This window comes from Streptomyces sp. S465, assembly GCF_026898115.1.
Lineage (GTDB): Bacteria > Actinomycetota > Actinomycetes > Streptomycetales > Streptomycetaceae > Streptomyces > Streptomyces luomodiensis.
Genome location: NZ_CP114036.1, coordinates 286,703 through 342,671 on the forward strand (window position 1 = coordinate 286,703; position 55,969 = coordinate 342,671).

51 protein-coding genes and 4 pseudogenes (1 of these 55 only partly in view) are annotated in these 55,969 nt (G+C 71.4%); 22 read left to right on the top strand and 33 right to left on the bottom strand.

Annotated elements, in window-relative coordinates:
- Positions 1-195 precede the first annotated feature (195 nt).
- Complete coding sequence (locus N6H00_RS01360; RefSeq protein ID WP_443073190.1) at positions 196-651, top strand: histidine kinase; 456 nt, start codon at positions 196-198, stop codon at positions 649-651.
- On the opposite strand, the pseudogene N6H00_RS01365 reads toward N6H00_RS01360, so the two are convergent.
- The 4 genes and pseudogenes from N6H00_RS01365 to N6H00_RS01380 all read right to left on the bottom strand — a co-directional run.
- Positions 572-988: pseudogene (locus N6H00_RS01365) on the bottom strand (alpha/beta fold hydrolase); the annotation flags it as partial. The gene N6H00_RS01360 and the pseudogene N6H00_RS01365 sit on opposite strands and share 80 nt — an antisense overlap.
- A 127-nt stretch (positions 989-1,115) precedes the next feature.
- Positions 1,116-1,340, bottom strand: a complete 225-nt coding sequence (locus tag N6H00_RS01370; protein ID WP_268969635.1) for an MbtH family protein — start codon at positions 1,338-1,340, stop codon at positions 1,116-1,118.
- Between the two features lie 57 nt (positions 1,341-1,397).
- Positions 1,398-1,637 (bottom strand): hypothetical protein, encoded by a 240-nt coding sequence (locus tag N6H00_RS01375; protein WP_268977289.1) that lies wholly within the window; start codon positions 1,635-1,637, stop codon positions 1,398-1,400.
- Between the two features lie 145 nt (positions 1,638-1,782).
- Positions 1,783-1,929, bottom strand: a pseudogene (locus N6H00_RS01380) (thioesterase domain-containing protein); the annotation flags it as partial.
- Here N6H00_RS01380 and N6H00_RS01385 point away from each other — a divergent pair.
- Positions 1,876-2,664 (top strand): aminotransferase class I/II-fold pyridoxal phosphate-dependent enzyme, encoded by a 789-nt coding sequence (locus N6H00_RS01385; protein ID WP_268969637.1) that lies wholly within the window; start codon positions 1,876-1,878, stop codon positions 2,662-2,664. The pseudogene N6H00_RS01380 and the gene N6H00_RS01385 sit on opposite strands and share 54 nt — an antisense overlap.
- Here N6H00_RS01385 and N6H00_RS01390 read toward each other — a convergent pair.
- Positions 2,632-3,432 carry a GNAT family N-acetyltransferase gene (locus tag N6H00_RS01390; protein ID WP_268969639.1) on the bottom strand — a complete coding sequence of 267 codons (801 nt, stop codon included), beginning with the start codon at positions 3,430-3,432 and terminating at the stop codon, positions 2,632-2,634. The genes N6H00_RS01385 and N6H00_RS01390 overlap by 33 nt on opposite strands.
- A 70-nt stretch (positions 3,433-3,502) precedes the next feature.
- Entirely contained in the window at positions 3,503-4,789 is a 1,287-nt protein-coding gene (locus tag N6H00_RS01395) for a cytochrome P450 (RefSeq protein WP_268969640.1), read from the bottom strand.
- Between the two features lie 420 nt (positions 4,790-5,209).
- Between N6H00_RS01395 and N6H00_RS01400 the strand changes: the two genes are divergently transcribed.
- Together N6H00_RS01400 and N6H00_RS01405 are read left to right on the top strand one after the other, a co-directional pair.
- Positions 5,210-6,061, top strand: a complete 852-nt coding sequence (locus N6H00_RS01400; protein WP_268969641.1) for an isocitrate lyase/PEP mutase family protein — start codon at positions 5,210-5,212, stop codon at positions 6,059-6,061.
- A gap of 130 nt (positions 6,062-6,191) precedes the next feature.
- Positions 6,192-7,259 carry a bile acid:sodium symporter family protein gene (locus N6H00_RS01405; protein WP_268969642.1) on the top strand — a complete coding sequence of 356 codons (1,068 nt, stop codon included), beginning with the start codon at positions 6,192-6,194 and terminating at the stop codon, positions 7,257-7,259.
- Positions 7,260-7,366: 107 nt separating this feature from the next.
- On the opposite strand, the gene N6H00_RS01410 is transcribed toward N6H00_RS01405, so the two are convergent.
- The 6 genes from N6H00_RS01410 to N6H00_RS01435 all read right to left on the bottom strand — a co-directional run bounded on the left by N6H00_RS01410 (position 7,367) and on the right by N6H00_RS01435 (position 14,800).
- Positions 7,367-8,644, bottom strand: coding sequence for a Gfo/Idh/MocA family protein (locus N6H00_RS01410; protein WP_268969643.1), 1,278 nt, complete (start codon positions 8,642-8,644; stop codon positions 7,367-7,369).
- A gap of 111 nt (positions 8,645-8,755) precedes the next feature.
- On the bottom strand, positions 8,756-9,913 hold the full coding sequence (locus tag N6H00_RS01415; protein WP_268969644.1) for an ROK family transcriptional regulator: 1,158 nt from the start codon (positions 9,911-9,913) through the stop codon (positions 8,756-8,758).
- A gap of 92 nt (positions 9,914-10,005) precedes the next feature.
- Complete coding sequence (locus N6H00_RS01420; protein WP_268969645.1) at positions 10,006-11,505, bottom strand: glycoside hydrolase family 36 protein; 1,500 nt, start codon at positions 11,503-11,505, stop codon at positions 10,006-10,008.
- Between the two features lie 51 nt (positions 11,506-11,556).
- Positions 11,557-12,912, bottom strand: coding sequence for an ABC transporter substrate-binding protein (locus N6H00_RS01425; protein ID WP_268969646.1), 1,356 nt, complete (start codon positions 12,910-12,912; stop codon positions 11,557-11,559).
- 33 nt (positions 12,913-12,945) lie between these two features.
- Entirely contained in the window at positions 12,946-13,836 is an 891-nt protein-coding gene (locus N6H00_RS01430; RefSeq protein WP_268969647.1) for a carbohydrate ABC transporter permease, read from the bottom strand.
- Positions 13,837-13,846: 10 nt separating this feature from the next.
- Complete coding sequence (locus N6H00_RS01435) at positions 13,847-14,800, bottom strand: carbohydrate ABC transporter permease (RefSeq protein ID WP_268969648.1); 954 nt, start codon at positions 14,798-14,800, stop codon at positions 13,847-13,849.
- A gap of 259 nt (positions 14,801-15,059) precedes the next feature.
- On the opposite strand from N6H00_RS01435, the gene N6H00_RS01440 reads away from it, so the two are divergent.
- Entirely contained in the window at positions 15,060-16,673 is a 1,614-nt protein-coding gene (locus N6H00_RS01440; RefSeq protein WP_268969649.1) for a DUF4832 domain-containing protein, read from the top strand.
- 80 nt (positions 16,674-16,753) lie between these two features.
- Here the strand turns inward: N6H00_RS01440 and N6H00_RS01445 are convergent, their stop codons facing one another.
- The 4 genes from N6H00_RS01445 to N6H00_RS01460 all read right to left on the bottom strand — a co-directional run bounded on the left by N6H00_RS01445 (position 16,754) and on the right by N6H00_RS01460 (position 20,701).
- Entirely contained in the window at positions 16,754-17,722 is a 969-nt protein-coding gene (locus N6H00_RS01445) for a threo-3-hydroxy-L-aspartate ammonia-lyase (RefSeq protein ID WP_268969650.1), read from the bottom strand.
- 57 nt (positions 17,723-17,779) lie between these two features.
- Positions 17,780-19,003, bottom strand: a complete 1,224-nt coding sequence (locus N6H00_RS01450) for a DSD1 family PLP-dependent enzyme (protein ID WP_268969651.1) — start codon at positions 19,001-19,003, stop codon at positions 17,780-17,782.
- 10 nt (positions 19,004-19,013) lie between these two features.
- Positions 19,014-19,700, bottom strand: coding sequence for a helix-turn-helix transcriptional regulator (locus N6H00_RS01455; protein WP_268969652.1), 687 nt, complete (start codon positions 19,698-19,700; stop codon positions 19,014-19,016).
- A gap of 140 nt (positions 19,701-19,840) precedes the next feature.
- Entirely contained in the window at positions 19,841-20,701 is an 861-nt protein-coding gene (locus N6H00_RS01460; protein ID WP_268969653.1) for a helix-turn-helix transcriptional regulator, read from the bottom strand.
- A 127-nt stretch (positions 20,702-20,828) separates the two neighbouring features.
- Between N6H00_RS01460 and N6H00_RS01465 the strand changes: the two genes are divergently transcribed.
- The 3 genes from N6H00_RS01465 to N6H00_RS01475 all read left to right on the top strand — a co-directional run bounded on the left by N6H00_RS01465 (position 20,829) and on the right by N6H00_RS01475 (position 23,690).
- Positions 20,829-21,824 carry an aldo/keto reductase gene (locus N6H00_RS01465; protein ID WP_268969654.1) on the top strand — a complete coding sequence of 332 codons (996 nt, stop codon included), beginning with the start codon at positions 20,829-20,831 and terminating at the stop codon, positions 21,822-21,824.
- A 154-nt stretch (positions 21,825-21,978) separates the two neighbouring features.
- Entirely contained in the window at positions 21,979-22,587 is a 609-nt protein-coding gene (locus N6H00_RS01470) for a TetR/AcrR family transcriptional regulator (RefSeq protein ID WP_268969655.1), read from the top strand.
- Positions 22,584-23,690: a DMT family transporter gene (locus tag N6H00_RS01475; RefSeq protein WP_268969657.1), complete on the top strand. Its 1,107-nt coding sequence runs from the start codon at positions 22,584-22,586 to the stop codon at positions 23,688-23,690. The genes N6H00_RS01470 and N6H00_RS01475 overlap by 4 nt, the downstream gene beginning before the upstream one ends.
- A gap of 7 nt (positions 23,691-23,697) precedes the next feature.
- Here N6H00_RS01475 and N6H00_RS01480 read toward each other — a convergent pair whose 3' ends face one another.
- From N6H00_RS01480 to N6H00_RS01495, 4 genes are all read right to left on the bottom strand, one after another.
- Positions 23,698-24,024: a hypothetical protein gene (locus N6H00_RS01480; RefSeq protein WP_268969658.1), complete on the bottom strand. Its 327-nt coding sequence runs from the start codon at positions 24,022-24,024 to the stop codon at positions 23,698-23,700.
- A gap of 288 nt (positions 24,025-24,312) precedes the next feature.
- A complete protein-coding gene (locus N6H00_RS01485; protein ID WP_268969660.1) occupies positions 24,313-24,441 on the bottom strand; it encodes a hypothetical protein in 129 nt (42 codons plus the stop codon).
- Between the two features lie 4 nt (positions 24,442-24,445).
- Positions 24,446-24,736, bottom strand: coding sequence for a hypothetical protein (locus tag N6H00_RS40400; protein ID WP_443072891.1), 291 nt, complete (start codon positions 24,734-24,736; stop codon positions 24,446-24,448).
- Positions 24,737-24,891: 155 nt separating this feature from the next.
- Positions 24,892-26,670 carry a glycoside hydrolase family 15 protein gene (locus N6H00_RS01495; protein ID WP_268969662.1) on the bottom strand — a complete coding sequence of 593 codons (1,779 nt, stop codon included), beginning with the start codon at positions 26,668-26,670 and terminating at the stop codon, positions 24,892-24,894.
- A gap of 173 nt (positions 26,671-26,843) precedes the next feature.
- Between N6H00_RS01495 and N6H00_RS01500 the strand changes: the two genes are divergently transcribed.
- From N6H00_RS01500 to N6H00_RS40405, 5 genes and pseudogenes are all read left to right on the top strand, one after another.
- The gene (locus N6H00_RS01500; protein WP_268969664.1) at positions 26,844-27,920 is read left to right on the top strand and encodes an SDR family oxidoreductase; all 1,077 of its coding nucleotides are present in this window, start codon (positions 26,844-26,846) and stop codon (positions 27,918-27,920) included.
- Between the two features lie 391 nt (positions 27,921-28,311).
- Positions 28,312-29,874 carry a pectate lyase family protein gene (locus tag N6H00_RS01505; protein ID WP_268969665.1) on the top strand — a complete coding sequence of 521 codons (1,563 nt, stop codon included), beginning with the start codon at positions 28,312-28,314 and terminating at the stop codon, positions 29,872-29,874.
- A 186-nt stretch (positions 29,875-30,060) separates the two neighbouring features.
- Complete coding sequence (locus N6H00_RS01510) at positions 30,061-30,816, top strand: SDR family NAD(P)-dependent oxidoreductase (RefSeq protein WP_268969666.1); 756 nt, start codon at positions 30,061-30,063, stop codon at positions 30,814-30,816.
- Positions 30,817-30,893: 77 nt separating this feature from the next.
- Complete coding sequence (locus N6H00_RS01515) at positions 30,894-31,652, top strand: SDR family NAD(P)-dependent oxidoreductase (protein WP_268969667.1); 759 nt, start codon at positions 30,894-30,896, stop codon at positions 31,650-31,652.
- A gap of 194 nt (positions 31,653-31,846) precedes the next feature.
- Positions 31,847-31,963, top strand: a pseudogene (locus tag N6H00_RS40405) (hypothetical protein); the annotation flags it as partial.
- 41 nt (positions 31,964-32,004) lie between these two features.
- On the opposite strand, the gene N6H00_RS01520 reads toward N6H00_RS40405, so the two are convergent.
- Entirely contained in the window at positions 32,005-32,184 is a 180-nt protein-coding gene (locus tag N6H00_RS01520) for a hypothetical protein (RefSeq protein WP_268969668.1), read from the bottom strand.
- Positions 32,185-32,372: 188 nt separating this feature from the next.
- Positions 32,373-32,825 carry a hypothetical protein gene (locus tag N6H00_RS01525; RefSeq protein ID WP_268969670.1) on the bottom strand — a complete coding sequence of 151 codons (453 nt, stop codon included), beginning with the start codon at positions 32,823-32,825 and terminating at the stop codon, positions 32,373-32,375.
- A gap of 345 nt (positions 32,826-33,170) precedes the next feature.
- On the opposite strand from N6H00_RS01525, the gene N6H00_RS01530 reads away from it, so the two are divergent.
- Positions 33,171-34,565 (top strand): MFS transporter, encoded by a 1,395-nt coding sequence (locus N6H00_RS01530; protein ID WP_268969671.1) that lies wholly within the window; start codon positions 33,171-33,173, stop codon positions 34,563-34,565.
- Positions 34,562-35,803: an FAD-dependent monooxygenase gene (locus N6H00_RS01535; protein ID WP_268969673.1), complete on the top strand. Its 1,242-nt coding sequence runs from the start codon at positions 34,562-34,564 to the stop codon at positions 35,801-35,803. The genes N6H00_RS01530 and N6H00_RS01535 overlap by 4 nt, the downstream gene beginning before the upstream one ends.
- 77 nt (positions 35,804-35,880) lie before the next feature.
- On the opposite strand, the gene N6H00_RS01540 is transcribed toward N6H00_RS01535, so the two are convergent.
- The 5 genes from N6H00_RS01540 to N6H00_RS01560 all read right to left on the bottom strand — a co-directional run bounded on the left by N6H00_RS01540 (position 35,881) and on the right by N6H00_RS01560 (position 42,336).
- Complete coding sequence (locus N6H00_RS01540; RefSeq protein WP_268969674.1) at positions 35,881-36,573, bottom strand: response regulator transcription factor; 693 nt, start codon at positions 36,571-36,573, stop codon at positions 35,881-35,883.
- A complete protein-coding gene (locus tag N6H00_RS01545; protein WP_268969675.1) occupies positions 36,570-37,913 on the bottom strand; it encodes a sensor histidine kinase in 1,344 nt (447 codons plus the stop codon). Before N6H00_RS01545 ends, N6H00_RS01540 begins: the two co-directional genes overlap by 4 nt.
- Positions 37,910-40,177 carry an MMPL family transporter gene (locus tag N6H00_RS01550; protein ID WP_268969676.1) on the bottom strand — a complete coding sequence of 756 codons (2,268 nt, stop codon included), beginning with the start codon at positions 40,175-40,177 and terminating at the stop codon, positions 37,910-37,912. Before N6H00_RS01550 ends, N6H00_RS01545 begins: the two co-directional genes overlap by 4 nt.
- Positions 40,178-40,422: 245 nt before the next feature.
- Positions 40,423-41,538, bottom strand: a complete 1,116-nt coding sequence (locus tag N6H00_RS01555) for an AI-2E family transporter (protein WP_268969677.1) — start codon at positions 41,536-41,538, stop codon at positions 40,423-40,425.
- A gap of 30 nt (positions 41,539-41,568) precedes the next feature.
- On the bottom strand, positions 41,569-42,336 hold the full coding sequence (locus tag N6H00_RS01560) for a class I SAM-dependent methyltransferase (RefSeq protein WP_268976823.1): 768 nt from the start codon (positions 42,334-42,336) through the stop codon (positions 41,569-41,571).
- A gap of 207 nt (positions 42,337-42,543) precedes the next feature.
- Here N6H00_RS01560 and N6H00_RS01565 point away from each other — a divergent pair, with 207 nt between their 5' ends.
- Entirely contained in the window at positions 42,544-44,865 is a 2,322-nt protein-coding gene (locus tag N6H00_RS01565) for a glycoside hydrolase family 3 N-terminal domain-containing protein (protein WP_268969678.1), read from the top strand.
- 203 nt (positions 44,866-45,068) lie between these two features.
- Here N6H00_RS01565 and N6H00_RS01570 read toward each other — a convergent pair.
- A pseudogene (locus N6H00_RS01570) lies at positions 45,069-45,714 on the bottom strand (inorganic phosphate transporter); the annotation flags it as partial.
- A gap of 51 nt (positions 45,715-45,765) precedes the next feature.
- Between N6H00_RS01570 and N6H00_RS01575 the strand changes: the two are divergent.
- The 3 genes from N6H00_RS01575 (at position 45,766) to N6H00_RS01585 (ending at position 48,825) form a co-directional block, all read left to right on the top strand.
- Positions 45,766-46,500: a hypothetical protein gene (locus N6H00_RS01575; protein WP_268969679.1), complete on the top strand. Its 735-nt coding sequence runs from the start codon at positions 45,766-45,768 to the stop codon at positions 46,498-46,500.
- Positions 46,490-47,782 carry a PP2C family protein-serine/threonine phosphatase gene (locus tag N6H00_RS01580; protein WP_329618493.1) on the top strand — a complete coding sequence of 431 codons (1,293 nt, stop codon included), beginning with the start codon at positions 46,490-46,492 and terminating at the stop codon, positions 47,780-47,782. Before N6H00_RS01575 ends, N6H00_RS01580 begins: the two co-directional genes overlap by 11 nt.
- A gap of 119 nt (positions 47,783-47,901) precedes the next feature.
- The gene (locus N6H00_RS01585; RefSeq protein ID WP_268969680.1) at positions 47,902-48,825 is read left to right on the top strand and encodes an NmrA family NAD(P)-binding protein; all 924 of its coding nucleotides are present in this window, start codon (positions 47,902-47,904) and stop codon (positions 48,823-48,825) included.
- A gap of 129 nt (positions 48,826-48,954) precedes the next feature.
- Here the strand turns inward: N6H00_RS01585 and N6H00_RS01590 are convergent, their stop codons facing one another.
- Positions 48,955-49,827: an MFS transporter gene (locus N6H00_RS01590; protein ID WP_329618645.1), complete on the bottom strand. Its 873-nt coding sequence runs from the start codon at positions 49,825-49,827 to the stop codon at positions 48,955-48,957.
- Positions 49,828-50,208: 381 nt separating this feature from the next.
- Positions 50,209-50,895 carry a TetR/AcrR family transcriptional regulator gene (locus tag N6H00_RS01595; protein ID WP_268969682.1) on the bottom strand — a complete coding sequence of 229 codons (687 nt, stop codon included), beginning with the start codon at positions 50,893-50,895 and terminating at the stop codon, positions 50,209-50,211.
- Between the two features lie 73 nt (positions 50,896-50,968).
- Between N6H00_RS01595 and N6H00_RS01600 the strand changes: the two genes are divergently transcribed.
- Together N6H00_RS01600 and N6H00_RS01605 are read left to right on the top strand one after the other, a co-directional pair.
- Positions 50,969-52,501 carry a monooxygenase gene (locus N6H00_RS01600; protein WP_268969683.1) on the top strand — a complete coding sequence of 511 codons (1,533 nt, stop codon included), beginning with the start codon at positions 50,969-50,971 and terminating at the stop codon, positions 52,499-52,501.
- Positions 52,498-52,941, top strand: coding sequence for a RidA family protein (locus N6H00_RS01605; protein ID WP_268969685.1), 444 nt, complete (start codon positions 52,498-52,500; stop codon positions 52,939-52,941). Before N6H00_RS01600 ends, N6H00_RS01605 begins: the two co-directional genes overlap by 4 nt.
- On the opposite strand, the gene N6H00_RS01610 is transcribed toward N6H00_RS01605, so the two are convergent.
- From N6H00_RS01610 to N6H00_RS01620, 3 genes are read right to left on the bottom strand one after another with little or no spacing between them, the layout of a single operon-like run.
- Entirely contained in the window at positions 52,938-53,402 is a 465-nt protein-coding gene (locus tag N6H00_RS01610) for a hypothetical protein (RefSeq protein ID WP_268969687.1), read from the bottom strand. The genes N6H00_RS01605 and N6H00_RS01610 overlap by 4 nt on opposite strands.
- A complete protein-coding gene (locus tag N6H00_RS01615) occupies positions 53,399-54,010 on the bottom strand; it encodes a TetR/AcrR family transcriptional regulator (protein ID WP_268969689.1) in 612 nt (203 codons plus the stop codon). The genes N6H00_RS01610 and N6H00_RS01615 overlap by 4 nt, the downstream gene beginning before the upstream one ends.
- Positions 54,011-54,061: 51 nt before the next feature.
- Positions 54,062-55,030, bottom strand: coding sequence for a quinone oxidoreductase family protein (locus tag N6H00_RS01620; RefSeq protein ID WP_268969691.1), 969 nt, complete (start codon positions 55,028-55,030; stop codon positions 54,062-54,064).
- 684 nt (positions 55,031-55,714) lie between these two features.
- Here N6H00_RS01620 and N6H00_RS01630 point away from each other — a divergent pair.
- Positions 55,715-55,969, top strand: the 5' portion of a protein-coding gene (locus N6H00_RS01630; protein ID WP_268969692.1) for a helix-turn-helix transcriptional regulator. Its footprint extends 2,781 nt past the window's final position; only the first 255 of its 3,036 coding nucleotides appear in the window; its start codon is at positions 55,715-55,717; the stop codon falls past the right edge of the window.

The window sequence follows — 55,969 nt, forward strand, 5'->3', positions numbered from 1 at the left end:
GACTGTTCAACGGCTATCCGGGGCACGCCGGCGAATCGACGGGGCATGAGGCGCCCGTATCTGGCGATCCACAGCTACCTGGGGCTGGTGTGCAGCGTCGTGGTCGGCCTGTTGGGCGTCGGCGCCATTCTGGCCGCGGTGCTGGCCGTGCGGCTCTTCCAGGGCTATCTCGACGTGCAGGGCATCTACTCGCTGATGGCGCTGGACGCCCGGCTGGCGCGCGAGTGCTTCGGGCCTTCCGAGAGGGAATTGCTGCGGCAGCGCATCGACGAACTGGCCACCAGCCGGGCCGCGGTCGTCCAGGCGGTCGACGCCGAGCGCCGCCGCATCGAGCGCGATCTCCATGACGGCAACCAGCAGCGCCTGGTGGCGCTCGCCATGCTGCTCGGCCGGGCGCGCCGCAGCCGCAGCCCCGAGCAGGTCGACGCGTTGCTGCGGCAGGCGCACCAGGAATCCCAAGAGGTCATCACCGAACTACGCGAGGCGACCTGGCGGGTCTATCCCTCGGCGCTGGACAGTCTGGGGCTGGAGGAGGCGCGGCCCGCTGTCCGGGACCGGGTCCGGCCGACAGCTCGAACTGGTCGAGCCAGTCGGCCATCGCCGCGTCGTCGTCGAGGGTGCGCGGGGACAGCGACTTCAGGGCGCGCATGACGGCCGCGTACCGGACCGGGAGGCCCACCCCGGCGTCGTACAGGTCGATCTCGGCGCGGGTGATCGCGGCCCGCAGCGCGTCGGTACGGCCCCGGGTGGCCATCAGGACCGCCTGGCGCACCAGATCGGGCCGGGACAGGGCCAGTTCCTGGGCGACGAAGGCGCCCAGGGACGTGCCGACGATCCGGCAGGGGCCGACCCCGAGGTGCTCGATGAGCCCCGCCGCGTCATCGACCATGTCCTGGAGGGCGAAGCCTCCGGGGCACTCGGACGTCGGCGGTATGCCCCGGTTGTCGAAGGTGATCACCGGAAGCCGACGGCGGTGAGCGCGGGCCACCTGGTGTCCCCGGACGTACGCCCCCGCCCTACCGGCAAAGGCGCGGCCCGCCCTTTCGGGTGCGACGCGTCAAAGGCGTCCCGGCGGGGCGGGCCACTGGGTGGTCCGGGCGGCGCGGCGGCGCGGTTCAGGCCGCGCCGGCCTCTTCCATGGCCTTGATCAGGCTCTTGGGACGCATATCGGTCCAGTGGGTGTTGACGTATTCGAGCGCCGCGTCGCGCGTCGCGTCGGTGAGGACGGCGCGCCATCCGTCCGGAACCTCGACGAAGGCCGGCCACAAGGAGTGCTGCCCCTCGTCATTGACGAGCACGTGATAGGTGCCCTCGGGGTCCTCGAAGGGGTTGGTGCTCATGCGAATAGCTCCTTCTCGAAGGTTTTCTGCTCTGCCGTTCTGTGTCTGTTTCGCCGCTTACAGCCGGTCCGCGATAAAACGGCTGATGCGGGCCGCGTGACGGGCGTCGGTCATCAGATCCGCGTGGTTCGAGTCTATGGGGCAGATCTCGATCGACCCGCCCACCAGGGGTTGCCACACGTTGACATTCAGGAGGGTTTCCCGGTTGGCCTCCGGCTTCCGTTCGGCGGAGACGAAGAGCGTGTCTCCGTCGAGGAACTCCGGCGTAAAACGCCGCATGATCCCGATATTGTTCACATAGACGTCCTTGAGGGACAGCAGTGAGCTCCGCCATGTCGACGGTGAACCCCATGGCCTGGAGGTTGTTCGCGACGACCTCGTGCACCACCGGCTCGGAGTGGTCGCTGTGTTCCCCCGGCGGACAGGAGTCGAGCACGGCCGGCAACCCGACCTCCTCGCCCCCCGCGCGCAACCGGACGGCCAGGGCATGCGCGGTCAGTCCGCCGAAGGACCAGCCGGCGAGCCGGTAGGGGCCGTGCGGCTGCACGGAGCGGATCCGGGCGAGATAGTCCTCGGTCATCTCGGCCATGGATTCCGGGAGCCGCCCGGTGCCGTCCAGGCCGCGGGCCTGGAGATCGACGCCGCCCTCGCGGCGGGTGCCGGAAGCGTCCTGCTCTGCCACCCGGCCAATCCCGTGGGCCGGATCTACCGGCCGGAGGAGCTACGGCAGCTCGCGGGCCTCGTCACCCGCCACGGCGCCCGGGTGATCAGCGACGAGATCCACGCGCCGCTGCGCTACCAGGAGGACTTCACCCCCTACGCGTCGGTCGGCGACGAGGCCCGCGAGCACGCCGTGAGCCTATTCAGCGCCACCAAGGCGTGGAACATCCCCGGTTTGCGCTGCGGGTTCATCGCCCTCCCCAACGCGGCCGACCAAGCGCTGTGGGCGGTCCTTCCGGCGGCCTGGCTCGACCAGGCGGTGGGCTGCCTCGCGGCCAACCGTGCGCTGCTGGGACGGCTCCTCGCCGATGCCGGGCTCCCGGATGTCTACACCCCGCCCGAGGCAACCTACCTCGCCTGGCTCGACCTGCGTGGACTGGGGCTGCCCCGACCCGTCGGTCCGGCTGCTCGAACACGGCGGCGTGGCCACCACCGCCGGACCCGATCACGGGCAGGCCGGCACCGGCTTCGTCCGGCTCAACTTCGCCACCCAGCCGGATGTCCTCGAAGAGGCCGTCACACCCATCACCAAGGCGGTGGCGGGCCTGCCGCGCGCCGTCCTCGCCGAGGATCAGCCTCGCAGGCCGTAGAAGTGGATCGGTGAGTTCGGCCTGAAGCCGATGCGCGGGTACACGGGGGTCCCGGCGGCGGTCGCGTGCAAGGTGGCGCGGGTCAGTCCGGTGGCCCGGAAGCCCTCGTACAGTGCCTTGCGCGTGACCGCCTCACCGTAGCCCCTGCGCTGCCACTGTGGGTCCGTGGCGACCAGCAGGACGAAGAGGCGGCCTTCCGCTTCGACGGTGGCGGCGCACGCCACCGGCGTGTCGCCCCGCATGCCGAGGCAGGCGTACACCTCGTTCTTCCAGAGTGTGGATCCGACGAGTCCGTCGCGGCCCTCCGCCAAGGGGAACCCGTAGCCGCGCGAGTTGAGGTCGGCGTAGGCGCGCACCTGCTCGTCAGTGGTCACGCGCACGAACGTCAGATCGGGGTGGACCGGTTCGGGGACCGGGAGCAAGTCACCGGCCATGCCCGTACCGGAGAAGGCGTGCTGAAGGCCCGCCCGCTCGGCCGCCGTCCGCAAGGTGGAGCGAGCCTCGTCGTCGAGAAGGTCTTCGAAGAGCCACAGAAAGCCCGGGTGCTTCTTCGAGCGCATGATGTCCGCTGCCCGGCTCAGACGCCGCCCGAGGAGCTCTGCGTCCGCGCCCACATCGGTCAAGGTGACGCAGTTCCAGAAAGCGAACCGGCAGTCGGCCCAGCGGACGGCGATACCCGGAAGGTCACGCACATCCGCACCTGGATCGCGGTCGAGCACCATGGCACGCCAGACCACGGCGAGTTGCTCCATCGACTCGACGGACTCCGCGAGATCGGTCATCGTCACCCCACAGCTCGTTGAGGAACCCACCCCGTGCTCACGCAGTATCCCGCTTGGGCGGCCCGTACGGTCAGACGTCCGCCGAGTACCACGAACCGTCCTCATCGGGCGTTCTGGGAGCGGGGGTGAACTCGACCGGCAAGGCGGTCAGCCCCCGCATCCAGGGTGAGGGCCGCCAGACGAGGTCCTGCTCGGGCACGGCGAGGTCGACGTCGGGGAGCCGGTCCAGGAGGGCCTCGACACCGGCCCTCGCGATGGTCTCGGCGCTCTCGCGGCCCGTCATGGGGCAGCCGTGCACACCGTGGCCGAAGGAGAGGAAGGCGTTGTTCCCCTGGGTGGAGGCGGCCGGGTCGGGGCGTATCTGGGGGTCGGTGTGGGCGGCGGCGAAGCTGAGGACGAGCAGATCGCCGGCGCGGATCTGCTGCCCGCCGAGGACGGTGTCATGGGTGGGCCAGCGGCCCGCGATGTTCTGGGACGGGGTGTCCTCCCACAGCGCCTCGTTCATCGCCCATCCGACGCTGTGGCGGCCGCCGGAGAGCAACAGGGCGAACCGCTCATCGGTGAGCATCAGCCGGAGCGTGTTGCCGATCCACTCGGCCGTCGGCTGGTGGCCCGCCGAGAACATCACCATGAGGTCCTGGACGATCTCCTCCTCGGAACCCGTCGGGGAACAGGCGATGAGCCGCGAGGTGGCGTCCGCTCCGGGGTGTTCCCGCTTGGCCGCCACCAGTTCCCGGCAGGCGGCGTAGAACGCCGCCTGGGACCGAACGGCGCTCTCGCCCCCGTCCAACATGTCGTTGATGACGTGCGTGACCTCGCGGGCCTCGCGGTCGGAGAAGCCGAAGAAGTACGCGAGGACCAGCGCCGGAAGAAGCCTTGCGTACTCGGCGATCAGATCGCCGGAGCCCCGCTCGCAGAAGCCGTCGATCAGCGCGTCGGCGACGCGCTCGGACCGGTCGTGCAGGGCGAAGGGATCGATGCCGAACAGCGCTTCGTTGACGGCGTCGGCACGCTTGCGGTGGACCTCACCGACGGTGAAGAGGATGGATTCCTGCTTCTCGCCGATCAGGGGCCGCAGCGGCCAGTCCTCGGGGATATGGCTCCACAGGCTCCACAGCGAGGAATCGCGGCTGAACAGCGCGGCGTCTCCGGTCACCTGGAGCAGCTCGCGGTAGCCGAGCACCAGCCACGCCGGCACACCGCCGTGGAGCAGCACGGGGGCCACCGACCCGTGTCGCTGCCGTAGCTCCTGGTAGACCTGGGCGGGTTCGGTCTGGAATCGCGGGCCGCCGAGCTCCACGGCGTCCACATGGCTGTCCGGGAGGCTCGGGAGGGGAAGCGGCTCGGGCTGGGTCATCGTTCAGGTCCTCGGCATGCGCGGGAGACGGCGGCCGGTGGCGGAAGTCTTGATCATCCGACTGGCTGGCTCAATATAGACGCAGGTGGCGGCCTGTGGCACTACGTGGGTGAGCATCGGCGCATCGGATACGGACCCGCCCGCGACACGACGGCCAGTTCCCTGTGTGTACGCGCTTCAGCGTGCCGAACCAGGGTTGGGCGGTGGCCATATTCGTATGGAGATGCCCAAGGGATGGTTGTGATACGGCAAAATTCTCTTTACTGTGCCGCCACAGCACTGGACAGCACAGACCGGGCGCCTCTCCCGACGAGGGGCACCCGGCCTGTCTGGTGCGGAACATGCCGCGCGGCCACGGCTTTCGCAGGCAGACGGCCGCGACGGTGGAAAGCCCACACCACCAGTTCCCCGGAGGGTACCGTGAGCCACCCCAATCGGCTACGTCAGGCCATCAGCGCAGCCGGCACCACGCCCCTGATCGGCGTGTTCGACATGTTCTCCGCGTCCGTCGCGGCCCGGCACTACGACGGGATGTTCATCTCCGGATTCGGCTTCGCCGCGTCCCACTACGGCTTACCCGATATCGGCTTCATCGCCTGGCCGGACATCATCGCCTTCGTCCAGCGCCTGCGCCTGGCCTTCCCGCGGCAGCACCTGCTCGTGGACATCGACGACGGCTACGTCGATCCGGAGACCGCCTGCCATGTCGTGCGGAGCCTGGAGGCGATCGGCGCTTCCGGCGTCATCCTGGAGGACCAGAAGCGCCCGCGGCGCTGCGGACACGTGGACGGCAAGCAGGTGTTGCCGTTGGAGGAGTACCTGGAGAAGCTCGACATGGTTCTGTCCTCGCGCCGGGATCTCGTCGTGGTCGCCCGCACCGACGCGACCGAGGAGGACGAGATCCTGCGTCGTGCCAAGGCGTTGGCCGCGACCGACGCCGATGTCGTGCTCGTGGACGGGGTGCGCAGCGTCGACTGGATCCACAAGGTACGGCGTGTCATCGGTGACAAGCCCCTGCTGTTCAACCAGATCGCCGGCGGCAAGTCGCCCCGGCTGTCGTTGAGCGAGTTGTCGGCGCTGGGCGTCGATGTCGCCATCTACAGCACCCCCTGCCTGTTCGCGGCGCAGACCGCCATCGACCGGGCGCTGACCGAGCTGCGGGAGGCCGACGGCCGCCTCCCGCAGACCGGTCCGGACACCGTCGGTGTCGCCGAGTGCCTGGCACTGCTGGAGAAGAACATCAGCCGCCACCACGAGCACGTCCCGGCCTGACATCCAGGGCCGACCGGGGGATCGCGGCGCCCGCGACACGGGCCGCAGGCGGTCCCCCGGCCTTCCCGCGCCCGGTTCGCCCGGTACCGGCCGGGCGCGGGTCCCACGCCATCGGACAAGGCAGGAGCGCATGTCCCCGATCCTCACCCGCGCCGCGCGTGGTCTGGCGCGCCGCGTCGACTGGTACATCGTCGCGCTGTTCGGCGCCATCGGCGTCGCCACCCTCGCTCCGGCCGAGCGACAGGCGGCGGAGGTCGTCTCCTGGCTGACCCAGGTGGCGATCGGACTGCTGTTCTTCCTCTACGGAGCCAGGCTCTCCCCGTCGGCCGCGCTCGAGGGCGTTCGGCACTGGCGGTTGCACCTGCCCGTGCTGGCGCTGACGTTCGCCGCCTTCCCGCTGGTCGGGCTGGCCATCGCGCTGCTACCGGACCGGATGCTCGGTGCCGAGCTCACCGCCGGTGTGCTCTTCCTGGCCGTGCTGCCGTCCACCGTGCAGTCCTCCATCGCCTTCACCTCCATGGCACGTGGCAACGTGGCCGCGGCCCTGTGCTCGGCGTCGTTCTCCACGGTGCTGGGTGTCGTCCTCACCCCCGTGCTGGCGGTCCTGCTGATCCGGCGCACCGAGGGCGGTGGCATCCCGATCGGGTTCGGCCAACTCGGCGACATCGCCGTGCAGTTGCTGCTGCCGTTTCTCGCGGGGCAGGTGGTGCGGCGCTGGATTTCCGACTGGCTCGGCCGCTACCGCGGTGTGATCGGCGTCTGTGACCGCGGTTCGATTCTGCTGGTGGTCTACTCGGCGTTCAGCCGGGGCATGACCACCGGCATCTGGCAGCGGGTGTCGCCGGCCCGGTTGGTGCTGCTCGGCGCGTTGTGCGTGCTGCTGCTGTGTGTCGCGCTGCTCCTGGCCGACCGTTCCGCGCGGATGCTGCGCCTGCCTCGCGAGGACCGGGTGACCGCGGTGTTCTGCGGCGCCACCAAGAGCCTGGCCAGTGGGCTGCCCATGGCCTCCGTGCTGTTTCCGGCGAGCCGGGTCGCCATGACCGTGCTGCCCTTGATGCTGTACCACACCCTCCAGCTCGTGGTCTGTGCCTGGCTGGCCCGCCGCTGGCCGACCACTTTGCACAGCGCGACGACGAAGCCGCCTCCCCGCACCCCCGCCCCGGCCACCGGCCGCCGCTCCGACTCCCCGGCCGGCTGACTCCCGGGCTCGCTCTCCCGACAGCTGTCGCGGCAGCTGAACGCGGCAGCTCGTGCGGGGCCGGCCGGGCAGCGGTTCGTAGGGACCGCTGCCCGGCCGGCGTCGGGTCAGCGGTCGCCCGGTGGGGTGAGCGGGTCCGTCTGCCGGGTGCCGCGGGCGAGCGTCGCGGTGCGCTGGTGTTCTTCGAAGTAACGCAGGACCTCCGGGGCGAGTTCGGGCACGCTGACCGGCGTGCCGTTCGCGCGCAGCGATGTCGTCGCCGCGACCGCGGCGGCGACCGCCTCGCGGGCGGCGATCGGTGAGGTCTCGGTCGGGCCTCCGGTGGTGGTGAAGCGGAGGAACTCCTCGACCAGCGCCTGGTCCGCGCCGCCGTGCAGGCCGTCACTGGGTGAGGTGAGGGGGATGGAGTGGTCGGCGTCGCTCCGATAGCCGGAGCGGCGCCGGTTCCAGACGTTGATGGTCGCGGGGTCGCCGTCGATGCCGTCGCCGAGGTTCTCCAGGCGGCCCTCGTCCCCGATGACGGTGTAGTTGCGCCAGTAGTCGGGGGTGAAGTGGCACTGCTGGTAGCTGGCGAGCACCCCGTTGTCCAGCTGGGCGAGCATCATGCTGAGGTCCTCGACGTCGATGACCGGGTTCAGGTCGCGCAGGGCGGCCGGCGGCCAGATGTCCGGGTCGAACCAGTCGGGCATCCGCTGACCGTGGGGTGCGGCGTCCTGCGCGGTGCGACGCGGGTTGTCGCCGTAGACCGCGAGGGCACCGTAGGCGACGACGCTTCGGGTGTAGCCCCCGGCCAGCCAGTGGATCACATCGAGGTCGTGAGCGCCCTTCTGGAGGAGCAGCCCGGTGGTGTTGGCCCGCTCCGCGTGCCAGTCCTTGAAGTAGTAGTCCCCGCCGTGTCCGACGAAGTGGCGGCACCACACCGCGCGGACCCGGCCGATCGCACCGTCGTCGATCAGCTCGCGCATGCGCCGGAGCATCGGGAGGTGGCGCAGGTTGTGGCCCACATAGAGGCGGCTGCGGGAGCTGAAGGCGGCCCCCAGCAGCGCGTCGCAGTCGGCGACGGTGATCGCGAGCGGCTTCTCCACGAACACCGCGATCCCGGCCGCGAGGAAGAACAGCGCGGGCTGTGTGTGCAGCTGGTCGGGCGTGAGGACGAACACCGCGTCCAGGTCGTCGTCGAGCATCCGCTCGTACCGGTCGTGTATCGCGACGTCCGCCCCGAAAAGGCGTCTGGCGTCGTCCTGGCCGCGCGGGTCCGGATCGGCGCAGGACACGATCCGGGCGACGCCCGAGCGGTTCGCCAGCGCGGCCATGGGCGCGCGCTGCCCGACACCGACCACTCCGAGGCGCAATTCCGACGCTGGTGCCTGGTCACGCTCACTCACTCGGCTATCCCTTCGTTCGGTCAGACGGTGCCTTCTCATGCGGTGACGCAGGACACCGGGGCCCGCTGCACCGTGTCCCGGGTGCCGTGGCGGCCGGGCGCTTTTCCGTCCCTACCGCCGCGGGGCGGTCGGGGCCGCCAGTCCGTCCCTCAGCAGCCGGCTGTCGACCTCGTCCAGCGCCAGGCGCACCGCCCCCAGGGCCACGCTCTCGTCGCCGAGGGTGGAGGCGCGCAGCTCCGGCAGCCGCAGACAGTGCTTGGCGAGTTCGCGGCGCAGCGGGTCCAGGACCACGTCGGCGGACCGGGAGAACCCGCCGCCGTAGACGACGACTTGCGGGTCCAGGGCGAGGACCAGCGCGGCGACGCCCACCGCGAGGTCGCGGGTGTAGCGCCGGATGGCCGTCTTCGCGTCCCGGTCGCCGTCCCGGGCCGCCTGGAACACCCATGCCGCCGCCTCGCCCGGCGCGGCCGTGGCCGGTATGCCGGGGCAGGACTCGAGGTGTCCGGGCGCGGTCAGCCACCGCACGGCCTTGAGGGCGCCGATCTCCCCCGCGGCACCGCCGTGGCCGCGGCGCAGGGTGCCGTCGAGGATGAGTCCGGCACCGGTGCGCAGGCCGGCGAGGAGGAAGACGATGTCGTCGGCGTCCTGTGCCACTCCGTTCCAGCGTTCGGCCACGGCGGCGAGCTTGCAGTCGTTCTCCACCTGGATCGGGCAGGGGAAACGGGCCCCGAGGTGGGCTGACGGGTCGGTGGTGTGCCAGCCGGGCAGCGGTGTGGACAAGGTGGTGCGGCCGGTGGCGTCGACCGGGCCGGTCACCCCGACCGTCACGGCCCAGATGTCGGCCGGTGCCATGCCCGCGTCCCGCAGGACCTCGTCGATGACCCGGTCGACGGCCGCCAGCCGGGCCTCGGGCCCGGCCTCGGGGTCGGCCGGGCGGCGCACGGTCCGGATGAGGTTGCCCTCCAGGTCGCTCAGCATGACGAGGATCTTGTGCACGCCGATGTCGATGCCGAGCACATGGCCGGCGGTGGCCCGGAACCGGAACCGGCGGGCCGGGCGCCCCACCACACTGCTGGCCCCCGGCTCCTCGACCTCGGCCCACCCGTCGGCCACCAGCGCCTGCACCAGGACGTCCACGGCGGGACGGGACAGGCCGGCCCGCCGGGCGAGTTCGGTGACCGTGGAGGGCGGATTGCCGCGCAGCGCCCATACGATGGACAGCTGGTTCATCTCACGCATCCGGGACATGTCTGTTCCGGTGGTCGCCATGCTGGTGCTCCTCGGAGGGGGTGCGGGGCCCGCCGCAGAATATCGCTGAGCAGTTTACTAATTCCCGGCGGTGGCCGCGTCCGCGAACGGGGTCAGGCGATCGGATACCGCTGTTCCGTCTCGGGACTGACCGCCGGTGTGAAGTCGACCTCCCGTCCGTCGAGTGTGAACCGGTAGCGGCCGAGCCTGCGCACCTCGGGCCGCGTGGCCAGGTACGCCGTCATCGCCTCCAGTTCGTCGGGGCGCAGCCACCCGGGCGGGTCGGACACCGCCCGGAAGCCGCAGATGTCGGCGAGGTCGCGCAGCCAGCTCTGCTGCTGTTCGGTCAGCAGGTTGAGCCGGCTGCGGAAGTACACGATGTCCGGGTCGACCTCGAGCAGGGGCGACTGCCACAGCCGGTGCAGGGTGTTGACGACCGCGTTGCGGGCCAGGGCGTCGGAGGGGTCCTGGGTGGCGTAGTGCTCCCACAGCGGGGCGACGTCCGGACCGCTGCGCATCCCGTCGGCCAGGCCGAGGGAGGGCAGCAACGGCGCCCCGCTGGCGAGCAGATACGCGTCCGGTCCCGCCGCCTCCCGGATGATCCGCAGTCCGGTCCGGTACGCCTCCTCGCGGCCGACGTCCGCCGACCGTACGCCGGGCACCGCGGCGCCCTGGAGGAAGTCCAGCTTGAGATAGGTGAACCCCCATTCCCGGCTGACCCGGTGGATCATCTCCCGCAGATGCTCCTGCGCCGCGGGCAGGGTGAGGTCCAGCGCCCAGTAGCCGGTGCCCCAGTTGTGGCCGGCCACCACCGGCTCGCCGCGGCCGTCGCGCAGCAGCAACTCCGGCCGCCGGCGGGCGGTGTCGGACCGGGGGTGGACGATGAACGGGGCGATCCACAGTCCGGGCCGCAGCCCCGCGTCCGTGATCCGGCCGGCCAGCGCCCGCATGCCGGCCGGGAACTTGGCGTTGGCCTCCCAGTCCCCCACGGCCCGCTCCCAGCCGTCGTCGACCTGCACGACGTCGAAGGGCAGGCCGCGCAGGGCGGTGATGTCCTTGGTGAGCTGTTCCTCGGTGATGTTCTCGTAGTACGCGTACCAGCTGCACCACACGTTGCCCGCCCGCTTGCGGCTGTGCCCCAGACGCTCACCGAGGTGCCGGGCGTAGGCGGCGAAGACCTCCTCCTCGCCGCCGTAGGCGAGGAACCACGGCGCTCCGCCGCGCTCGTACCACCCGACGAGTGTGTCCTGGTCGGCGGTCAGGCGCGGTACGTCCAGGCCGAGCGCGCCGAGCAGCAGCACCCGTCCGTCGGTCCCCTGGAGGGCGGCGACGGCGGACGAGTGGTGGCGGGCCGGGTCGTCCCATACGGTGTCGTCGGCGGTGAGGCGGCGTTCGGCGCTCTCGATACGCAGGGGGGCCTCGGAGAGCCGGCGCCAGCCGCACGGGCTCCATGAGTTGTGTCCGTGGCGGTAGAAGAGGGCGTCGCCGAGACCGTGCAGTACGGCCGTCCGGCCGGGCGGCAGCAGCAGACCGCCGTCGGCGGACCGCGGCGGGGCGTCGCCTTCGAGCTCGACGGCGAACGTGCGCTCGCCGAGGTCCAGGAGCTGGGCCATGGGTCTCCTTGCGTCTGGGGGTGCGAGTTACGGTTCCGCGGGTTCCGGCCGCTACTTGAGGAGGCCGTTCGCCTTGTCGTTGGCCGACTTCAGGGCGGCTTCCGGCGATGCCTGGCCGAGGATCGCCGACTGGATGGCGTCCTGGACGATGGGACTGATCTCGGTGCCGTTCTCGGTGACGGGCAGCAGGAAGGTGCCGTCCTTCGCCGCGGCGGCGTCGGTGAAGACGTGCACGTCCTCACCCTTGGCCCGGTGCACGGCCAGCGCCTTTTGGGTGGCGCTCTTCAGCGCGGGGAAGACGATGCCCCGCTTGGCGACGAGGTTCTGGCATTCGGGCGAGGCGAGGAATTTGACCCACTTCCATGCCTGTTCCTTGTGCTTGGTCCCGGCCCAGATGGCGTCCGACGAGCCGTTGAGGGCGCTCTTGCGGCCGGCCGGGCCGGTGGGCAGCGGTGCGAAGGCGAACTTCTGCTTCACCTTGGGTTTGGTGAAGGTGGAGATGGTCCAGGAGCCCGTGACCATCATGGCGCCCTTGCCGGCCATGAGCAGCTCGGAGTTGGCGAGGGTCGATTTCTTGTCCAAGGGGGGCGCATAGCCCTTGTCGATCAGGTGCTTGAACCAGGTGATGGTCTCGGCGAGTTTCGGGTCGTCGTACTGGTAGTGCGTGCCCCACGGGTTCTTGTCGAGGAAGGTGAAGCCGTTCGAGGCGGCGAAATCGCCCCAGCCGTTCTGGCCCTGGGAGCCGTCGGCCCACTCGGCCAGGAACCCGTAGGTCTTCACATGGTTCTTGTCGAAGCCCGGATCGAGGCCGTTGCGGCCCTTGGTGTCGACGGTGGCCTTGGCGATCACCTTCTCCAGGGTGCCGCCGTCGGAGGGGTTCCAGGTCAGGTCGTTCAGCTGGGCGGCGTCGACTCCCTGCTTCTCGAACATGGTGGTGTTGTAGACGAGCGCCATGGTGTCCCAGTCCTTCGGCAGGCCGTAGCGCTTGCCGTCCTTGACCCATACCCCGGTGAGGCCGGGCTGGTAGGCGGACAGGTCCACCTTGTCGCGCTCCACCAGGGGCTGAAGGTCCAGCAGCTGGCCGCCGGCGGCGTACTGCGGATAGTAGGTGCTCTGGTTGGTCCAGACGTCGGGGGCGTCGCCGGAAACCAGCTCGACGGTGAGGTTCTGCCAGTACTGGGTCCACGCGGTCTGGGTGATCTTCACGGTGATGTCGGGATTGGCCTGGTGGAAGGCGGTCGCACAGTCCTGGTAGCCGGGCAGCTGCAAGTCGTCCCACAGCCAGTAGTCGATGGTGGTCCTGCCTCCGGCCGTGTCGTCGTCGGAGCTGCCGCAGGAGACAAGGGTGGCGGTGGCGGCCAGGCACAGCAGGGCGGCCGCGCCGGCGCGCAGGTGTCGGGGGCTCATCGCGGGGGCCTCTCTGGCTCGTACCGGGGGTGGTTACTTCATGCCGGTGAAGTTGAGGGACTCGACCAGTCGCCGGCCCAGCACGATCAGCAGCACCAGGACGGGCAGGACCGACAGGGCGGATCCCGCCATCAGGCCGGTCCAGTCGGGCTGGGTGTTGGGCGACTGCTGCTGGAAGATGCCGAGTGCGACGGTGAGCACCCGGGTCTGCTCCTCGCGGCCGGTCAGCAGCGGCCACAGGTAGTCCTTCCAGGCCCACACCGTGGTGGTGAGTCCGATGGTGATGAGCGGGCCGCGGCTCATGGGCATCACCACCCGCCAGAAGATGCCCCAGGCCCCCACGCCGTCCAGGACCGCCGCCTCCTCCACATCACGCGGAATCGACAGGAAGAACTGGCGCAGGAAGAAGACCGCGAACGGCGTCATGAGCACGCTCGGTGCCACCATGCCGGTGAAGGTGTTCAGCCAGCCGAGGTTCTTCACCAGGACGAAGTTGGGCAGCACAGTGAAGATCGGCGGCACCATGAGCGCGGCGATCAGCACCCCGAAGACCGCGTCCCGGCCGGGGAAGCGCAACCGGGCGAAGGCGTAGCCGGCCATCGCGCAGAACAGCGTCTGCAGGGCGGCGATCAGCCCGCTGTAGACGACGGAGTTGAGCAGATAGCGCAGGAAGTCCACGTGCGCGCCGGAGCCGCCGGCGGCCTGTGCCTCCTCCTGGCTGGTCAGCCCGAGCACCCGCAGGAAGTTGATCATCGTGGGGTGGTCCGGGACGAGCCCGGTGGAGTCGGTGTAGAGGTCGGCCGCCGGGGTCAGGGCGGTGCGGACCATCCAGTAGAACGGGAAGACGGTCACGAACAGCGCGATGACGAGCACCGTCCATGCGGCGATCCGGCCGGGCGAGACCTTCGTACGGATGCGGGTCATGGTCTGCTCCTCAGGCCAGGTCCGAGCGGGAAGCGCGCAACAGGCGTATCTGCACGGCGGTCAGTACGCCGAGGATCACCGCGAGCACCACGGCCACGGCGGAGGCATAGCCCATGTGGAAGTAGTTGAAGGCCTGTTCGTAGATGTAGAAGTAGATGACCCGGGTGGCGCTGACCGGTCCGCCCTTGGTGGTCACCGCGATCGTGTCGAAGATCTGGAACGAGCCGATCAGCGACACCACCAGCACCAGGGCGAGAACCGGCCGCAGCAGCGGCAGGGTGATCCGGGTGAACATCCGCCACTCGCCGGCGCCGTCCAGGGCGGCGCTCTCGTACAGGTACTGCGGGACCTGGAGCATCCCGGCGTACAGCAGCAGCGCCGTATAGCCGGTGTACGCCCAGGTGTTGACCGCGGCCACGGTCGGCATCGCCCAGTCGGGCGAGGTGAAGAAGCCGGTGGTGCCCAGGCCGAGGGCGTTCAGCACATGGTTGACGAGGCCGAGGTTGGCGTCCAGCAGCCACATCCACACCAGGCCGACGGTGACGTTGGGCACCAGCCAGGGCACCAGCAGCATCGCGCGCAGCGCCACCGACCGGGTCAGCCGGTGCATGAGCGTCGCCAGCAGCAGAGCCAGTACGGTCTGCGACCCGATGTTGAGCACCACGTAGTAGCCGGTGACCTTCAGCGCGTTCCAGAACTGCTCGTCGCCGATCAGCTGACGGTAGTTGTCCGCGCCGACGAAGCCGGGCGTGGAGAGCAGGTTGTAGTCGGTGAGCGAGTAGTAGACGCCGCGCACGGTCGGATACGCGTAGAAGAGCGCGAACCCCACCAGCGCGGGCGCCAGGAACAGCCAGGCGGCCCTCCGGTCGTCGCGGCGCCGGCGCGGCCTGCCCGGAGCTGGGGCTTTGCCCCGGGGTGAGCCTGCGCTCTCATGCGGTGGCGCAACGGCGGTGTCCGCGCCCATGGTTCCCCTCCGAAGGGATTTGCGCCGCACCTCTTGTCAGTGGGGCACCGTGGACACATATTGATGAGCAACAGCGAAACTTTGTCAATGCTGTCGCATAAAAAGCGGGGCTTCCGCTCCGCGCGGACAGCGGAGACAAGGAGCCGGACGCCCGCATCGGGCCCGAACTCACACGCGCCAAAAGGCCGTTGACGGAGGGCCGGTGGGCGGTCCCGGCGCCGCTGGACGGCACCCCCACCCGTCTTCGGAGGTTGACACCATGCGCACCTTCGCGCACCGGCGCGGCAGAGGACTGCTGGCCGCGCTCTGTTCCACAGCCGTGGTCCTCGCCCTGGCCGTGTTACCGAACACCGCCCAGGCCACCCAGGGCGCCGACACCGCCGGCGCCGCGGCCGGTTCGGCCCAGGGCGCACCCGAGCGCCCGGCACCCGGCCCGGATCCGGACCCCGCACTGCCGGCGCACACCCTCACCCGCGCCGACGCGCCGCTGGACAACCCGCTCAAGGGCTTCGCCCGCTTCTACCAGCCCGGAGCCGATCAGAACACGGGCTACCCGCACTCCCTGACCTGGAGCTACTTCGGCCTGTCCGAGGTCATGACCGACGCGTCGGACTGCGGACACTACGACTGGAGCGTGCTGGACAGCGCGCTGGAGGAGACCGCCTCCTACGGCAACCAGGCCGCCATCCGCTTCTACATCGAGTATCCCTACAGCAGCGGCAGCCACCCCACCAACGCCATCCCCCCGTGCTTCGACGGACACGTCGACAACCGCACCAACGCGCACTGGAACACCATCAGCCCCGACTACGACAACGCCTACCTGCTGGACGCGCTCAAGGACTTCATCGCCGCGTTCGGCGCCCGCTACGACGGTGACCCGCGCATCGGCTTCATCCACATGGGGCTGATCGGGCTGTGGGGCGAGTGGCACACCTGGCCCTACGACACGGACACCTCGAGCGACTCATACCCCAACTACATGCCCACCGACGCCCACGCCGCCGAGATCATGCGGGCCTACAACAGCGCCTTCACCCACACCAAGGTGGAGGCCAGGTACGCGGACCTGGCCGGCGGCGCCGCCGACAGCCTCCCGGCCATCGGCTACCACGACGACTCCTTCTGCTTCCGCGAGGGCAGCCCCCTGGCCGGTGTCACCCTGCCGGCGTCAATGGGCGGGGCCTCGTACTCCCAACTGCAGAAGGCCCTCGAACACGGCGTGGAGAACCGCTGGATCACCGCCTCCATGGGCGGCGAGGTCCGTCCCGAGATCCAGGGCAGGGCCTTCGCCAACTGGCCCGGCGGCTCCGGCGACGTGGACGACATGAAGGCGTGCCTGGAACTGGAGCACACCACCTGGAAGATCAATGAGGGCAGCGCCACCTACTCCGCCGACGACGCGGGCGTGGCGGCCGCGGTCCGGCTCATGGGCTACGACCTCACCGTCGACGACGCCTACTTCCACGACACCGCACAGGGCAGCACCAAGGTCGGCGTGCGGATCAGCAACAACGGCGTCGCCCCGTTCTACTACCCCTGGACGGTCAGCCTCGGGCTGAAGGACTCCACCGGCAAGGTCGTCAAGACCTGGGACACCACCTGGGACCTGCGCAAGGTGATGCCCAAGAAGATCCGGGCCTTCCCCGACTGGGGCGTGGGCTCCGAGCCCACCTACCTCGACTACGGCTACCCCCAGTACTTCGACGCCACCGTCGACCTCTCCGGCGTCTCCACCGGCGACTACCAGCTCGTCATGAAGGCCAAGAACCCCCTGGAGGACACCCGTTCCAACGCCAAGAAGCTGCGCTTCGCCAACGCCACGCAGAACGCGGACGGCTGGCTCGGCCTCGGCGCCATGACCGTCGGCTGACCCGGCGACGGCGTGACCTCGGGTGTCCGGGCCGGGTCCGCCCCGGCCCGGACACCCAGGCGGCAGCGGGCCGCCTTGGGTCAGCCGGTGATGAGTGCGGTGAACCGCTGGGTGTCGATGTTGCCGCCGGAGGCGATGATGCCGATCCTGCGCGGCGCGCCTTCGAGGCGCCCGGCCATGAGGGCGGCCAGGGGGGTGGCTCCGCTGGGTTCGAGGACGATCTTCAGTCGTTCGAAGGCGAACCGCATGGCGGTGGTGATGTCCTCGTCGCTGACGAGGGTGACGGCGTCGACCAGGCGCTGGTTGATGGCGAAGGTGAGCTCGCCGGGTGTGGGCAGGGCCTGACCGTCGGCGATGGTACGGGGCACGGGGATGGTGACGCGTTCGCCGCTTTCCAGGGAGCGCTTGGTGTCGTCGCCCGCTTCGGGCTCGACGCCGATGACCGTGGTCGCGGGGTGGAGTGCCTTGGCGGTGACGGCACAGCCGGCGATGAGGCCGCCGCCCCCGACAGGCGCGACGAGGGCGTCCAGCGGGCCGGTCTCCTCGACGAGTTCCAGGGCGGCGGTGCCTTGTCCGGCGATGACGTGGGGGTGGTCGTAGGGCGGGATGAGGGCCAGGCCGCGATCCGCGGCGAGGGCCTCGCCGAGACTGGTGCGCTCCTCGGTGTAGCGGTCGTAGGTGACGATCTCCGCGCCGTAGCCGGCGGTGGCTTCCCTCTTGGAGCGGGGGGCGTCCTCGGGCATGAGGATGACCGCGGAGGTGCCCAGTTCACGGGCGGCCAGGGCGGTGGCCTGGGCGTGGTTGCCGGAGGAGTAGGCGGCGATGCCCCGGGCCAGTTGCTCGGCGGACAGCTGGGCGGCGGCGTTGTAGGCGCCGCGGAACTTGAAGGCCCCGACGCGCTGGAAGTTCTCGCACTTGATGAACACCTCCGCGCCGACCATGGCGTTCAGGGTGCGGGAGGTGAGGACGGGGGTGCGATGGGCGATCCCTTCGAGACGCGCGGCGGCCTGGCGGACGTCGTCGAAGGAAACGGGCAATGCGGCGGCCATGGCGGGTCCTTGCGGGGATGGCGGTCGGGGCTCTTTCGGGGTGCTTGGGGCGGCAGGTCACCAGCCGGTGACGCGCGGCCAGAAAGCCTTGATCGCGGGCGTGGGGGCGGTGTCGTCCGCGGCGCTGTCGATGACGTGATAGCCCCGGTGCTGGGCCGCGGTGGCGCAGGCGTGGTTGGGCAGGATGCGCAGGCGGGTGCCGATGGGCAGCTCGGGCGGGGCGGCTCCGTCACGGGTGGTGAGAGTGCCGTGTTCCTGGCTCGCGGCCGTCATGACCAGGTCCGGGATCAGGTGGCCGGCCAGGTCGGTGACCAGGCCGTAGCCCTGGTCCTGTGCCTGGACGGCGGTACCGCGATCGCGGGACATGGCCATCCAGCCGCCGTCGGTGACGATCCACCCGTACTCGGGCCGGTGGCCGATGACGGTGACGACGACGGACAGGGCGAGGTCCTCGACGCGGCAGACGCCGAGGCCGGCCATCACCAGGTCGAAGAAGACGTAGTTGCCCGCACGCAGTTCGGTGACTCCGGTGAGGTCCTCGGCCGCGTGGGCGGTGGGGGTGGAGCCGACGCTGACGGTGGGCACGGGCAGACCGGCCGCGCGCAGCCGTTCGGCCGCGACGACCGCGGTGTCACGCTCGTTCTTCGCCGCCAGCCCCTGCTCCTCGGTGCCGTAGGCGAAGTAGGACTCGCCCGCGTGGGTGAGCACACCGTCCAGGCAGTCCGCGCTGTGCAGGATGCGGCCGATCTCCAGGAGACCGGGCGCGTCGGGCTTCAGGCCGCCGCGGTGGCCGTCGCAGTCGATCTCGATCTGGGCCGGGATGGGGAGCCCGGCCTGCCGGGAGGTCTCGGCGACGAACGTGGCCTGCTCGGCGCTGTCCAGCAGAATCCGCAGGCGCACGCCGCGGCGCAGCAGGGCGATCACACGGGGCAGCTTGTGCGGGTCGATGCCGACGGCGTAGGTGATGTCGGGGTAGCCGCCGTCGGCGAACGCTTCGGCCTCGGCCAGCGTGGACACGGTGACGGGACAGGGGGTGCCGTCGTGCAGGAGCGCCGCGACGTCGAGGCTCTTGGCCGTCTTGACGTGCGGACGCAAGGTGACGCCGAGCCGGGCGGCCCTGGTCCCCAGGCGCTCGATGTTGCGCAGCGCCTTGTGCACGTCGAGGACGGCGAACGGGGTGCCGGGGCCGGCCAGGGTCCGGGCGGAGGCAGTGGCGGTGTTCACAGAGGGCTGTCCATTCTCTTCAGAAGGGCCAGGCCCAGGCAGGTCACCGGCGGTCATGAAGAGTCCTTCACTTGGTGTAGTTGTAGACGGTCGCGCGGGAGACACCGAGGAGGTCGGCGATGGTCCGAGCGGCGTCGCGCGAGTCGAAGTAGCCGTCATGGTGCAGTTGCCGCACGAGTGCCTTCTTGTCCGCCCGGCTGAGCGACCTCGGGGTGCCGGCCCGCTCGGCGGCCAGAGCCTCCACCGTCCGGCGCAGCTCGCGCGCGTTGCGGTCCCGGAGCGTCTCCAGAGGCTGTTCGCGGTGGTCGGTGTCCGTGGCGACCAGGTTCGACAACGCGAGCGTGACCGGTGACAGCACGGAGACGTCGAGGTTCAGGCACAACGCCGCGATGTACTCGCCCGCGGCGTTCTTGATGCCGATGGAGGTGCTCTTCGCGGGACGGCCGTCCGGGAACCGGTTGGGGTAGTTCTGGATCACGCTCGGGTACTCGGGGTCCGCGATACGGGCCAGGCCCAGCTCGGTCGCGGAGTCCCCGACCTGACGGCCGGACAGGTTGTTCTCGATGGCGCGGATCGCGTGCCGCGGATCGCGCAGGTCGTGCAGGACCACCTCGCACAGGCCGGGGAACATCCGCCCCAGGGCGACAGCGATCTTCTCCGCCTCGCGGATGAGGTGGTCATCCGCGTCGGCCGGGACCCGCGGAGCCTGGCCGGTGGGCCGGTCCCGCTCCGTGGTTTCCGCGGTGTGGTCCATGGATCCTCTTCGTGGTGTCGAGGCATACGCCCAGGCGGGCCGCCCCGGCGTCACCTTTCACCGGCAAAAGTAATCCGCTCTGGCTCAATAGTCCAGATCTGAATTCTCCGTCCAACGCCCGGTGTCGAACGCACACGACCTCACCGCACGGGCGGGCCGGTCCGGCCGGTGGGGAATTCCTCGATGCCGAGCACCCGCAGCAGCTCCAGCCGTTCGCGGGTCTCGGCGTCCGCCGGGGTGAGCACGAGCAGCAGCTGCCCCTGGTCGGGGGTGACGAGGGTCTCGCAGTCCATCAGCAGGCGGCCCACCCTCGGGTGCAGCATGGCCTTGCGGTCGGCGCGCCGGACCGCCACCTCGTGCTCGGCCCAGAGCCGGCGGAAGTCGGCACTCGCGGCCCGCAACCGGTCGACGAGCCCGGTCACGGTGGGGTCGCCGGACCGGCGGCCGGCGGCCGCCCGCAGGTCGGCCACGAGCCGGCGGGCGTGGTACTCGTGTTCCTCGGGCGGGTAGACGGCGCGGGTGGCGGGGTCGGTGAACCAGCGGTGCACGAGGTAGCGCCGGTCGCCGGAGAGGCCGGTGTGGTCGCCCGACAGCAGGACGGCCGCCCGGTTCTGGGCGAGGACCTCGCTCAGGTCGGACAGCACCAGGGCCGGGGTGTCGCCGAGCAGATCGAGCATGCGCACCAGACCGGCGCGGGCCAGCCGGGCCACCGTGTCGGCGGGCGGGGGCCGGTGGCCGGCCAGGTGGAACAGATGGTCGCGCTCGTCGTCGGAGAGGCGCAGAGCTCGGGCCAGCGCACCGAGCAACTGGGGCGAGGGCTGGCTGCTGCGGCCTTGCTCCAGGCGTACGACATAGTCCACCGACACACCGGCGAGCATCGCCACCTCTTCCCGGCGCAGACCGGTGGTGCGGCGGCGGGGACCGTCGGCGATGCCGACCTCGGCCGGGCGGATCGCCTCGCGGCGGCGGCGCAGGAAGTCGGCGAGCTGGTCACGTTGCATGACCTCATGATCCCTCGCGGCGGACGCGCCGATCCAGGGAGCGGCGCTCCCAGGATGCACGCTCCGCTTCCGTACGTCGCGGCGCGAACCCAAGGTGGGTGACACATCGACGACGAAGGAGAGCACGATGCAGGCACGAACCCTGGGCAGCACCGGCCCGGCCGTCTCCGCGCTGGGTCTGGGCGCGATGGGCATGTCGGGCGCCTACGGCGCGACCGACCGCGCGGAGAGCATCGCCACCGTGCACGCCGCGCTGGAGTCCGGCGTCACGCTGATCGACACCGGTGACTTCTACGCCACGGGCCACAACGAGCTGCTGCTCGCCGAGGCGCTGCGCGGCCGGGACCGGGACAGCTATCAGCTGAGTGTGAAGTTCGGCGAGCTGATGAGCCCGGGAGCGGGCTTCGGCGGGCGCGACTGCCGTCCCGAGGCGGTGAAGAACTTCCTGGCCCACTCGCTGACCCGGCTGGGCACCGACCACATCGACATCTACCGTCCCGCCCGGCTGGACCCGGCGGTGCCGATCGAGGAGACGGTGGGCGCGATCAAGGAGATGATCGACGCGGGGTACGTGCGGCACCTCGGCCTCTCGGAGGTCGATGCGGCCACGATCCGCCGGGCGCACGCCGTGCACCCGGTCGCCGACCTGCAGATCGAGTACTCGCTGGTGTCCCGCGCGGTGGAGGCGGACGTTCTGCCCACGCTGCGGGAGCTCGGCATCGGCATGACCGCGTACGGCGTCCTCAGCCGCGGCCTGATCTCCGGGCACTGGACCGCCGGCCACACCGCCGGTCCGGGCGACTTCCGCGGCATGAACCCGCGGTTCACGAGCGGGAACGTGGAACACAACCTGACCCTCGTGGCGGCTCTGCGCCGGATCGCCGAGGCGAAGGGGTGCACCGTCGCCCAGCTGGCCATCGCCTGGGTGGCCGCGCAGGGCGAGGACATCGTGCCGCTGGTCGGCGCTCGCACCCGCGAGCGGCTGGCCGAGGCGCTGCCCGCCATCGAGCTGCACCTCAGCGCGGACGACCTGGCCGAGATCGAGAAGGCGGTGCCGCCGGGCGCGGCACGCGGCGACCGGTACCCGTCCGCCTTCATGGCCGACCTCGGCGTGGGCAACTGAGTCCGGCCCCCGGCGGGGCCCGCTCCGGCGCGGGTTCCGCCGGGGAAGCCGGCACCCTGGCGCCGAGGTGGGCCGGGCCTCGGCGGTCGCGGTCACCGCGGCACCTCCTCCGCTATTAGGTAGACTGACCTACCCAATACCTGGGAGGAACGTGATGAGCGATACCGGCGCCACGGCGGCGCGGCCCAGCAGGCGACGGGGGACCGCGCGCGAGCGGCTGCTCGCCGCCGCGTCGCGTCGCTTCTACGCGCACGGCGTGGCGGCGACAGGGATCGACACGATCACCGCCGAGGCAGGCGTGGCGAAGATGAGCCTGTACAACAACTTCTCCTCCAAGGCCGACCTGGTGCGGGCCTACCTCGAAGCGCGGCACGAGGAGTGGATGGGCCTGTACCGGCGGCGCCTGGAAGGCGTCCGGGACGGCCGCGACGGCGTCCTGGCCGTCTTCGACGCGTACGCCGATCACGCGGCCTTCGCCTATGAGCACGGTTTCCGGGGGTGTGGCCTGCTGAACGCGGCCGCCGAGCTGCCCGCCGGGGACGAGGGGCGGGCCGTCGTGCGCCGGCACAAGGAGGAAGTCGAGTCCCTGCTCGCCGGGCACCTGGAGCGACTGCTGCCCGAACGGCCCGAGGAGGCTCGCGCGGTGGCGGAGCATCTGGCGTTCCTGCTGGAGGGCGCGATGGCACGCGCCGGACTGGAGGGCGCGGGCACGCGCCTGGAGCATGCGCGGACGATGGCGGCGAACCTGCTGGACCGGCTGTGACGCGGTCCCCCTCGGACGCGGCCGGCTCGGTGGGCGTGGGGTCGTTGTGTGTGCTCGTGGCGTCGGTGCTGTGGGGCACCACGGGTACGGCCGCGACGTTCGCCCCGGCGGTGGGGCCCCTCGCGATCGGGGCCGTCGCCATGGGCCTGGGCGGTCTGCTCCAGGCCCTGATCGCCGCCCCGCGGATGGCGGGACAAGCGCCGGGCCTGCGCGCGCGGCGAGGGGTGGTGCTGCTCGGCGCGCTGGCGGTGGGGGCCTACCCGCCGGCGTTCTACAGCTCCATGCGTCTGGCGGGGGTCGCCGCCGGGACCGTGGTGTCGATCGGTTCGGCTCCGCTCGCCTCGGCCGTGATCGAGCGCGCGGTCGACGGACGCCGCCTCACGCGCCGCTGGATGACCGGCGCCACGCTGGGCCTGTCCGGGACGGTGCTGCTGTGCGCGGCCGAAGCGGCCAAGGGGCACTCCGGCCCCGGGGACGAGTCGGTGGGGTCCACCGTGCTCGGGGTGGCGCTGGGCCTGGTGGCCGGCTGCACCTACGCCCTGTACTCCTGGGCGGCCCACCGCCTGATCAGCCGCGGCATCACCTCAGGCGCGGCCATGGGTGCCGTCTTCGGGCTGGGCGGTCTGCTGCTCCTGCCCGTACTGCTGGCCACCGGCGCCCCGCTCCTCAGCTCCTGGACCAACACGGCCGTCGGCGCCTATATGGCGCTGGTGCCGATGTTCCTCGGCTACGTGCTGTTCGGCTGGGGTCTGGCGCATGTCCCGGCGAGCACCGCGACCACACTCTCCCTGCTGGAACCCGCCGTCGCGGCCGTCCTGGCCGTCCTGGTCGTCGGCGAACGCCTGCCCCCGCTGGGGTGGGTGGGCATCGCCCTGGTCGTCGGCTGCCTCGCCGTCCTCACCGCGCCGACCCGCGCCGCCGCTCCGCGGCCCCGGGCGACCACCCCGCGTCCGGACACCGGCGCCCGAGACGACAGCGCGGCTCGGCCCAGCCGCGCTCCGGTCCCGGACGCCATGCCGTCCGGGTCCGCCGCGGTGCACGGGGACATCGCCGGAGCCGATGCTCCGCGCCCGCCCCGTGCCCGCGACCGGTTCACCGCTTGACGGGACGTCAGCAGACCGCGGTGCGGTCGTAACGTCCGCCAACGGTGTGGAAGTACCGGCTCTGCTTGTTCGGGATGGACTGGCAGGAGGTGTCCCGCCAGGAGTGGACGACGACCTTGACGCGCATCGTCTTGCCGCAGTTGTTGTACACGTAGCCCGCGATGCCTCCGTCGGGGTTGTTGGTGACATCGCTCCGGTCGATGCACGCGGGTGCCGTACCGCCGGCGGCGGCGACGGGTGCGGGGGCGGCCTGCGCGGAAGCCGCGCCGCCCAGGACGCCCGCCAGGACGATCGCGGCCGAGCCGATGATGGCGTTGCGCTTCGTGGTCAGCATGAATCGTTGCCTTCCCTTCGGATGGTGGGGGCGGCGCGGGGTGGCCCGCGTCGCCCTTCCGGCTGTGTATCGAGGTTGCGGCCCGGTCACCGTCCGTTGCCAGGGGCCGTGCCGGAATGGGGGCTTCATGCGACGTCCCACCGGCTGACCTGCTGGGACGGTGCGGCGTATGACGCGAGTGTGGGACGCGCCGGAGCAACGGACCGAAGCCGGAGCTGCTGACGGGGCGTTGTCGACCGCGCCCGTCTCCACCGGGGCGGCTCCGTGCACCCCGGCAGGGGCGGTGTGTCAGCTCGCCGTCCGGTCGGCCTGACCGGTGTTCGCGCTGGAGGTGGCGATCGCCGCCTTCGTCTTCCTGGTGGTGCTGGGTGCGCTGGTGTTCTCCGTGGTGCACCGCCGGGCAGGTGTCGCCGGCACGCCGTCAGAGCGTGCCGAACGGCCCCGGCTGGAGCTGTTGGTAGCGGCCGGTGTAGGGCAGCTCATCCACGCCCGGCTCGAAGAAGAAGGTGAGATAGACACCGGTCAGCACGAGCACCAGAAAGCTGTAGAGGGCGAGCTCGCCGAGCAGGAAGGACCAGTGGTCGGGAAACGCCTTGCGCAGTCCCCCCTTGCCGAGCTCCATCAGCGGCAACCGCGCGTCGAGCGCCACCGCCACCCGTTCGCCGCGCGCCACCGTGTCCCTCCCCCGGACCCGCTTGTGTGACGCCGACACCACACCTCCACCTCCCGGTTGCCGCCTGCCAGGACGGTCGCCAGGCCGGTCGCGCCACAGAGGTCCCCGAGGACCGCCGACGACGAAACGCGTGGTCCACCCATCGGAGGCGGCGCGGGACGGTCCGTTCACCGGCCGGTGGGCCACCGGCCGGGTCACCGCATGAGGCGTACCGCCGCCTCGAGGAGTTGCGCGTGGACGAACGCCTGGGGCAGGTTGCCTCGCAGCTGGCGCTGGCGGACGTCGTACTCCTCGGCGAACAGACCCGGCGGGCCGCAGGCGGCCCGGGTGCGCTCGAACCAGCGGAAGGCGCTGAGGGTGTCTCGCTGGTGGTGGGCGGCGAGCGCCATCATGAAGCCGCACAGCAGGAAGGCGCCTTCGGCCTCGCCCAGGCGCTGGTCGCCGTGGCCGAAGCGGTAGAGGTAGCCGTCCTGGGACAGTCGTGCCTCGATGAACCGGCGGGTGCGCGGCCCACTGGGGTCGTCCGGGGGGAGACAGCCACGGGCCAGCGGCAGCAGCAGGGCGGCTTCCGGTCCTGCGTCGTCCTCGGCACGGCACCAGTGGCCCCGAGGGCTCAGGCAGCGGCGGCGGGTTTCGCGCAGGATCGCCTCGGCGAGGCCGTCCCAGTGGCGGGCGGCGGCCCGGTCCCGCACCTCCCGCGCCGCGGCCCGCAGACCGGCCACCGCACACAGCCGTGAGTGGGTCCACCAGTGGTTCTCCAGCTCCCACAAGCCCGCGTCCGGGCGCGTCCAGTCGCGCTCGACGGCGGCCGCGGCCACGTCGAGGGCGCGGCGCGCGTCCCCCTCGAGCCGGTCGAGCCGGGCGGCGGCCGCGTACAGCTGGAGGATCTCGCCGAAGGAGTCCAGCTGGAACTGCCGGCCGGCGCGGTTGCCCACCCGGTCGGTGCCGCCCGGGTAGCCGGGCAGCGGCAGGGAGCGCTCCTCGGCCACCGTGTCCCCGTCGACGGTGTAGGCGGGGCGCAGGTCGCCGCCGTCGGCCAGCAGACGCTCGGTCACGAAGCCGACGCCCGCGTCCAGGAGGGGGTGCGGGCCGTGCGCGGCCACCGCCAGACCGGCGTAGCACTGGTCGCGGATCCAGGCGAACCGGTAGTCGTAGTTGCGTCCGCTCTCGGCGCGCTCCGGGAGCGAGGTGGTGGCGGCGGCCACCATGGCGCCGGAGCTGCTGGTCAGTCCGCGGAGGATGGCGTAGGCGTGCCGGGCGTCGCGCGGCGCGGCCAGCTCCGAGCAGTCCGGTACGGCACCGGCCCAGTGGCGTTCGGTCGCCTCCCACAGGCGCTTTGGATCCAGCTCCTCCGTCCCCGCCCCGGTGCCGATCTCCAGGACCAGGTCATGCGTGTGGCCGGCGGTCACCACCGGACGGGCCTCCAGCACCCCCGGCCGGCCGGGGGTGGCGTCGGCCGCTCCGACCAGGCGCAGGTGCAGTCCGCCGCCGTGGGCCGACCAGATTCCGCGCTCCTGCCGCATGCCGGTCATGGTGTGAGCGCCAAAGCCGGGGCGTACGTCGAGCCGCAGCCTCACGTGTGCGTCGCCACGCACGGCCCGGATCCGGCGCAGGAGAACCAGCCGGTCCGGGGCGGCGGGCACAGCCAGCGCCTCCCGGCATTCGATCACACCGTCACCGGTGACCCAGCGGCCGACGTGGATGAGGGTGCCTTCCTCGTAGAAGCCGCCCCAGACGTTCCAGTGGTCCTCGGGGCCGAGGAGGTACTCCCCCGGCCCGCCGATCAGGGTGGAGAACACCGCGTCGCTGTGCCAGCGGGGTGCGCACAGCCACGCCATCTCGCCACGTGGCCCCACCAGGGCGCCGCGTTCACCGTCGCCGAGGAAGGCGTACTCGCGGAGGGTCCACGGCGACGACGCGCGCGCGGTCGATGGCGTCGGGCCGCGCCGCGGACCCGGAGGCGTGTCGTTCATCCTCCTCCTCTCCGCGGGAGTTTCGCGGTGAGACCCCCGGGTACCCGGCCGGGCCACGGAAAACGGTGGGAGGAATACGCGTCGGGCACGCCGACCGACCGCGTGGGTGTGTCCTGCCCGGTCCAAGGATCCGCAGGGCCGTCCGTGGTCCGACGGTTCCGCGGGAGATCACGATGGGCAACAAGCAGCACAGGCCCCAGATCGTCGTCGTGACCGGTGCCAGCGCCGGCATCGGCCGCGCGACGGCTCACGCCTTCGCCGCCCGGGGTGCGGCCGTCGCCCTGCTGGCGCGCGGCGCGCGCGGCCTGGAGGCCGCCGCGGAGGAGGTGCGGACGGCCGGTGGCCACCCCCTGCCGATCGGCGTCGACGTCTCCGATCCCGAGGCCGTCGAAGCGGCGGCCACCCGGGTGGAGCGGGAACTGGGGCCGATCGACATCTGGGTGAACGCCGCCTTCAGCACGGTTTTCGCGCCCGTCCAGGAGGTCGGGGCGGAAGAGCTCGAGAGGGTCATGCGCGTCACGTATCTGGGATTCGTCCATGGCACGCAGGCGGCTCTGCGCCGCATGGCGCCCCGGGACCACGGCACCATCGTGCAGGTCGGCTCCGCCCTCGCGCACCGCGGCGTTCCGCTCCAGTCCGCCTACTGCGCGGCCAAGCACGCCATCCAGGGCTTCCACGAATCCCTGCGCTGCGAACTCCTGCACGATCGCAGCCGGGTACGGGTCACCATGGTGCATCTGCCCGGCGTCAACACCCCCCAGTTCAGCTGGGTCCTCTCCCGTCTGCCCCGGCACCCTCAGCCGATGCCGCCGATCTACCAGCCGGAAGTCGCCGCGCGGGGGATCGTGTACGCCGCCGACCATCCCCGCCGACGCCAGTACTGGGTGGGCGGCTCCACCGCCGCGACCCTGATCGGGCACACGTTCGCCCCCGGGCTGCTCGACCGCTACCTCGCCCGCACCGGCTACTCGTCCCAGCAGATGTCCCAGCCACGCGGCCCGCACCAGCCGACGAATCTCTGGGACCCCGCCGATGACATCGACGGCCGCGACTACGGGACGCACGGAGTCTTCGACGACCAGGCGACGAACCGCAGTGCCCAGCTGTGGGCCTCCCAGCACCACGGGCTGCTGACCGCCGCCGGGGCGGCCGCCGGAGCCCTCGTCTGCGCCCTGGTCCTCCGTAGCAACCGACACGCTTCGCCGCCGGCTCACGGGGCAGCCCGGACCGTCCGCCGCACGACCGGTTGACCGCGGGCGCGTTTCCCCGGCTTCGCCCTGGACCGGGTCCGGTCGGCTTCACTGCTTGCCGACACCTTGCCAGTTGCTCAGGCGTCGCTCTACCCTCACAGGCAGAAAGCGCTTTCCGGCCGCAGAGCCGCACCGGTGGAGGCGACGTCCGCGGTCTCTGCGGCGTTCGCGCACGAGCCGCAGTCGACCAGGGTGCAATGCCTGGCGGATGCGGCGCTTTCCCAGGGTGCCGTCGCGCCGCCGAAGCGAGAAGCGGTCCGGCAACACGAGGGGTGAAAGCGTTTTCCTCGCAAGCCATCGCAAGTCATCGCATGCCCTCGCAAGGCCAAGGACAGCGGGGGTCAACGCCCCGGCCCAGCAAGCTCGCCTTCACAGACCGATGGAGACCAGAATGAGACGATTAGTCGCGCTGCGGCTCTACGCAGCGCTGTTCGTGGCGGCCCTTACGGGCGCGGCCGCCGCGTTCCTGTCGATGCCCGCGGCGTCCGCGGCGACGGGCAGCGCCACCGGCTATGCGACCCAGAACGGGGGGACCACCGGCGGGGCGGGCGGCCAGACGGTCCGGGCCACCACGGGAACCGAGATCCACGCGGCCCTGTGCAACCGGGCCAGCAGCAGCACCCCGATCACCATCGAGGTCCAGGGGACCATCAATCACGGCAACACCGAGAAGGTGTCGGGCGACAGTTGCGACACGGCCGCCGGGGTGATCGAGCTCAAGCAGATCAGCAATGTCACGCTCGTCGGGGTCGGCAACGGGGCCGTCTTCGACCAACTGGGCATCCACGTCCGCGAATCCAGCAACATCATCATCCAGAACGTGACGGTACGGAACGTGAAGAAGTCCGGTTCGCCCACGTCCAACGGCGGCGACGCGATCGGCATGGAGAGCGACGTCCGCAACGTCTGGGTCGACCACGTCACGCTGGAGGCGTCGGGCGGGGAGGACGAGGGATACGACGGCCTGATCGACATGAAGAACAACACCCAGTACGTGACCCTGTCCTACAGCATCCTGCGCAACTCCGGCCGTGGCGGCCTCATCGGGTCCAGCGAGAGCGACCTCTCCAACGGCTTCGTCACCTTCCACCACAATCGGTACGAGAACATCGACTCCCGTACGCCCCTGCTGCGCGGCGGCACGGCCCACGTCTACAACAACCACTACGTGAGCCTCAACGAGTCCGGCATCAACTCCCGCGCCGGCGCCAAGGCCAAGGTGGACAACAACTACTTCGAGGACTCCAAGGACGTCCTGGGCACCTTCTACACCGACGCGGCCGGCTACTGGCAGGTCAGCGGCAACATCTTCGACAATGTGGCCTGGTCCAGCCCCGGTGACGAGAACAACCCGGCCGGTCCCGACCCGAAGTCCAACACCACGGTCAGCATCCCCTACTCCTACACCCTGGACCGGGCCGACTGCGTACCGGACATCGTGAGCCGGACGGCAGGGGCCAACACGGGGCTGCGGGTGTCGGACGGCAACTGCACACCGCAGAGCCCCGACCCGACCGAGCCCACACCCGAACCCACCGATCCCACACCCGAACCCACCGATCCCACACCCGGACCGACCGAGCCCGGCGGGACCAACCTCAGCATCGGAGCCGGCGCCGACGGCTCCAGCAAGGCCAGCGGTACGAGCTATGGCAATGTACGCGACGGTGATGTGAGCACGTATTGGTCGCCGGCCGCCTCGACCGGGTCCATCTCGATCAAGTGGGGCTCCGCCACCACCGTGTCCAAGATCAACATTGTGGAGACATCGGCCTCCGCCGGCCGCATCGGGTCCTGGCGAGTCGTCAACGCCGACACCGGCGCCGTCCTGACCTCCGGCAGCAAAGCGGGCGTCATCACCTTCCCCCAGACCTCGCTGCGCAAGATCACCTTTGAGATCACCGGCTCCTCCGGCACACCGCAGATCGCCGAGTACGAGACCTACGCCGGATAGCGGCGATACCTCCACTGCGGACGTGCGCTGCCTGGGTGCCGCACACCCAGGCAGCGCACGTCCTGGTTGGCGGCTCGCCGGGCGGCCAAGCTCGGTGGCGACGGAACGACGCCGAGGGGTGAGCGCGGTGTGCCGCACCAGTGCGCCCGCGAACGCCCGCACGGCTCAGCAGCGAGGAAGACGACGATGACGATGGATGACGAGGCGTTGCGCGGCTCGGTGGCGGTGGTCACCGGTGCCGCACGTGGCGTGGGCAGGGCCACCGTGGCGTGGCTGCACGCCCGGGGCGTACGGGTACTGGCCGAGGACATCCGGCCCGAGGTGCGGGATCTGAGTGCCCGGTTCGACGGTGTGGCCACCTTGGTCGGCGATGTCTCCCGGGAGGAGACGGCCCTGCGCGCCGTGGAGCTGGCACAGGAGCGTTTCGGCGGCTTGGACATCCTGGTCAACAACGCCGGGCGGACCCTGAACAAACCGCTCACCGAGACCTCGGCGGCGGACTGGGACACCCTGATGGCCGTCAACGCCCGTGGCGCGTTCCTCCATGCCCGGGAGGCGTTCCGGGCCATGCGCGAGCACGGCCGGGGCGGGGCGATCGTCAACGTCGGCTCCTACACCTGCACCGTCGCCCTGCCCGAGGGGTCGGCGTACACGGCGTCCAAGGGAGCTCTGGCACAGCTGACCAAGGTCATCGCACTGGAGGGCGGACCCCACAACATCAGGGCCAACATCGTGGCGCCGGGCGTGATCGAAACCGACATGCTCGACACCATCCGCGACGACAGCCGCGCCTATCTGCGCTCCTTCGCCGGGGCGCATCCGCTGGGCCGCGTCGCGCAGCCGGAGGAAATCGCCGAGATCATCGGCTTCCTCGCCTCGGCCCGCTCCAGCTTCATGACCGGCGCCGTCGTAGCCGCCGACGGCGGCTTCACCGCCGCATGACCCGGCACACCGCCGGCCCACCGGAACAGGGCGCGGTCCGCCCCTGCCCACCACGATCGAGAGAGAACGACAGCGTTATGACTGCACGACGACTCGACCACAAGGTCACGCTGATCACCGGCGCCACCGGAGGAATCGGCGCGGCGACCGCCGAACTGTTCGCCCGCGAAGGCGCACGGCTGATCATCACCGATGTCGCCGAGGAGCCCCTCCAGGCACTGGCACGGAAGATCGAGGCGATCGGCGCGGAGGTGGTCACCGCCTGTCTGGACGTCTCCTCCGCCCCGCAGTGGCACGAGGTGATCACTTCCGTACAGGAGCGATTCGGCACCCTGGACGTCCTCGTCAACCTCGCGGGCATCCTGGACTGGCCAGGCATCGAGGACACCGAGGAAGACGCGTGGGACCGCGTCATCGACATCGACCAGAAGGGCACCTGGCTCGGGATGAAGGCGGCCATGCCCCTGCTGCGGGCCACCGGCAACGCCTCAGTGATCAACACCTCGTCCGTCCTGGGCCTCGTGGGAAGCGGGGCAGCCGCGGCATACCAGGCGGCCAAGGGCGCCGTGCGGCTGCTGAGCAAGACGGCCGCCGTCGAATACGCCCTCCAGGGGGTGCGGATCAACTCCATCCATCCCGGTGTCATCGCCACGCCGATGATCCAGGACATCCTGGACGAGCAGGGCGATCAGCAGCCGGACATCGTACGCACCCCGATGCGCCGCGCGGGCCGCCCCGACGAGATCGCCTCCGCGATCCTCTTCCTCGCCAGTGACGAGTCCTCATACGTCACCGGTGCCGAACTGGTGGTCGACGGCGGCCTCACCGCCCACTGACCCCGGAGGCCAGCACACCGGCGGTCATGGTGCGCGGGTCGTTGAGCTGGATGGGCGTGCCCTCGTCCACGAGCCGACGGCCCACCTCCACGATGCGTTGCCCATTGCGGGCGGCGGCGCCCGAGAAGCTGACGGGCAGTCACCGGGTCGATTCGGGGCGGGTGTTCACGGTTGGCTACTCCAACGGCGGGCAGATGGTGCTGCGCCTGTCCCACGAGGCGCCGGAGCTGCTCGCGGGGGCCGCGGTGCCGGCGGCGACCATGCCGGCGCCGGAGGACTTCCTGGTGGCCGACGCGCCGCCCGCGCCGATGCCGGTGCTGCTGGTCCACGGGACGAAGGACCCGATCGTCGGCTACGCGGGCGGCAGGATGAGCTGGTGGGTACGGACGCTGTTCAAGGTCGGCGGGCGGAACCTGTCGATGCCGCAGACCGCGGCCTCCTTCGCGGCGCGCAACGGCATCACCGGTGAGCCGGTCAGCAGGACGCTGCGAAAGCGGGCGGGCTCGGCCGGCGGAACGTCGGTCGAACGCACCGACTACCGGCAGCAGGGGCGGCTGCCGGTGACGCTGTACACGGTGCACGGCGGCGGGCACACCATCCCCGGCCCCGGTAAGGCACTCCGCCGTGCTCGGCAGGACCCACCAGGACGTGAACACCGCCGAGCCGGTCGACGAGTTCTTCGGGCTATCGCAGTAGCCGGCCTGGTCGTGGTGAGTACTGCTACAGGGCAGCCAGGGCCGTGGCGCCGAGGGCGATCAGGGCCGGCACCTTCAGCATTTCCAGGGCGACGTAGACGTGGTGGGCACCCGAGCGGGGAGGGTGCTCCCCGGCCAGCACCCGGCTGCTGCGCCGCTGGAGGAACGGTCGGACCGCCGCCAGTTGCACGATCAGCAGCACCGCGACGATGCCGGTGAGCACGGCGACGGCCACCGTGGGGCCCGCGGCCAGGACCGCCACCACGGTCACGACGGCGAGGACCGCCTCGGTGGTGTTGAGCGCCCGGAAGACCAGCCGGCCGATGCCGAGGCCCAGGCGAGTGGCCTCGGCGTCCTCTTCGACGTGGTTGCGGAGTGCGCGGAACCTGAGCGGCGTCTCCAGTAGGGAGATGCCCACGACCGTGCCCAGCCAGGTGAAGGCGGTGGCGGCCGTCAGCGCGGCCAGGCTGTGGTTCATCACGAGCTCTCCGTGTTCTCGACGGTACTTCCCCGGGGCGCCGGCCCAGCGGTCGGTCCCCACACGTCCCGCAGTGTCGCACTGATCGGTTCGGGCTGCCGGGCGGACCCCCTGCTCGCCGCCACGCCGTCATCGGCCTGTGGTGCGTGGACACCAGGACATGTGGGTGGCTGGTCCGGGTGCACCAGGGGAAGACGGCGCCGGGAGACGATGCCCGGCAGAGCCTTCGGAGGGAAGTGTGGGAGGCGCGTGAATCCCGCGCGTTCCTTGCCCAGCGATGTCCGGAGTGATCGGCAGGTGGCGGGTCCACGCACGTGCTCGCGACCAACGATGAAAAGGACGTCCATGTCTCAAACCGCGGTTTCCCCGGTCCGTATCGGGAGGCCGGCGATCGGTGCCCTCGGCATCCTGGCACTCGCCCTCGGCACCCTTCAGTCAGTGGTGGAGCCTGCGCTCCCGATGCTCCAACGTGAGCTGGACGTCAGCCCCGCCGAAGGGGCATTGGTCGGCAACACGTTGCTGGTCACCGGCGCGGTCGTCGCACCCGTCGCAGGCAAACTCGGCGACCGCTACGGCGGGAAGTCGGTGCTGGTCCGGCTGATGGCCGTGGTCTCGGCCGGTGGTCTGCTGGCCGGCCTGGCGCCGAACCTGCCGGTGTTGTTGCTCGGTCAGATATTGCAGGGCGTCATGGTGGGTGCGCTGCCCCTCTCCTTCATCCTGGTGCGCGACCACCTCCCGGCAGGAGCATCACAGCTGGCGATCGGTGTGGTCATGGCGCTGTTCACCGGCGGCGGCATGGTGGGAACGCTGTTTGCCGGGCCGATTGCCGAAGGACTGTCCTGGCATTGGATGTTCGCGCTGCCGACGATCGTGATCATCGCGATGACGTTGGTCGTGACTCGGCTGATGCCGCATGATCCGCCGACCCGATCGGAGACCGGCATCGACTGGCCCGGCATGGTTCTGCTGAGCGGCACGTTGCTCGCCTTCATGCTCGGGCTGGTGAAGATGACGGGCGACGGCATGCCGCCACTCGCCGTCGGTGCCATCGCGGTGGTGGTGGCCGCCCTGGCGACCGGATGGGTCGTGGTCGAGCGCCGGGCAGCCTCGCCGATGGTCGATCTACGCATGCTGGCCAAGCCCGCGATGTGGCATTCCTGCGTGCTCACCCTCGTCATCACCACCAGCTTCGGGATGGTGGCCTTTCTGCTCCCGCAGCTGTTCGCGGTATCGGCCGACGGGTACGGCTTCGGACTCGACACCACCGACATCGGACTGTTCCTGCTGCCCGGCGCCATCGCCGGGGCGGTAAGCGATTCGCTCGGCGGGGTCGCGGCGCGGCGTTTCGGCCTGCGTGCCGTGCTCATCGTGGGCGCCGTCGTCACGGCGGCCACGATGATCGCCCTGGTGTCACTGCACACCGCGGCATGGCAGCTCGTCCTCGCGAAGGCGCTGGCCGCTATCGGCGCGGGCGTCGGTACCACGGCGTTGCTCACCCGAACCGCCACCGCTGTCGAGACCAGGGACACCGGGATCGCCACCAGCCTGCTCGTGGTGACACGCGTGATCGGCGTCGCCGGGGGCTCCCAGGTCGCCGGCGCGATCCTCGACGCCGGGGCCCTCCCGGGGACGGGCCGGCCGGCCGAATCGGCCTTCGTCACCGGTTTCGCCGTCGCCGGCCTCGTCGCCGCACTGTCACTGCTCGTTGTCCGTATCACGAAGAAGGAAGTTCAGGCATGACGCCTACCGGTCTGTCGATGGACGTGAGTACTCCCGCGAAGCGCAACGTCCTGATCTCCGGGGCCAGCATCTCCGGACCCGCGCTGGCGTACTGGCTGCACCGGTCCGGATGCGCGGTCACCGTGGTGGAGAAGGCAGGCGCACTGCGCGGCGGTGGCTATCCGATCGACATCCGCGGTACCGCGATAGAGGTGGTCCGGCGGATGGGGATACTGCCGCACCTGCGGGACGCGCACATCGACTCGCGTCGCTGCACTTTCCTCAACGCCGATGGCAGCACCTTGACCTCGCTCCGCCCGAGCGCCGTCGCCGGCGGTGTCGAGGGACAGGACCTCGAGGTGCGTCGTGGGGATCTGGCCACGGCCCTGTACGGAAAAGTCCGCGACGACGTGGAATTCCTGTTCGGCGACGCCATCGACACTCTCGACCAGTCCGGACAAGGCGTCGACGTCACCTTCCGCAGTGGGCGACGGCGCACGTTCGACCTGGTGGTCGGCGCCGACGGGATGCACTCGGCCACCCGTGAGTCCCTGTTCGGCCCGGAAGAGCAGTTCCACCGCTACCTCGGCTACTGCTTCGCCCTCTTCACCATGCCGAACACCTTCGGGCTCTCCCGCGAGCTGGTGTTGTGGAACACCCCGGGGAAAGCCGCGGCCCTCTACGCCGTCGGGGACAGCGACGAGCTGCACGCCTTCTTGAACTTCCACCAGCCGGAACCGCCGTTGGACGCCCTCCGGAACCCCGACGCCCAGCGGGATCTGGTCGCCACGGTCTTCGCAGACGCGGGATGGGAGGTGCCGGGCATGGTCAGCGCCATGCGCGACGCGGATGACCTGTTCTTCGACACAGCCGGTCAGATCCGCATGCCCCACTGGTCCAGCGGCCGCGTCGCGCTCGTCGGCGACGCCGCGTACGCACCCTCGTTCCTCACCGGACAAGGCTCGAGCCTTGCGCTGGTCGGTGCCTACATGCTCGCCGACGCCCTGGCCACGAACCGGGACCACACCGCGGCCTTCGCCGCCTACGAACGCGACGTGCGCGGGTTCGTCGCCATGAATCAGGCCCTGGTCGACAACGGTGGGGCCAGGCTCTTCCCCACCACGGCGCGGGCACTGGAGCAACGCAACACCATGCTGCGTGGCCTCGTCACCATGCCCGCCGCGGCGGCACGACCGGCCCACTCAGCGCTTACGCTGCCCGAATGCGCCCCGCCGCCGGGAACAGGCGGTCCGCGCTGATGGGTGCGCCGGACCGGAGCCCGTCGCTGACCTCCACGGCCGGCACGGGCCGTCCGTTGACGGCCCTCGGTAGCGGGCTACGACAGCCGGTCGGTGCCGCCGTCGGGGGCGGCGTGGGCCAGGCCCGTCCGGTAGGCGATGACGACGAGTTGCGCCCGGTCGCGGGCCCCCAGCTTCGTCATGGCGCGCTGCACGTGGGCGCGGACGGTGAAGGGGCTGAGGAACATCCGCTCGGCGATCTCCTGGTTGGACAGGCCGGTCGCGACCAGAGCCACCATCTCGCGTTCGCGCGGGGTGAGCACGGCGAGCTGTTCGGGGTGGTGCGGCGGGGCACCCTCCGGTGTGGCCAGGAAACGGGCGACCAAGGAACGAGTCGCGGCGGGGGACAGAAGAGTGTCGCCGTCGGCGATCGTACGCACGGCGTCCAGCAGGGCCTCGGCCCCGATGCCCTTGCCGATGAAGCCGCCGGCCCCCGCGCGCAGCGCCTGGGCGACGTACTCGTCGGTCTCGTAGGTGGTGAGGATCAGGATGCGGCTGGCACGCAGTTCCGGGTCCGCGCAGATCTCCGACGTGGCGGTGAGACCGTCCACCTCCGGCATACGGATGTCCATGATCACCACGTCCGGGCGCAGCTCCCGGGTGAGTCTCACCGCCTCCATGCCGTCGGCGGCCTCACCGACCACGGTGATGTCGTCGGCGGTGTCGAGAAGTATCCGGAAGGCATCGCGCAGCAGGGCTTGATCGTCGGCGAGCAGTACGCGGAGCGTCACGGCGCACCCCCGGCCTCTCCATCGCCCGTCCGTCCGTCGCCTGTCGCCCCGTCGGCCGTCCGCCCCGCGGTGGTTGCCGCTCCGTCAGTCCCGTGCGTCGTGTCCTTGGCGGGTGGGAGGGGCAGCTGGGTGGAGACGAGGAAGCCGCCCTCCGGGCGCCTGCCCGCGGAGAGGTGTCCCCCGACCGCGGTGGCGCGTTCACGCATCCCGATCAGACCGTAACCTGACGGACGGTCCGGCACCGTGGCCGTACTCGGTCCCGTGGCCGTACTCGGTCCTGTCGACGGGGTCGGCGCCGTACGGGCACCGGCCCCGTCGTCGGCGACGGTGATGGTCACGCGATCGCGGCTCCAGGCGAGGCGCACCCGGGCGCTACCGGTACCGGCGTGCTTGGTCACGTTGGTCAGGGCCTCCTGGATGATGCGGTAGGCGGTGAGGTCCACTCCCGGCGGCAGCGGCCTGGCCGTGCCCTCCTGGTGCACCGACACCTCCAGGCCCGCGCGGCGGAAGGACTCGAGGAGCGTGGGAAGCCGGGACAGGCCGGGCGCCGGTTCGGCGGGCGCGGCCGTGTCCCCGGACTGGCGCAGCAGACCGACCGTGGCCCGCAGTTCGTCGAGCGCGTTGCCGGTGGTCTCGACGAGCTCCTTCAGGCTCTTGCGGGTCTGCTCCGGGCGGGTGTCGAAGAGGTGGGCGGCGACCGTGGCCTGCGCGTTGGCCAGGGTGATCTGATGGGCCACCAGGTCGTGCAGTTCCCGGGCGATGCGCACCCGTTCCTCGGCCACCCTCCGGCGCGCCTCGCTGTCCCGGCTCTCCTCGGCCCGCCGGGCCCGTTCCTCCACGGCCGCCAGGTAGGCCCGTCGGTTCTGCGCCGAGTGCCCGAGTACGCCGGCCACCAGGGGGAACGCCGCCACCGCTGCCATCCTGCTCGCGTCCTGCCACGAGAGGGCCCCGAACAAGGGGGCGAAGGCGACCAGCAGCGCCGCGGAGGTGAGCGACACCGCGCTCGCCGCGTGTCGTTCGGTGCGCACGATGAGCGAGTAGGCGGTGATCACGGCGGGGGCCACGATGAGCGGGCTCAGCAGGAGGCCCAAGGACGGCGCCAGCACCCCGCTCACGGTCGTGACCGCCATGGCGGCCAGGGGCGCCCTGTGCCGCACCGGCAGCACGGCACAGGACACCACGGCGATGACGTAGGCGGCGGCAGGCGGCGGTGACAGCCTGCTGCCGTCGTCCTGCACCATCCCGCCGAGCAGACACAGCGCGAACGCCGCCGCCGTGATCGCTCCTTCCCGCCACCCTGTGTCGCGTGGTCGCGGGCCACCGCCGCCCGTGTTCGTCATGGCAGGTCCCGGCCGGCGGAGAGCCGCGGCACCGCTGCGTCCGGCGCGGTCGCGGAGGCCGGGACATGCCTGCTCAGTGCCTCACCCTCGATATCCACATTCGGCAGCACACGGTTCAGGATACGGGGCAGCCACCAGGCCCGGTGGCCGAGCAGTGCCAGGACCGCGGGTGCGATCGCCATCCGGACCACGAAGGCGTCGAAGGCGACGGCGGCGGCCAGGCCGACGCCCATCGTCTGGATGGTGGGGCTGCTCATCCCGATGAATCCGGCGAACACGCTGACCATGATGATCGCCGCCGCGGCCACCACCCGTCCGCTGTGCCGGAAACCGCCCACGATCGCCTCGCCGGGGGACGCGCCATGGACGTAGGCCTCCCGCATCCGGGTGAGGAGGAAGACCTCGTAATCCATGGCGAGGCCGAACACGATGCCGATGATGAGAATGGGCATCAGCGACATGACCGGTCCGGTCTGCTCGATGCCGACCAGGTCCGCCGCCCAGCCCCACTGGAAGACGGCGACCAGGACACCGAACGCGGCACCCACCGACAGCAGGAAGCCGAGCGCGGCCTTGACCGGGACCAGGACCGAGCGGAAGACCACCATCAGCAGGAGCACCGCCAGCCCGATGACCACGGTCAGATAGGGAATGAGGGCGTCGGACATGGCTTCGGAGATGTCGATGTTCATCGCGGTGGTGCCGGTCACCAGGATGCCGGCGCCCGTTTCGGCCTCGACGCCGGAGACCGCGCCCCGGATCGCGTGCACCAGGTCCTTGGTCTCGCCGCTGTTCGGCGCGGTCCGCGGGACGACGGTGAGGACGGCGGTGTCCTTGGTCCGGCTGAGCACCGGATCACCGACCGAGGCGACCCCGTCCACTCCCCGTACGGTCGTGGCGACCAGGTCCGTGGTGGTCCGGGTGTCCCCGGACCCCGAAGACGCCGATGTGTCCACGACCACGGTCAACGGGCCGTTGAAGCCGGGGCCGAAGCCTTCTGACAGCAGGTCGTAGGCACGGCGCTGGGTGGTCTCCACCGACTTGGACTCGTCCCCGGGCAGCCCGAGTTCGAGGCTCAGCGCCGGTAGCGCGACGGCGCCGAGACCGAGTCCGGCGGTCAGCAGCACGGCGGCCGGACGGCGCAGCACGAACCGCGCCCAGCGGGTGCCGAGCCCGGACCGGCCGGCCGCGGTGGGCGCCGGGTGCGGGCGGTCGCTTCCCGAGCGGCGATACGAGGGCGCCTTGCGGACGGCGCGGGACAGTACCCGGCGACCGAAGAAGCCGAACAGCGCGGGAACCAAGGTCAGTGCGACGAGCACGGCAAGGGCCACGGCGCCCGCGCCGCCCATGCCCATCTTGGTGAGTTCGGGGATTCCGACGACCCCCAGCCCGACCAGGGCGATGAAGACGGTCGCGCCGGCGAAGACGACGGCGGAACCGGCCGTGCCCACCGCCCGGCCGGCGGCCTCCTCCGGCTCGCTGCCCCGGGCGCGCTCATCACGGAAGCGGGAGGTGATGAAGAGTGCGTAGTCGATGCCGACCGCCAGCCCCAGCATCAACGCCAGGATGGCGACGGTGGACGTCAGGCCCAGCGGAACGGCCAACGCGGAGACCAGGCCGAAGGCGACGGCCACGCCCACGAAGGCGGTCAGCAGCGACAATCCGGCCGCCACCACCGACCCGAGGGCGAGGACCAGCACCACCGCCGCCACCGCCACGCCGATGATCTCCGTCGTACCGCCCGGTGCCTCGTCCGCATCCAGGGCCGAGCCGCCGATCTCCACGGTCAGCCCGGCGTCCCGGGCCCGGCTCGCGGCGTCCTCCAGGGCGTTCTTCGTCGGCTCGGTCAGGTCGACGGCGTCCGCGGTGTAGGTGATCGTGGAGTAGGCGATGGTGCCGTCCTCGCTGACATCGCCGGTCTCATAGGGGTCGGTGGCCGACGCGACCTGATCGCCCCCGTCCAGCGAGCCGAGCGTGTCCTCGACGGCCGCCTTGTTCTCCCTGGCCGTCACCCGCTGCCCGGCCGGGGCCCGGAACACCAAACGGGCCTCGGCACCCTGGGAGTTGCTTTCGGGGAAGCGCTCGTCCAGCAGGTCGAACGCCTTCTGGGACTCGGTGCCGGGCATGGAGAGGTCCTCTTCCTTCCCCTCCGGCGCCATGGCGGCCGCGGCGATGGCCAGCACCAGGACACCCAGCCACAGACCACCCACGAGCCGGCGCCGCCGGAAGGCCCACCGTCCGATCCGGTAAAGAAAGGTCGCCACCTGTCGATCACTCCAGACACCGCTAGGAATGGGAAGTTGCGCGGGATTCACGCGCCTCCAACCCTTCCCTCCGGCGCCCCTGCCGGGCATCGTCCCCCGCCGCCGTCTTCCCCTGGTGCACCCGGACCAGCCCCTCCTATGCCCTGGTGCCTACGCACTACGGACCGGGGCCGGGGCGGGCTTTGACAGCGAGGATTCACACCGGCGGCGCGGCCTCCGTTTCCCGCACGGGCATCCCCACCGCCTTACGCCGGGACGGCGCCATCGGTGTGCTGCTCGTCGGTCTCCGGCTCGTGCGCCGGGGTACTGAGCTGCTCGCGCAGATAGTTCCAGACCACGCCGATCAGCGCCGCCACCGGTACGGCGAGCAGACTGCCCACGATGCCGGCCAGGCTCCCACCCAGCGTCACCGCCAGCAGGATCACCGCCGCGTGCAGGCCGAGCCCGCGGCTTTGGATCATCGGCTGGAACACGTTGCCCTCGAGTTGCTGCACCACGACAATGATCGCCAGTGCGATCAGAGCGTCCGTCACACCGTTGAACACCAACGCGATGAGCACCGCGACCGCACCCGCGAACAGGGCACCCACGATCGGCACGAAGGCGGAGACAAAGGTCAGGACCGCCAGCGGGAGGACCAGGGGTACCCCCAGAGCCCACAGGCCGAGTCCGATGCAGACGGCGTCGAGCAGGCCGACGAATGCCTGGGACCGCACGAAGGCGCTCAGCGTGTCCCAACCGCGCGCGGCCACGACCGGGATGTCGGTGGCGAGCCGGCCGGGCAGTTGACGGCTGAGCCACGGCAGGAACCGCGGGCCGTCCTTGAGGAAGAAGAACATCAAGAAGAGCGCCAGAACGGCGGTGACCAGACCGTCGACCACGGTGCTCAACCCCGTGACGGCAGCGGTGACCACGGTGCCGGCACTGTCCTGGAGACGGGCGACCGCGGCGTCGGCGGCCTTGTCGATCTGGTCGTCGCCGATGTTCAGCGGCGGCCCGGCGGCCCACTGGCGCACCTGGTGGATGCCTTCGGTCACACCATCGGTCAGTTCCCCGGACTGGGCGGCCACCGGCACCGCGATCAGCGCCACGACGCCCGCGGCGACCAGGAGGAACAGCACGGTCACGGTCGACGCGGCCAGGGCGGGCGGCCACCCGTGGCCGCGCAGGAAACGGGCCAGGGGCCAGGTCAGTGTGGTCAGGAGCAGGCCGACGACGAGTGGCCAGACGACCGACCACATCTGGCCCAGAAGCCACAGGGCCGCCGCGGCCATCACAAGGACGAGAAGCACATCAAGGGACGTACGCGCCGATGCGCGGAGCGCGGCACGGGTTTTCGTTGAACTCAACATGGCGGGCATGGCACCACCGGTACCACATTTCCCGCCTCGCTATCGCCGCTGTCGGGCGGCCACCAGGAGGTCCACCAGGTAGGTCTCCTCCACCGTCCCGTCCGGGAAGACCTCACGGAGGCGATCGCGCTCCGCGGTGAGGAACGACTGGGTACCGGCCTCGCCGAGCACGAGAAACGCCGAGTGGCTGGTGATGTTGGCGAGGTGGGTGTCGAGGGGCACGGCGCGGCTCCATCGCACCTGACGGCGTGTGAAGTGCAGACCGGGGAGGCCCGCGAGCTGCGCGGCACGGTTGTCGTCGGGTCGCCTCCGGTCAGTCGGCCTCACCCCGCAGTGCGTTGCGATGCGCTGGTGCTGGGCGGCGATCCACGGCACGTCGAAGGCGGTGGTGTTCCACCAGACCGCCAGCGCGCCACCCGGGCGCAGGACGCGCAACGCCTCGGGAACGGACCGGTCGGTATCGGTCCAGTGCCAGGACTGCGCGTACGTGACCAGGTCACAGGAGCCGTCCGCCAGCGGCAGGGCATTGCCGTCGCCCCGCACGACCGGGACATCCGGGAGCGTGCGGCGGAACTGGGCGGCCATGCCCGCACCCGGTTCGACGGCGATCACATCGGCGCCGCGCTCGCGCAACAGGACGGTGGCAATTCCGGTGCCCGCGCCGATGTCGGCGACACGGGCGCCCGCGAGGGGACGTCCGATGAACTCCTGGACGGCGTCCAGGACGGCGGGCGGGTACGACGGGCGGTACGCGGCGTACTGTGCGGCGGCCGCGTTGAACGAGTGGGCACGCGAGATGGCGGTCATCCGCTCATCCTCGTCCTTGCTCACGTTCGTCGGCCACCCTCTTTTGTTTCTGTGCGTGGACGGGCCATTGTGCGTGGACGGGCCATACAACGACTTCGGCCGACCGTGTGACGAGTGTTGACGGGTGCACAGCTAGTCCATAACTTCACTGCAATTGTTGAAGAAGGCACGCTCGATCCGCTCCACCCGATTCAAAGGAATGAAGACATGGGTCGTTTGCGCAGGCGCACTCTCCTCACCGCCGCCAGTGGAACCGTCGCCGTCGGCATCGCCGGCGGCGGGACCGCGCGGGCGGACGAAGGGTCGGCAGGGACGGGCGGGGCGGCCTCCGCCGACGGCGTCGGCGGAGGCCGGAAGGGCGGGCCGTACGATGCGAAGGTCCGGGCGCTGCTGGGGCGGATGACCGTCGACGAGAAGCTCGGACAGCTCCAGCAGCTGTCCTGGACCGGCGACACCGGTCCCGGCGGTGGGCAGACCGCGGAGGCCGAGGAGGCCGCCCGCAAGGGAAAGCTCGGGTCGGTGCTGAACGTCTACGGGGCGAAGTCCACCAACGCGCTCCAGCGCATCGCGGTCGAGGAGTCGCGCCTCGGCATCCCGCTGCTGTTCGGCCTGGACGTCATCCACGGCTTCTGGACGACGTTCCCCATCCCGCTCGCCCAGGCGTCGAGCTTCGACCCCGCCGTGTCCGAACGCGACGGAGAAGTGTCGGCGAAGGAGGCCCGGTCGAACGGGGTGCACTGGACGTTCTCCCCGATGATGGACGTCACCCACGAGCCGCGCTGGGGCCGGATCGCGGAGGGCAGCGGTGAGGACACGTATCTCGCCGCGGCCTTCGCGGCGGCCAAGACACGCGGCTACCAGGGGGACCGCGAGGCCGGTGAGCTCGCCGCGAAGGACCGGGTCGCGGCGTGCGCCAAGCACTTCGTGGCGTACGGGGGCGCCGAGGGCGGCCGGGACTACAACACCGTGGACGTGTCCGAGGCGAAGCTCCGCAACGTCTACCTCCCGCCGTTCAAGGCCGCCCTGGACGCCGGTGTGGCGACCGTCATGGCGTCCTTCAACACCATCAGCGGGGTCCCGGCACACGGCAACCAGCACACGCTGACCGACATCCTCAAGAAGGAGTGGGGGTTCGACGGGTTCGTCGTCAGCGACTACACCGGCATCCAGGAGCTGATCGCCCATGGCTTCGCCGCCGACGGAGCCGACGCCGGGCGGCTGGCGCTGGGCGCCGGGGTGGACATGGAGATGGTCAGCACCCACCTCGTCGACCATGGCCGAAAGCTCCTCAAGAGCGGGCGGATCACGGTCGGCCGCCTGGACGACGCGGTGGCCCGCATCCTGCGTCTGAAGTTCGAGCTGGGGCTCTTCGACCACCCGTACGTCGATGAGGACAGCGCGATCACCGAGCCGTCGAAGGCAGCGCGGAGCGCGGCCCGGAAGGCGGCCGCGCGTTCCATGGTGCTGCTGAAGAACGACCAGGAAGCACTGCCGCTGAGCCCGTCCGTCGGCTCGGTCGCGGTCGTCGGCCCGTTCGCCGACTCCACCGACCTGCACGGCACCTGGTCCGGGCCCGGGGCCCAGAAGTTCCCCGCCGTCACCGTGGCCGACGCGGTACGGGCGGCGGCCCCGAAGGCGAAGGTCACCGCCGTGAAGGGGGTGGATGCCGAGGGCAAGGACACCTCGGGGGTGCAGGACGCGGTCGCGGCGGCCAAGGCGGCGGACGTCACGGTGGTCGTGGTCGGTGAGCCCCCGGCGTGGAGCGGCGAGGCGAGCTCGCGCAGCGACATCACACTTCCCGGGGCACAGGAGGAGCTGATCTCGGCGATCGCGGGGACCGGCAAGCCGTTCGTCGTCGTGCTGGTCAACGGGCGGCCCCTGACCGTGGGCGGCTGGCTGGACTCCGCGCCCGCCGTGCTGGAGGCGTGGCACCCGGGGATCGAGGCCGGCCACGCCATCGCCGATGTGCTGTTCGGCGCGGTCAACCCGGGCGGCAAGCTGCCGGTCACGTTCCCGCGCACGGTCGGTCAGGTCCCGATCTACTACAACCACGAGAACACCGGCCGCCCGTACGACGCCGACAACAAATACACCTCGAAGTACCTGGACCTCGCCCACGGGCCGCAGTTCGCGTTCGGACACGGCCTGAGTTACACCTCGTTCAGCGTGGGCGAGCCGAAGGCGAGCACCCGACGCATCTCGGCCGGCGCGTTGCGCAAGGGCGACACGGTCGAGGTCGCGGTGTCCGTGCGCAACACCGGCGAACGGGCGGGCGATGAGGTCGTGCAGCTGTACCTGCACGACCCGGTGGCGAGCATCGTGCAGCCGGTGCGCAGGTTGCGCGGGTTCCGCAGGGTCTCCCTGGAGGCCGGGAAGAGCACCACCGTCCGGTTCCGCCTCCGGGCCGAGGACTTCGGCTTCTGGACGAACGACACGGGTGGAACGTTCGTGTTGGAGAAGGGGGATGTCGACATCTACGTGGGCAACAGCTCGCTCGCCACGAACAGGACGAGCCTGACGATCGCGTAACCCCGGCCGCCCCCGGCGGCCGCCCAATGCCGTGGCGCAGCGGCCCGTCTCGGCCGGCACCTGGTCGGTGCCGGCCGAGACGCCCACTGCCCCCGGCGGCCGCGAGGCCCAGGACGCCGAGGGCGAAGACGGTGGCCACGGCGACGGTGACGCCGATACTCACCGCGGTGACCTGACCGAGTGCGGTCCAGTCGAGATGCATCGTTCTGCGCGTGCACGGGGTTCCGGCGCGAGAGGGCCACGATGCCCATGGCGAGGGCCGCGCCGACCACGGCGACGATCGCCGTCCCGACGTTGCCGCCGTCGGTGACCACGCTCGCGGAGACGCCGCCGACCAGCGCGGCGGCGGGCAGCGTGACCAACCAGGCGATCACCATGCGGCCCGCGACGCCCCAGCGCACCTCCGCCAGCCGTCGACCCAGGCCCGCGCCGAGGATGCGGCGAAGCCCTGCGGCGACTGGATCTCGGTGAGGCCCTTGCCCATGGTGCGGTGATCCGCCAGCCGCCCAGGTAGGTGCCGAGGCCAATGGCGAGCCCCGCACAGGCGATCACCCACAGCGGCGGACCGGCCTCGTGGCGGAGAGCACCCGCCGAGATCAGGGTCAGCGTGATGACGCCCATGGTCTTCTGCGCGTCGTTCGTGCCGTGTGCGAGGGACACGAGCGAGGCCGAGGCGATCTGGCCGAGCAGGAAGCCCTTGGTCACCGACTTCTCACGGGCGCGGTCGGTGAGCCGGTACGCGAGGTAGGTGGCCGGCAACGCGGCGAGCCCGGCCACGGCCGGCGAGGCCACCGCCGGGATCAGCACCTTCTCGACGCACGCCACGGCGGGCCTCCCCGGCCGCCCGGCGAAACCGTGGTGCACTTCTCACGAGACGTCAGGTGTGTGCGGCGCGGACCCATGGACGAGCGGATGAGGTGGATGCTCGGCGGAACCACACGGCGCTCACGGCTGCGGTTCGACGGCTGGATCGCCGGCATGGGCACCTCCTCCGGGACGCGCGTCGTGCTCGGACACTGGCAGCGGTCACCGTTCGGACCGTTCAGCGATGTGATGCTCGAACGAGCCGATGGGGAGCGGCTGCTGCTGGCCCCCACGCGGGAGACGGCGGACTTCATCCGCGACACCTACACGTTCGACACGGTGCGCCTCGTCCCGGTCGGCGTGCACGTCGTCGGCGACACCTGGACCGTCACCGCCGGACCGCTCGATCTGCGCTTCACCACCGGCCGACGACGGCTCCTGGGATGCGTGCTGCGCGCCGTTCCCGGCGGGCTCGCGGGGCGTCCGGCCTGGAGTGCGCTGATGGACTGGCCCGCCCGCGTGCTGCTGCCCGGTGTGCGCACCCGCGGCAGCACCGACGCCGGCCACCGCGAGTGGTACGGCGCCCGGGACCTGCTGCCGATCCGGACGGTGTCGGCGGCCTTCGAGGACACCGACCTCGGCGGGGCGGCGCCCGTCGAACCGCCCGTGCGCTTCGGGTTCGGTTCGGCGCCGAGGAAACCCGCCCTCACCCGGGTCACCACGACGGTGGCGCTCGATTCCCGGTGCGGGCCGGTCGCCCGGCAGAGTGGACAACGGGCCGGCGGCCGTCACGGAGGCCGATGGCGGGGAAGCGTAGGGCATGGGCGATGACAAGGACGAGAAGACCCTGCTGGACCGTCTCACTCTGCTGGCGGATGCCGGAACGGCACTGGCCAGCACGCTGGACCTGCTGGAGGGGCTGCGGCGAGCGTGCCAGGTGGTGACCGGGCGGCTGGGCGACTGGTGCGTGGTCGACCTGCTGGACGAACGCGGCCGGCTGGAGCGGGCTGTCGTGTCCCACCGCACCCCCCACGTGTTGCCTCCCGGTGGATACGAAGGGCCGCTTCCGCCGGTGCCGCAGAACGCCACCGGGCCGCTGCCGCGGGTGCTGCACGGGGCGGGCCCGCTGCTGCTCGCCGACATCCCCCCGTCGAGCCGGGCAGCCGACCCGCTGCACGCCCGGCAACTGGAACTGTTCGAGCAACTGGGCGCGCGGAGCGCCGTCATCACCCCGCTGCGGGCCCGGCGCGAGGTGCTCGGCGCCATGACCGTGGCCCGCACCGACCCCGCCCACCCCTTCACCGAGGACGATTTCCCGCTCATCGAGAACCTGGTCCGCAGCCTGGCGCTCCAGGTGGACAACGCACGGCTGCACGAGCAGACCCAGCGCATCGCCGAGCGCTTCCAGCGCGACCTGTTGCCCGATCTGCCGCATGTCGGCGACCTCCAGATCGCCACCCGCTACACGCCGGCGCAGAGCATCGCGCAGGTCGGCGGTGACTGGTACGACGTCTTCGTCCTGCCGCAGGGCGACACCGTCCTGGTCATCGGCGATGTCACCGGCCACGACCTGCAAGCGGCCATCGCCATGAGCGCCTTGCGCAACATGCTGCGCGGAATCGCCGTGGACCGCCAAGAGCCTCCCGGTGAGGTTCTGCGCCGCCTGGACATCGCCACCCATACGCTGAACCAGGAGGCGACCGCCACGTGCGTCTACGGCCTGGTCAAACGCCCCGGGGAAGGCGGCCTGTGGGGTCTGCACCACGCATCCGCCGGGCATCTGCCACCACTGCTGACCACGGCCGAGGGCGACACCCACTACCTCGAGACGGGCGCCGGACTGATGATCGGCGTGGACCCCGCGCACCGGCGCCCGACCGCCTTCGACGATCTGCCCGCCCACTCCACGGTGCTGCTGTACACCGATGGGCTGATCGAGCGCCGCAGCGAATCCCTCGACCAGGGGCTCACCCGGCTGCGCCAGCACACCGCCGCGCTGTCCCGCGAGCCCCTGGACACCTTCTGCGACGAACTGCTCACCGGGCTGGCCGCCGACACCAGCGATGACGCCGCCCTGCTCGCCGTGCGTCCCGCCCCACCGGCCCGCACCTGAGCCTCCAAGGCCGGTGGTCATCCCCAGGTTTGCTAAGTGGCGGGCCCCGCCGTATCGTGGCACACGTAAACGGCGGGCCCCGCCGTTTAGTGAGCGACTACCGCCATTCAAGGAGCGTCATGTCCGCAGATTCCGCACCCGTCCTGGTCACCGGCGCCACCGGCAGGCAGGGCGGGGCCACTGCCCGCGCACTGCTCGCGGCGGGCGTTCCCGTCCGCGCCCTGGTGCGCGACCCGGCCACCGACCGGGCCAGGGCCATCGAGGCACTCGGCGCCGACCTGGTCACCGGCGATCTCCACGACCGCGCATCCGTGATCCGGGCCGCCGAGGGGGCCCGCGCCGTCTTCTCCGTGCAGATGCCCGCCATGACCGCGGACAGCGTCGACTTCGACGGGGAGGTGGCCCAGGGCGTCAACCTCGTCGAGGGCGCGAAGGCCGCCGGAGTGCCGCAGTTCGTGCACACGTCCGTCAGCGGCGCCGGCCAGCACACCGAAACCCCCGGCTGGGCCGAAGGCCGCTGGGCCTGGATGGAACCCACCCTGGGCGCGAAGAGCGCGATCCAGGACCGGGTCCGCGCGGCCGGCTTCGCCCACTGGACACTTCTCAAGCCGGCCTTCTTCATGGAGAACTTCCTCCCGTCCATGGCCTATCTGTTCCCGCGCGGCATCGAGGGTGGCCTGGTGAGCATCCTGCGCCCCGAGACCCGGCTGTCCCTCATCGCCGTGCGCGACATCGGCAGGGCGGCCGCCGCGGCCATCGCCGCGCCGGAGCGGTTCAACGGGGTCGAGCTGGAACTGGCCGGCGACTACCTGCCGATGACGGAGATCGCCGACGTCCTCTCCCACGCCCTGGGCACACCATTGTCCGCGCCGGACATGACCGAGGAGGAGGCCATCGCCGCCGGAATGCCCGCGATGGGCGCCTCGCACAAGTGGCTGAACGCGGTCGGCCAGCCGGCCCGCCCGGAATTCGCGAGGGACCTCGGCATCCCGCTCACCAGCTTCGAGGAATGGGCGCGGGAGCACATGGGCCCCACGGCCTGACATGGGTTCCGGACCTGGTTCAGCGGACCGACCGAAGCAGGTCCCGCCGACCCAGGTCCCGCCGAACCACGGGATCGCGGCCATGGGGCGCGTGGTCCGGCGCCGGCCACGCTCGCCGCGTCAGTCCCGTCAGGACGTGGCGGAGTTGCCCGGCGGTCCGGCGGCCCCTCCGGACGCTCCGCCGCCCACCAGGCGTCGTTCCAGGGGCCGGATGGCCACGCTCGCCGTCAGTGCCAGGCAGCCCACGGCCACCCAGGGCAGCGCCCGGTTCACGCCGTACAGGGCCGGCGTCACCATGTCCGCCGCCGCGAACGAGTACTGGAACGCCGCCAGGTAGGTCCCTCGTACCCCCTCCGGCGCCGCCTGGGCGGAGAGCGCGTTCGAGGCCGGCCCGTGCAGCATCTCCGCCGCCGCCCACAGCAGCATCGCCGGTGCCAGGTAGCCGACCGGCAACGGGCCCGGTGGCAGCAGCACCGCCATGGCGGCGGCCGCGCACCAGGCCGCCCACAGCCGGCCGCCCCAGGCCATCGCGCCGCCGGTGCGTCGCCGGGAGCGGCGGGTGACCTCCGCCGCACAGGTGGCCACGACCGCCGTGGTGATCGTGAGGAAGGCGCCGACCGCCCAGCCCGGCGCGTGCAGTCCTCGGGTCACGTACACGGGTACCGCCACGGCGAGGAAGACGGTACAGATGTTGAACAGGACGTTGACGCCGATGAGCGCCAGATACGGCCGGTTGCGCAGCAACTGCCGTATGCTGGCCGGGGATTCCCCGTCGGAGCCGTCGGCCGGCCGCTGCGCACCGCGTACGAACAGCCCGACGGCCGCCGCGACGACGAAGGAGATCGCGTCCGCCGGCACCATCCCCCGGTACGCGTGCTGCGAGGCGAGCGCGAGCAGCCCGCCCGCGAGCACCGTGCCAGCGCCGGCGCCGGCCGCCCGGATCATGCCCGCTCGGGCGAACGCCTCGTCCTTGGCCTCCCCGTCCGCCTGCTCGGCGATCAGCGCGAAGCAGGAAGAACCCGGCGGCCTGGAGCAACTGACCCGCGATCACCACCGGTCGCGGCCCGATGCGGTCGACGAGCCGCCCGACGAGCAGCGGCAGCGGGAGCGAGCAGGCGGTGGCGGCGGTCAGCAGCAGACCGGCACCGGCCTCCGACAGGTCGGTGACGGCGAGGAAGTAGACCATGGACAGCGGGAGATAGAGCCCGGCGCCGATGGCGTCGACGGCCAGCGCCAACGGTATCGCCCAGGCGGCGCCGTCGCGCGCCCGCGGCCACCTCACGGCTCATCGCGGGCGGCGTACGCCACCGCTCGGCTCCCGTCCGGGGGCCGGGAGCCCCAGGCGGCACACCGGCCGGTCCGGGGCAGGTCTTCGCATGACGGTCAGACACCCCCCGGGTCCCGCTGGGTGCCGGATTCCCGCAGCGTCCGCAGGCCGTGCACGAGCAGGCGCAGGCCGAATTCGAAGTGGGCGGTGAAGTCGGTGCTGGTGAGGGTGGGCAGGGCCGCGACGAGGTGGTGGAACGTCCCGGACTCCACCGCCTGCCGCAGGGGTTCGGGGTCGGCGGTCCCTTCGTCGCCGAACCGGAGGGCGGCCTGCTCCTCCAGGGTGTGGCCGACCGTGAAGTTGGCCACCGCCATCAGCGCGCGAGCCGCGTCCTCGTCGGCGAAGCCCGCCTCGCGCAGCACGCCGGTCACGGTGTCGGAGAAGCGCAGGGTGTGCGCCCCTGTCGAGTGCGTACCGGCGTAGACGCGAGCGCCGTCGCGATGGGCGAGCAGGGCCGTGCGCATCGCTCGGGCCAGACCGGCCAGACGATCCTCCCAGTCGCCGTCCGCGCGGGGGGCGGGGATGTCGGCCAGCATCCGTTCGGCCATCGCGGTCAGCAGGTCCCGCTTGGTGGCGAAGTGGCGGTAGAGCGCCCCGGCCCGCACGCCCAGGGAGTCGGCCAGGCGGCGCATGGTCAGGTCGTCAAGACCGAGGGAGTCCAGCAGTTCGAGGGCGGTGTCGACGGTGCCTGACCGGTCGAGACGGGCGGGCCTGCCCCGGCCGGGGCTTGACGTGGAGCTCATGCGCCCCACTATAGTGAACAACGTTCTCGTGAACGTCGTTCACAAAATAATCTCACTCTGTAAGGACTCCCCCATGCATGCCGATGTGATCGTCGTCGGTGCCGGACCGGCCGGCCTGATGCTCTCCTGCGAGCTGGCGCTGGCCGGCGTCCGGACCCGGATCGTCGAGCGGCGCACCGAACCGCAGCGGGACTCCCGTGCGTTGACCCTGCATCCGCGCAGTGTGGAACTGATGGACCTGCGCGGCCTCGCCCCCCGTTTCCTCGCGCTCGGCCGGACGACGCCGGGCTGGCACTTCGCGAACCTGGAGACCCAGCTGGACTTCACGGCGCTCGACAGCCGGCATGGCTACACCCTGTTCCTCCCCCAGGCGCGCACCGAACAACTCCTCGCGGAGCGGGCGTTGGAGCTGGGGGTGGAGATCAGCCGCGGTTACCAGAGCACCGGTGTCTCCCAGGACGCGGACGGCGTCGAGGTCCAGGTCCGCGGACCGGGCGGCGGCGTCGAGACGCTGCGCGCGCGGTACGTCGTCGGGTGCGACGGCAGCCGCAGCGGGGTGCGCGAGGCCGCCGGTATCGGCTTCCCGGGCACCGAGGAGACCATGACCGGAGTGCTCGGGGACTTCGCGGTGGTCGATGCCGAGCCGGCCGCGCTCGATGAGGCGCGGGCGCGCGGCGTGCTGGTCGCGCCCCTGGAGGGCGGGCTGACCCGCTTGGTGTATCTGGATCCGGAGCGGATGCGCACACCGAGTCGGATGCCGGTGTCCTTGCCGGAATTCCGTACCTCGCTGATCCGGGTCTGCGGCTCCGACCTCGGGATCGCCGAGCCGCGGTGGCTGTCGCGCTTCGGCAACGCCACCCGCCTGGCGGACACCTACCGGCGCGGCCGTGTGCTCCTGGCGGGCGACGCCGCCCACATCCACTTCCCGGCAGGCGGCCAAGGGCTGAACACCGGTCTCCAGGACGCCATGAACCTGGGGTGGAAGCTGGCCGCCGAGATCAACGGCTGGGCACCACCCGGCCTCCTGGACAGCTACGAGGCCGAGCGGCGCCCGGTCGGGCGGGCCGTCACCGAGGACACCGAAGTGCAGACCCTGCTCGCGGAGCTGACGCTCGTCCCGCAGTATCAGCGCCCCGCCGCCGCCCTGCGTGGCCTGCTGAACGAACTGCTGGGCATCCCGGAGGTCAACCGCCTGCTCGCCGGCCGGACTTCCGCGCTCGCCACCAGCTACGTCGGCGCCACCGTCCAGGGCGCCGATCCGTTGGTGGGCCGGCGGATGCCCGACATCGGACTCGTCAGCGCCGCATCGGCGGCCACACGGGTCTACGAGCTGCTCACCGAGGGCCACTTCGTCCTGCTCGACCTCACCGGGGACGCCGACGCGGAGCAGGCCGTCGACGTCGACTGGGGCTCGCGGGTCACCGCGGTCACCGTCACCCGGCACGACGGCCATCCCGAGCTGGACGGGGTCACCGAGGTGCTCGTCCGCCCCGACGGGCACATCGCCTGGGCCACGCGCGGCACGGAGCCGGTCGCCCGGCGCGCCGAGCGGGCCACGGCCCTCGCCGCCTGGGCCGGCACACCGCGCGGGGCGGTCGCCCGATGACCGTGACCCGTCTCAACCCCCCGGGCGTGCACAACCCGACCGACGCCATCGCCCAGGTGGTCACCGTCGAAGGCGCACGGCTGGTCCATCTGTCGGGGCAGGTCGCCTGGGACGCCGAGGGACAGCCGGTCGGGCTGGGCGACCACGCGGCCCAGGCGGCACAGATCGCCCGCAATCTCGACGCGGCGCTCGCCTCGGTCGGCGCCACCCGGGACGACATCGTCCAGGAAACCGTCTTCGTCGTCGGCTACACCCCCGAGCTGCTGCCCGCCATCTTCGGACCGCTGCGGGCGGGCACGGTACGGGCACCGGCCAGCACACTGGTGGGCGTGTCGGCGCTGTTCTCCCCCGATTTCCTGATCGAGGTTCAGGTGGTCGCCGCGGTCGGCCCGGACCCGGCCGCCCCGCCGGCCGCGGCGGGGCACGCAGGGCGCGTCTAGCCGCGTACGTTGCGGGCGAGCCAGGCGCTGAGCGTGTTGCGGGGGATCAGCTCTCGATAGATCTCATCCCCCGGCACGGGGACGATCAGCCACTGGCCCGGCGGGAACAGCCTCCCCTTCACGAAGGCCAGACCGCCGTAGACGGAGCGCAGGAACACCGGGACGCGGTCACGGGGAACGTCCTCGAAGTCCACGCCGTCGACGGTGATCCTCGCATCGTCCTCCGGGAAGATCCGGACGGTGACCGCAGGAGCGCCTCCCAGCTCGATGAACGCCTCGTGCGGCAGTGAGCCGTCCGGGTCGAGGACGGTGAACGCCCCGGCCGAGGTGCGGCGGGACGTCTGGTCCGCGCCGATGTCGTCGGTGACGGTCAGCTCCCGGTGGTACTCCCGGGCGATCTCCCGAATCGCCGTGACGGCGGCCTCGGTGCTCGGCAGACGCGGATGCCTCCGGGGGTTCATCGGCGCTCCGCCGCTCCGCCGCTCTTCGCGCGGCGGCACACCTCGCCCGTTCCCACCCCGGACAGTACGGCGCGCGCGATGTCCTCCGAGAACTCAGGTCCGAGTTCGGAGTGGCCGAAGAGCGCCCGGAAGACGACCGGGGCCGCGAACAGGTCCAGGACGAGGTCGGTGTCGAGGCCGGGGCGGAGGTCGCCGCGTGCCACACCCTTGCGCAGGGACACGGCACACGCTTCCCGGCGAGGTCCCCAGAACGCGGTGAGGAAACCTTCCCTGAGCGTGGGATCGTCGGCGAGGTCGGCGACGAGAGCCGGGAGCACATGGCCGAGTTCCGAATGCGCCATCGCGAGCCGGAGGGCTTCGAGATGGCCGACGATGTCGCAGTGCGTGCACCCGGTGTCCATCTCCACGACGCCGGTCCGGTTCTCTGCCATGGCCTCGACGACCAGGTGTTTCTGGCTCTTCCAGCGGCGGCGGATGGCGGGTTTGGTGGTGCCCGCGCGCTTGGCGATGGCTTCCATGGTCAGGGCCGGGTAGCCGACTTCCCGCACGAGTTCGGTCACGGCGGCCAGCAGGGCCTGGTCGATCCGCTCGTCCCGTCGGCGTGCCATCCAACTCTCCTGGAACCGCGCAGAAACACAGAAACGCTGCCGCCCGGCGTTCTACCGGGGAAGCAGAACGACCTTACCGAACGGTTTTCCGCTCTCCACCCACCGCAGTGCCGCATCGGCCTCGGTGAGCGGGAAACGGCGGTCGATCACGGCCGAGAGCCGGCCTTCTTCCAGCAGACCGACGATCCGCTTCCAGGAGAGTGCGAGGTCCTCCGGGGCCACCGAATTCAGGCTGAACGCGAAGAGTGTCGGTGACCGGTGGAAATCGCGCAGCAGCGGCTCCAAGGACGCCACCTCGGGAGCGCCGCCGGCGCCGCCGCAGAGGATGTAACGGCCGTTGGGCCGCAGGAGTGCCAGATGGTCGGCCAGGTCCGGGCCGGCGACCGTGTCCACGACGACGTCGTAGGTCTCACCGGCCGGCGCGCAGTCGTCGTCGGAACCGGCGGTGGCCGGCCGCGTCCGGTCGACGATGTGCGCGGCCCCCAGATCCCGCAGGCGTGCGCCACGGGCCGGCGCCGAGGTGACGGCCGTGACCTCGGCCCCGCGCGCACGAGCGATCTGGGTGGCGAGCACGCCGATCCCGCCGCCGGCGCCACGGACCAGCACACGGTCTCCGGCCGTCGCTCCCACCCGGTGGAGGGCGATCTCGGCAACCATCGCGTTCACCCCCGCCGCGACCGCGTCGACCGCGTCGACGCTCCCCGGAACCGCGAGCACCCGGTCGGCCTCGGCGACGACCTTCTCGGCGTAACCGCCGAAGGCGGGCAGGGCCAGCACCCGGCGCCCGACCAGCCCTTCGGGCACGTCCGGCCCGACCGCCGCCACACGGCCGACGACTTCCAGGCCCGGCACCGAACCCACACCGGGGAAGTAGGCGTACTCCCCCCGCCGGGCCATGACGTCCACGTACCCGGCGCCGATCGCGTCGACGTCGACGAGCACCTGGCCACGGCCGGGAACCGGTTCCGGCGCGTCGACCACGGCGAGTTCCGCGGACGACCTGACAACAACAGCTTTCACTGCGACTCCTCACGTAAACGTTCCGTTCCGGATCGGAACGCTATGCTGGCATCCACCGAGCGTCAAGGCCGTCGAGGTCTCCGGCCGCGTCCGCGCCCTCGGCGAGGGCTTCACCCATCTGCGCGTCGGCCGGCCGGTGGCCGCGCTGACGGTCGTCGACGGCGGCGGCTGCGCCGAGGTGGTGCGCACGTCCGCGGACCCGGTCGCGAGACGGGGCGTGCCCTGTGCCGCGCGGTGCGGGCCGTGGCGCGGGGAACCCTGCGGGTGCGGGTCGAGGACGGACCTGCCGCTGGAGCGGGCCGCCGAGGCACACCGCCGCATCGAGTCGGGTCGGGTCGGGCCACCGGCACGCTGGTACTCGGCCTCGCGACACGGTGAGCGCGGGGCGGGTGACCCGCTCTTTCCGGGTGGATCAGGAGCCGGGCGGCCGCGCCTCATCCGCGGCCGCCCCCGCCGTCGTGCCCGCTGCCGCCCCGCCGTCGTGCCCGCTGCCGCCCCCGCCGTTGTGCCCGCTGCCGCCCCCGCCGTTGTGCCCGTGCACCGGCCGGCGGGGCCCGCCTTGGGCAGCCGCATAAGGCCCGCTGGAGTCCGTGGCGGGAAAGCCGAGGTGAGGAAGTCGGCGGCGGCCGAGGGGCGCGGACGTCCGGCTTCCGGCCTGTGTCGAGCCTGGGTAACCTCGCGAGAATGACCGGAGACTGGACCGCGGGAGTGGCTCCGCCGCTGTACGGCCGGAGCAGCCAACGGCACGCCGTGGCCGCACTGTTGGACCGGGTACGGGCGAGCGGGGCGGACCGGCCGCGGACCGGTCGGCCGACCCCCGGGCGGGCGCCGGGAACGGACGGGCCGGACCGGCGGCGGGCGGACGTCCGCGTCCTGGTCGTGACCGGGGAGCGGGGCTGCGGCCGGACCGCCCTCCTCGAGTACGCGGCACTCCGCTTC

Excerpts from the sequence above, each read along its gene's own strand:
- N6H00_RS01360 (WP_443073190.1), top strand. The coding sequence starts at position 196 with ATGGCGCTGGACGCCCGGCTGGCGCGCGAGTGCTTCGGGCCTTCCGAG.
- N6H00_RS01370 (WP_268969635.1), bottom strand. The coding sequence starts at position 1,340 with ATGAGCACCAACCCCTTCGAGGACCCCGAGGGCACCTATCACGTGCTC.
- N6H00_RS01390 (WP_268969639.1), bottom strand. The coding sequence starts at position 3,432 with ATGACCGATCTCGCGGAGTCCGTCGAGTCGATGGAGCAACTCGCCGTG.
- N6H00_RS01395 (WP_268969640.1), bottom strand. The coding sequence starts at position 4,789 with ATGACCCAGCCCGAGCCGCTTCCCCTCCCGAGCCTCCCGGACAGCCAT.
- N6H00_RS01405 (WP_268969642.1), top strand. The coding sequence starts at position 6,192 with ATGTCCCCGATCCTCACCCGCGCCGCGCGTGGTCTGGCGCGCCGCGTC.
- N6H00_RS01415 (WP_268969644.1), bottom strand. The coding sequence starts at position 9,913 with ATGGCGACCACCGGAACAGACATGTCCCGGATGCGTGAGATGAACCAG.
- N6H00_RS01420 (WP_268969645.1), bottom strand. The coding sequence starts at position 11,505 with ATGGCCCAGCTCCTGGACCTCGGCGAGCGCACGTTCGCCGTCGAGCTC.
- N6H00_RS01425 (WP_268969646.1), bottom strand. The coding sequence starts at position 12,912 with ATGAGCCCCCGACACCTGCGCGCCGGCGCGGCCGCCCTGCTGTGCCTG.
- N6H00_RS01430 (WP_268969647.1), bottom strand. The coding sequence starts at position 13,836 with ATGACCCGCATCCGTACGAAGGTCTCGCCCGGCCGGATCGCCGCATGG.
- N6H00_RS01435 (WP_268969648.1), bottom strand. The coding sequence starts at position 14,800 with ATGGGCGCGGACACCGCCGTTGCGCCACCGCATGAGAGCGCAGGCTCA.
- N6H00_RS01440 (WP_268969649.1), top strand. The coding sequence starts at position 15,060 with ATGCGCACCTTCGCGCACCGGCGCGGCAGAGGACTGCTGGCCGCGCTC.
- N6H00_RS01445 (WP_268969650.1), bottom strand. The coding sequence starts at position 17,722 with ATGGCCGCCGCATTGCCCGTTTCCTTCGACGACGTCCGCCAGGCCGCC.
- N6H00_RS01450 (WP_268969651.1), bottom strand. The coding sequence starts at position 19,003 with ATGACCGCCGGTGACCTGCCTGGGCCTGGCCCTTCTGAAGAGAATGGA.
- N6H00_RS01455 (WP_268969652.1), bottom strand. The coding sequence starts at position 19,700 with ATGGACCACACCGCGGAAACCACGGAGCGGGACCGGCCCACCGGCCAG.
- N6H00_RS01460 (WP_268969653.1), bottom strand. The coding sequence starts at position 20,701 with ATGCAACGTGACCAGCTCGCCGACTTCCTGCGCCGCCGCCGCGAGGCG.
- N6H00_RS01465 (WP_268969654.1), top strand. The coding sequence starts at position 20,829 with ATGCAGGCACGAACCCTGGGCAGCACCGGCCCGGCCGTCTCCGCGCTG.
- N6H00_RS01470 (WP_268969655.1), top strand. The coding sequence starts at position 21,979 with ATGAGCGATACCGGCGCCACGGCGGCGCGGCCCAGCAGGCGACGGGGG.
- N6H00_RS01480 (WP_268969658.1), bottom strand. The coding sequence starts at position 24,024 with ATGCTGACCACGAAGCGCAACGCCATCATCGGCTCGGCCGCGATCGTC.
- N6H00_RS01495 (WP_268969662.1), bottom strand. The coding sequence starts at position 26,670 with ATGAACGACACGCCTCCGGGTCCGCGGCGCGGCCCGACGCCATCGACC.
- N6H00_RS01500 (WP_268969664.1), top strand. The coding sequence starts at position 26,844 with ATGGGCAACAAGCAGCACAGGCCCCAGATCGTCGTCGTGACCGGTGCC.
- N6H00_RS01505 (WP_268969665.1), top strand. The coding sequence starts at position 28,312 with ATGAGACGATTAGTCGCGCTGCGGCTCTACGCAGCGCTGTTCGTGGCG.
- N6H00_RS01510 (WP_268969666.1), top strand. The coding sequence starts at position 30,061 with ATGACGATGGATGACGAGGCGTTGCGCGGCTCGGTGGCGGTGGTCACC.
- N6H00_RS01515 (WP_268969667.1), top strand. The coding sequence starts at position 30,894 with ATGACTGCACGACGACTCGACCACAAGGTCACGCTGATCACCGGCGCC.
- N6H00_RS01525 (WP_268969670.1), bottom strand. The coding sequence starts at position 32,825 with ATGAACCACAGCCTGGCCGCGCTGACGGCCGCCACCGCCTTCACCTGG.
- N6H00_RS01530 (WP_268969671.1), top strand. The coding sequence starts at position 33,171 with ATGTCTCAAACCGCGGTTTCCCCGGTCCGTATCGGGAGGCCGGCGATC.
- N6H00_RS01535 (WP_268969673.1), top strand. The coding sequence starts at position 34,562 with ATGACGCCTACCGGTCTGTCGATGGACGTGAGTACTCCCGCGAAGCGC.
- N6H00_RS01545 (WP_268969675.1), bottom strand. The coding sequence starts at position 37,913 with ATGACGAACACGGGCGGCGGTGGCCCGCGACCACGCGACACAGGGTGG.
- N6H00_RS01555 (WP_268969677.1), bottom strand. The coding sequence starts at position 41,538 with ATGCCCGCCATGTTGAGTTCAACGAAAACCCGTGCCGCGCTCCGCGCA.
- N6H00_RS01560 (WP_268976823.1), bottom strand. The coding sequence starts at position 42,336 with ATGACCGCCATCTCGCGTGCCCACTCGTTCAACGCGGCCGCCGCACAG.
- N6H00_RS01565 (WP_268969678.1), top strand. The coding sequence starts at position 42,544 with ATGGGTCGTTTGCGCAGGCGCACTCTCCTCACCGCCGCCAGTGGAACC.
- N6H00_RS01575 (WP_268969679.1), top strand. The coding sequence starts at position 45,766 with ATGGACGAGCGGATGAGGTGGATGCTCGGCGGAACCACACGGCGCTCA.
- N6H00_RS01580 (WP_329618493.1), top strand. The coding sequence starts at position 46,490 with ATGGGCGATGACAAGGACGAGAAGACCCTGCTGGACCGTCTCACTCTG.
- N6H00_RS01585 (WP_268969680.1), top strand. The coding sequence starts at position 47,902 with ATGTCCGCAGATTCCGCACCCGTCCTGGTCACCGGCGCCACCGGCAGG.
- N6H00_RS01595 (WP_268969682.1), bottom strand. The coding sequence starts at position 50,895 with ATGAGCTCCACGTCAAGCCCCGGCCGGGGCAGGCCCGCCCGTCTCGAC.
- N6H00_RS01600 (WP_268969683.1), top strand. The coding sequence starts at position 50,969 with ATGCATGCCGATGTGATCGTCGTCGGTGCCGGACCGGCCGGCCTGATG.
- N6H00_RS01605 (WP_268969685.1), top strand. The coding sequence starts at position 52,498 with ATGACCGTGACCCGTCTCAACCCCCCGGGCGTGCACAACCCGACCGAC.
- N6H00_RS01610 (WP_268969687.1), bottom strand. The coding sequence starts at position 53,402 with ATGAACCCCCGGAGGCATCCGCGTCTGCCGAGCACCGAGGCCGCCGTC.
- N6H00_RS01615 (WP_268969689.1), bottom strand. The coding sequence starts at position 54,010 with ATGGCACGCCGACGGGACGAGCGGATCGACCAGGCCCTGCTGGCCGCC.